The following is a 57,671-nucleotide window of genomic DNA, read 5'->3' as shown; positions in this document are numbered from 1 at the left end:
ATGAAATGGTAGGTTTATTTTTGCCGATCTGTACTAATTCCCTTCCCTACAAGGGAATGGAGGTTTTAAAGGCTCACTTCACAATATAGTTTTAGTTGCTATTTAATCAATGAACTTTTAAAAAAGTTAATTATGTATCGTGCTGCAATACATGGTGCGATTCGTTCTGGATAAACCCATTATTGAGACACTCGTTACCTGCTTTTGCGTCACGGTTAGTTACAAAATGTTATTTTCGGATAGCCTGCACAAATTCGGCAATAGCGTCATACTGGTCAGGATGTGCGATATATTGCAGCAACAAAGCTGGGTCTAAATTTGGGAAGAAACCACTACGGTTTACTTCTTCATACTCGACAGTCGCATTTAAACGGAATATCTTTATCTGGTCAGATTTCCAGAACCAAACTTCAGGCACTTTCTTGGGTTTGTATAACTCTTTTCGGTTAATGGTGCCACTAGTAACAATAACTTCAATAACAATATCTGGCGTTTCTTTATTGCTGCCAATGCAGTAAGATTCATCTGGTGTGCCAGAAGCATACCCAGGTTTTTCTAGAGTAAAACCACCACGGCCGTAGAACCGGATTCCCAACTCTCTCATGTAAGCTTCTAGCAAGTATCCAAGAGTTGTTTTGACGTACTCATGTTTTTCACCAATAGGCGACATAATTTCTAATATTCCTGACAAATAGGAGAGTCGGACATTGCGGTTGTCCTTTAACTGTGCCTCAATACCTTTAAATTCCTCCCAAGAAACATCAGCGACGGTTACTAGTTTCTCTTGTATGGGATAGTCTAGAAGTGAGATACTCATATTGCCTCTTAACAGTTCCTTTATTGGATGATTTAGTAAGTAGCTGAATCAATATAGCTGAGTGCCAGTAAACAGCAGACATACATCTACTTGAGTGCTTCTACCAAACCAATAGAGGGTTGCATTTCTACAATCATAATCCTGAGTTATTTGTTAGGTGTGTCCGCCTATGCAATTCTTCCCCTCTCTTAATTATCCTTGGATTAACCTAAACCTAGTTCCCGTTTTAGCAAGTTAATTGAGTTAGTACCTATATAATTTTCAACTTTAATCAGCTTCGGTGGACGAATAATATCTTCATCAGATGCTTGCACGGCTGCTTGGACTGCCATAAAACTGGCTTGATCGCTTATGATTACCTCAGCCCGTTTAACCATAGCTTGAAGTTTATAAGCATCTTTTGGTTGTGCAGTCATCACTAGTAGTTCATCTCCTCGCAAACCGTGGAGGATGACTTCTGCTGCTCGTGCAATCCCAGAACTGAGGCTAACTATGCCTACACAGTTTTCTTTTGGTAGGGTTTTCAATAAACTGAGTTCTTTGCTGTAGTCGTAGATATCCAGAGGAATTACCCGTGCAGCTTTAGGAGCTGCGATCGCTTCCACATTACTGATAAAATACCGACTTGTGACTACTGTCGCAGAGGTAGTTTTATCTAACACAGCTGTTAATTCTTCCATTGCTACCAACTGGACTGGTATTTTTAGCGATCGCTCTAATTCATACACCATCAACTCACCAGCACCCATGTCATAAGATGGAACTGCAACCAGTACCCGCGCACTACAACGCAAGCGCCAGTCAATTTCTGCTAAAAATAGCTCTCTGGCTTGATTGAGTGAACATCCTTGGGTGAGCAAATCATCGAGTGCTTTCTGGACAACTTGATATGCATCGGGATTTTGTTTGAGTATTGGTGATTGCAGCCTGCTACCGCCCTCATGACCTTGGGGACGAACATAAATTCCTGAACCAGCCATACTTTCAACAAATCCGTCTTCTTCTAGTTGACGGTAAACTTTGCTAATGGTATTACGGTGTAACCCAGTTTGCATTGCTAATGCCCTTGTGCTTGGCAATTTGTAAGCAGGGGGATATTGCCGAGAAGCGATCGCAAACCGGATTTGATTAAACAGCTGGGTTGATGCGGGAATTTCGCTGTCTGGCTGAATACGGAATTGAATCATCAGCAAACCTCTTGAATACTGAGTGGGGAGTGGGGAGTGGGGAGTGGGGAGTAGGGAGTATTTAAGTGTTGCTTTTCTACTCAGCACTTTTAACTCAACACTCTTTTACTGACCAGCTGCATTTGCTACATGTCAAATATTTTATTTAGATATAAAGTTTTTCTGGTACAAATTTCTAATGCGCTCCTATTGGTAATTGATCATTTAAATGGAAATAACCTGGGCATACTGGCATAGTTATATCAAATAAACACACGGCTAATCATACAGCACTGGTAAAAATTATTATGACAGAGCAAGCAATAATTACCACAACGGTTAATCTTTTGCAAGATAATATTCAAGTATCTGCAAATCTTGCAGAGCCAAAAGAATCTGGATCTTATCCAGGAGTTGTAGTATTACAAGAGATTTTTGGCGTCAATGTTCACATTCGGGATGTTACAGAACGGATTGCCAAACTTGGATATGTAGCGATAGCACCTGCACTTTTTCAACGGATTGCTCCTGGTTTTGAAACCGGATACACACCCGAAGATATTGAAACGGGCAGAGGCTACGCCATGCAAACTCAAGCATCAGAGTTATTGAGCGATATTCAACTAGCAATTGACTATCTCAAAAATCTGCCTCAAGTCAAAAAAGATGGCTTTGGTTGTATTGGCTTCTGCTTTGGCGGCCATGTCGCATATCTTGCAGCCACTTTACCAGATATTAAAGCTACGGCTTCCTTCTACGGTGCTGGAATTACCACCCGCACACCAGGAGGTGTAGCTCCCACTGTTACCCGCACCAGAAAAATTCCAGGCACTCTCTATGCCTTCTTTGGCACAGCAGATGCTAGCATCCCACCCGAACAAGTAGATGAAATTGAAGCAGAGTTAGAAAAATATAAAATTCCTCATCGTGTGTTTCGCTACGATGGAGCTGATCACGGATTTTTCTGTGACCGTCGTGCCAGTTATAATCCTAAAGCTGCTGCTGATGCTTGGGAGCAAGTCAAACAACTCTTTAGTCAACTGAATTAGTCATTAGTCATTAGTCATTAGTCATTAGTGAATAATAAACGACAAGTGACTAATGACAATCTAAACTCCGGTTGCACCATATCAAATAACAATTAATCTCCAAAAGTCATGAATTCCGAATCGAAACTTTCTCAAACAGCTAATTCGCCGTTTACAATGGACGATTTTGCTAAAGCACTAGAAAAACACGACTACCAGTTTCAAAAAGGACAGGTTGTACATGGCAAAGTGTTCCAACTTGACCATGATGGAGCTTATGTCGATATTGGTGGTAAGTCGTCAGCTTTTCTGCCGCGCGATGAGGCTTCTTTGAGAGCAGTTACCGATTTATCGGAGGTGCTGCCATTGCAAGAGGAAATGCAGTTTTTGATTATCCGAGATCAGGATGCAGAAGGTCAAGTCACTCTTTCTCGAAAGCAGTTGGAAATTCAGCAAATCTGGGAACGACTGGCCCAAATGCAGGAAAATGCTCAGACTGTGCAAGTACGGGTTATGGGTGTAAATAAAGGTGGTGTCACCGTCGATATTCTCTCTTTGCGGGGATTTATTCCGCGATCGCACCTGGCCGAGCGTGATAATTTAGAAGCACTCAAAGGTCAAAATCTGACTGTGGGCTTTTTGGAAATTAATAAAAACACCAACAAACTCATTCTTTCCCAGCGATTAGCAACTCGTTCTAGCAACTTCAGCTTATTAGAACTAGGTCAACTGGTGGAAGGTAAAGTTACTGGCATCAAACCTTTTGGTGTGTTTGTCGATTTAAATGGTATGGGGGCTTTGCTTCATATCAAGCAGGTAAGCCAAAAATTCATCGACTCATTAGAAAAGGTATTTCAAGTTGGTCAGCCAGTTAAAGCTGTAATTATTGACTTGGATGAGGGTAAAGGGCGGGTTGCTCTTTCTACCAGAGTTTTGGAAAACTTCCCTGGCGAAGTGCTGGAGAATATGGAAGAGGTGATGGCTTCAGCTGAGGCGCGGGCTAATAGAGCTAATAACAAAGCTTCTGAATAGTTTTGAGGTGGGCTGTTTGCACAAAGCGTTTAAATCCCCATCTGAAACAATTTTGAATTTTGTTAGCGCAGCGTAAAGCCTTCTCTTCTTAGGCTGCGCCAACGGCATGGCAACGCTATGAGCGAGTCTGCGAGCGTCATTTTGAATTGTTAATACTCCCCCTGCATCTACAAAGATGTGGGGGGATTTTAAATTGGGAAAACTTTTCCCAGATTCCTTTCTAGCCTCTGATATCAAGTTCGGGTAATTAGTTGTGATTCCCATAGTCATTGCACCCCACCCCTTAATCCCCTCCCCTTACCAAGGGGAGGGGAGACAAAGCGTAGCTTTGGCGGGGTGGGGTGATTCGGGTTTAATAAGCAATCAAGCGGACATGATATGATATCAAGTTCGGCAAATCACTTACGATATGTTATTGCGTTCGCCCCTGGCGTTCCCGTTGGCGCAGCCTCTCCAAGAGTTGGGTATGCAACGAAGTGGAATGTTCGCCTTTGGCGTTCCCGCAGGGTAGCAATCGCAAAGATTTGGGATTGCCACGCTCCGCTCGCAATGACATAAGTATTAAGTCGCACATGATATGGCTGGAAATGCGGGTAAAACAAGAATTTCAGTCAGCTTTAGATGACTTTCGCTATGAGCCGCAGAATTTATTCTGAGGCGGACGTGTATGCAATGCCAACATTCTGCAATCATGCAAATACCTGAGTTCAGAATCTTACATTTGAATCCATTACCCGCCATAGGTTAGAAACCTACGGCTAATAGCGAAAGTCCTCTCAAGAGGACTAAACAAGAATTTATCTCACTTTATGACTCGCTCACCCCGAAATTTTCAACCTGGATTTTGCTATCACATCACCACTCGCAATACGGTTCGGTTAAGGCAAGAGACGGCGATTTATCGCGTCTTTGCGAACTTTGGATGAATGCGCTGCTAGATACCGAGGCTTTTGCAAGAAATATCGATTCTTCTTCAACGATTCTAACCCAGGCCAATACTGCGTAAGTTTTGCCTAAAAAATAACTCTAATGTAGGTTGGGTTGAGGAACGAAACCCAACATTTTCACGGCTTTGTTGGGTTTCACTCCGTTCAACCCAACCTACAAATCTTCTTAACGTAATTACTTAAGTTACGTCGAATTTAATAAGCAAAATGGCATTTGACTTTCTCAAAATGAGCTTTTACTTTCTCAAACCCCAGTTTGCTTTCTCATTTCAGTGTTTTCCGCAAGCAAAATCAGCTTTTACTTTCTCAAACCCCAGTTTGCTTTCTCATTTTGGTGTTTTCCGCAAGCAAAATCAGCTTTTACTTTCTCAAACCCCAGTTTGCTTTCTCATTTTGGTGTTTTCCGCAAGCAAAATCAGCTTTTACTTTCTCAAACCCCAGTTTGCTTAATCATTTCGGTGTTTTCCGCAAGCAATCAAGCATATTCAGAAAGCAATATCCTTAATTGCTGACTCATTGCAGTAATATCACACACTTGTGACAACTATCCCTTTGAGATTACTTTTCTTTATCTTTATCTAATGCTTCCTGGATTGCACGACGGCAAAATTCTGGAGGATCATCCTTGGTAGATAGTTCTTCCTTCATAGTTTTTGTAACACGTAAATTAAGACGCTCACTTAAAGGTTCTTCCCTCTCTGATTTAAATGGTTTTAAATTTTCTGAATGACCTTTAGGGTTAGGCATTTATGTATAAATATAAATATAAATTGAATCACTGGTAGGCATTAGATTAAATTGTTTTTTGGTGGTTGCTACAACTTGCCGGAAGTACAACCACCAATATCCAATTTCAAAAATGGACACTACTATTTTATGTTCACGCGTTCCGAACTTGAAATCAAGACTATTAAAGAATTACGCGATTTGTGTCGTAGATACGGCATCAAACCAACCGGAAATGCAGGATACAAAACCTCATACATCGTAACTCTGATGGCATTTCCACTTTTAGCCGTGCAACAAATGAAGCAAGGTAAAGGGTTAAAATTCCCTAACTTTAACGCTATCCAGATAATCAGTTCTGCTATAGAAGAGATGAATTCACCCACAGATGAGCAAGCAGCACTAATTCGGATAACTTTGGAGGGCAGGAAAATGAGCTATCCTGACCGATACGACCAGGAGAACCTGCTGAATTTGCACAAGGCTAAGATGTCGCTTGAACAAGCTGTTGACTTGTTGAGCCAGTAAAACTAATCCCATTACCCCATCCCCTGCATCTGCAAAGATGTGGGGGATAATTTTTAGAGATTAAGATAAATAAGGTGTGACTTATTGGCTAATAAAGACCTAACCCCCAACCCCTTCCCTACTAGGGAAGGGGAGTAAGATTCAAAGCCTCTCTCCTTTTAGGAGAGAGGAATGGAAGTGAGGTCAAAGTGTATTGCATACAAACGAGCGTAGGCGTAGCCCATCGTAGACATCGCTATATAAACCCTGTAACTATTCAATTTAGGTATTTATATGTTTCTAATAACTGGAGGAACGGGAGGAATCGGTCGCAGAGTTGTGCGACTCCTACGACAACGAGAACAGTCCGTGCGGACATTTGTCCGCCTGACATCGCGCTACAGCGAGTTAGAACACCGGGGTGCAGAAATCTTTATCGGTGACTTGCTAGAAGAAAGAGATATCCAGAAAGCTAGTCGGGGTGTCAAGTATGTTATCAGTGCCCACGGTTCTGATAGCGATGCCCTATCTTTAGATTACCGCGCCAACATTGAACTAATAGACCAAGCAAAAGCCAATGACGTAGAGCATTTTGTCTTTATTTCCGTACTGGGAGCCGATCGCGGATATGAAGAAGCTCCTGTGTTCAAAGCCAAACGAGCCGTAGAGCGATATTTGTCAGCTAGTGGCTTGAATTACACTATTTTACGCCCATCTGGATTAGCATCTAACTTGCTGCCACTAGTAGAACAATTTCGAGAAACGGGATTGTATTTGCTCATTGGCGATCGCAAAAACCGTACCTCAATTGTCAGTACCGATGATTTGGCAAGGATAGTAGTGGATTCTGTGACAGTTGAAGGCGCTCGCAACCAGATTTTACCAGTGGGAGGCCCGGAGATTTTATTACGAGAAGATATTCCCCGGATTTTTGGTCGGATCTTCAACAAACAGCCAGTAATAATTAACTCACCACTATTTGCCATTGATGGGTTACAGAGTGCATTGGGTTTAATTAATCCCCAAATCCAAAAAGCTTTAGGAACTTATCGCACATTGCTAGCAAATGAGTTTTTCTGTACAAAAGATGAAATTGCCAATTTGGAAGCGATTTATAACTTCCAGTTGGAGACATTAGAAAGTTTTTTGCGGCGTTATCTAGCAGTTTGAATAGTCATTAGTCATTAGTCATTGGTCATTAGTGAATAACTAAGGACAAATGACAAATGACTAATGACAAAGGACAAAGGACAAAGGACAAAAATATATGGTAAATGCTGCTCAAGCACGTCAGACAAAAGAGCGATTCGCCCAACCAGAGGAACAACTCACTTATGAATTGGGGAAAGCGGTACAGCAATTGCCGCCCCTATACACAAGATTATTAGCGGGAACGATCAGCGTCATCGTATTTGGGGCGATCGCCTGGGCGTACTTTTCGCAAATAGATGAAGTAGCAACAGCACCAGGGGAATTAATTGCTTCCACGCAGGTAAGACCGGTGACATCCTTGGGTGGGGGGTCAATCGTTGCTGTTAAAGTGAAAGAAGGCGATCGGGTTACTAAAGGTGAAGTTCTGATTCAAAAAGATCCAGACTTGCAAATAACCGATGTTTCCCGCCTAGCCAAATCTTCTAGATTGATTCAGGATGATTTGCAACGTTTGGATGCAGAACGCATCGGAGGCAAAACTACTGGGACGAAAGTGCAAGATGAACTTTTAAGCTCCCGCCTGCAAGACTTTCAAGCGCGTCAAGCAGGGGCGGAAGCAGAAGCAAATCGCCAAATATCACTTATAGATCAAGCCAAAGTCCGCTTGACTCGGTTGCAAGACAACTTAGTTAATGCCAAAAGCAGCGTTGCCAATGCTAAAACTAACCTTGTCAACGCAGATAGCATCCGAATTAAAATTGAAAGTAATTTGGCACTTGCCGAACAAAGGGAAAAAAGCCTACGCACTCTAATGACTCCTGGTGCTGTACCTCGTATCGATTACTTGGATGCCCAAGAAAGATTAACTCGTGCAAAGACAGAAATCACTAGAGCGCAAGATGAAGTGATTAACGCCCAGAATAGAATAACAGAGGCTCAAGATAAAGTCACATCATTAGAAAAAGATATTGCTGCTCAAGTCCAAGAAATTCGCCAAGCAGAACAAGCTTACAATGCTGCACGCAGTCAGGCCCAGCGTGTAGCATCAGAACGCCAAAGTGAAATTTTGACCCAGTTCAACAAGCGTAAAGAAGAACTGACAACTGTTCAAGGCCAATTAGAGCAGGCGAGAAAGCAGCAAGCTTTAGAAACAATTGAGGCTCCCGTTGCCGGTACAATTTACAGAGTTAAAGCCACCAAGGGGCCAGTGCAATCAGGTGAAGAATTGCTGTCAATTTTGCCGGAAGGGGAAGAAATGCTCCTAGAGGTGAAAGTTCTCAACCGCGATATTGGGTTTATTCGTCAAGGAATGAAGGCAAAAGTGAAAATGGCGACTTTCCCCTTCCAGGAATTTGGCACTGTGAATGGGGAAGTTATGCAAGTCAGTCCAAATGCAATTGTTGATAAAGAATTAGGCTTAGTTTTTCCCACCAGAATTAAGTTAAGTAAACACTCAGTTAACGTGCGGGGTCAAGAAGTAGAATTTACACCAGGGATGTCTGCTACAGGTGAAATTGTCACTCGTAAAAAGTCAATTTTGACATTCATCACTGAGCCTGTGACGCGGCGGTTCAATGAGGCATTTTCCGTTAGGTAGGTTTGTAGCCTCTGCTATTTTTATAGCTATTTCAACAGCGACGCCTAGCATTCCACAAACCACACCTAAAACGTAAGGGTTTAGCATTGCTCATGCGTGTCAACTTAAGCCTTGGCTCAGGGAATTCGCGGCTACACAAACTCTCGTCCACCTCCGTGGACTAATACAAAATCAAAGATTCTTAACCCACGGAGGTGGGTAAAGTCTCGTCTAGACGCGGTTTATAACCGCCCTTTTAACGTTAAGTTGACACCAATGAGGTTAAGGATAATCGTAGGTTGGGTGGAACGTAGTGAAACCCAACAAACCCGCGAAAATGTTGGGTTTCGTTCCTCCACCCAACCTACGCAGTTTATGGTTTTTGCCGCTAACTGAACTGTATTGGTTTATAACCGCCCTTTTAACGTTAAGTTGACACCAATGAGCATTGCTAAACCCCTACATCCCATGCTTGCTATTTAGTCGGACAATGGACAGGGATAAGTGGAGCTGAACAAGAACGTGTAGGTAATCTATTTTTTGCTGGTGAATACTGCTCTTTGTCCTACCAGGGATATATGGAAGGGGGTTGTAGAACAGGTGAAGTTGCAGCTTGGAGAATCCTCAAAGATTTAGGTTGGCGAAATATCCCTGTTGAACAGAAAAAACCAATTACTAAGCTGTTCCACATTTAAATTGCATCATTGCGGCGGGCAAGATGCCCACCCCACAAGAGTTATATAAATTTTAGATATGCAAACTAGATGTGGTTTAGCTTACTAATCGATTAAATCACTATCATCCCAGGATTCCAAGGAACGAACGTTTTTCTGACGACTACACCCAAGAGTAAAGGTAATTGCCTAGCAGCTTGTCGTTAGACATCGCCTGACCTATTAAAGAACCGACATCATAACTATTAAAACTAGAAATAGTCTCTGGTGTTAGATATTCTGCTGTTTCTGTAATCGCCTGACCCATTAAAGAACCGCCATCATAACTATTAAAACTAGAAATTGTCTGTGGTGTGAGATAATTTATGGTTTGTGCATTTATAGCTAGCAAGTTGTTGCTAGAAATCACCTGCCTTGCCAGAGAACTAACATTGGAAATCTTAAAACTAGAGAAACTAGAGATTGTAGTTTGTGAACTATTTTCTGCTGTGTCTGCGTAGGCGTAGCCCGCACTTTGACATGGTTCGACTCCGGTTCCATGTCCGCAAGTCGAGATGCCCACCAGCCGCTCAGTGACCATCGTAGACATCGCCTGACTCGCCAAAGAACTAGAAATATTTGAACTAGAGTTTGTACTTTGTGTACTATTTCCTGCGGTTTCTGCCACAATCTGACGGACTTGGGCATTAGTCAAGTTGGGGTTAGCACTAAGCATCAGAGCAACTACACCAGCAACATGGGGAGCAGCCATAGACGTGCCGCTATAAGTGGCATATTGATTATTCGCAACTGAGGAGTACACCTTGACTCCTGGGGCTGTGACGTAAGCAATTTCATCCGTTCCAGAGCGGTTAGAGAAGTCGGGCATATTATTATTCTTATCCACAGCCCCAACGGCAATTCCCGACTTGTATGCATAGCGGGCGGGATAGTCTGGTGATGAGTCACCATCATTACCTGCTGCCATGACGACAATCACTCCTTTGCTGCTGGCGTAGTTAATGGCTGACTCTAAAGTACGATTGGAAGATGCGCCTCCTAAACTGAGGTTAATCACATTAGCTCCATTATCCACAGCGTAACGAATACCTTTAGATATGGAACTATAGGAACCAGAGCCAGATTCATTTAAAACTTTGACGGGCATAATTTTGGCATTGTATGCAATACCAGTGACACCGTAGTTATTATTTTCTCCTGCGATCGTGCCAGAAACATGAGTGCCATGACCATTGTTATCTAGGGTGTTGTTGTTTTTATCAGAGAAGTTCCAGCCGTAATTATCATCAATATAGCCATTGCCATCATCATCAATACCATTACCCACAATTTCCTTGGTATTCGTCCAGATATTATTTTTTAAATCCTCGTGATTATAGTCAACCCCAGTATCTACAACAGCAACAACAACGCCTTTACCTGTGTATCCCTGTGCCCAGACTTCCGGTGCTTTAACAAGGTCTGCTCCCCAATTATTGCCACCAAGATCAGCAACATCAGTAAAGGTATTTTGACCAATACCTCTAGCCACTGCTGCTGCTCCATTAATCAAGCCATAGCCATTGGTGGAGTTATAATTTTGAGCGCTAAAAGCATTAGAGTCACCATTATTTAGCAACTGCACATCAGCATCGGCTGAGTTATAGCTACTACTTCTGCTGAAGTTAACGCTGTAGTCATCTTTCGTATTAAAGCTATCTAATGAGGAGATTGAAGTAACATTTAGCTGTTTATTTGACAACACATTGTTATTAACATCATCAATGAGCATAAGTATTTTTTCTCAAAGATAGCAATCGTTTTTTGACAGTTTGAAGCTTTAAAATCTTTACGAGAAGATTTCAATGTGTGAACAAGCCTCCTTGTCAATAATTACTATGAAATTTCATAAGAAAATGCTAATTTTATTACCAAAAAACCTTCTAATAAGTGTGGTTTTTATTAAGAATAAATTGTTCAAGTGAATGTTAAATATTTGAAGTGTATTAATGGAGACTAACGCAATGAGAAGAAAACGTTATGACTGTTACTACTTTTAGAAATACTGCGATCGCTGGCTATAAAAGTATTTACACTACTCATACCAATTCTATGTGAGGCTGCGCTTTATTCACGTAGGGGCAATTCATGAATTGCCCCTACAGCGCAGTTTTGGGTAAGTCCGATAGGCGCATCTTCAAAAAGAAATGGTATCAGACTGGAGCAAGCGTAATTATTGAAATCATCAAAATTAAAATGACGAATGGAGTTATGCTCCATTCGCCAAAGGCTATCCTTAAGCCGCTTTCCAAAGGTTTATCTTTTATGTAGCCACAAGCTTTGAGTTAGTTAAATGTTTGCTTGCTGCCGTTGATATAGTGACCAATACAAACCCTTTTGTTGCAACAATTGTGAGTGAGTACCACGTTCGGCAATCACGCCTTGCTCCAATACCAAAATCAAATCAGCACGTTTGAGGGGAGCAAAGCGATGAGCAATTAGGAACACAGTACGATTAGCAGAAATTTTTTGCAGGTTTTGCAGTACTTGTTGTTCAGTTTCACTATCCAAAGCGCTGGTAGCTTCATCTAAAACTAAAATCGGCGCTTGGGAAAGAAATAGCCTTGCGAGGGCAATACGTTGTCTCTGTCCACCAGATAAAGCTGTACCGCGTTCACCCACATTGGTTTCGTAACCGTAGGGTAATTGACTGATGAAGTCGTGGGCTACTGCTAATCTTGCCGCTTCTACTACTTGCTCTGCGGTAATGTCGGGACTACCGAGAGTGATATTTTCCAAAATGGTACCGTTGAATAAAAAGTCTTCTTGAAGAACTACACTAACTTGTTGTCGCAGTGAGGCTAAGTCGGCACTTTTAATATCAAAACCATCAATAAGGATGCGTCCTGATTCAATTTGATAGAGGCGTTGCAATAGCTTAGACAAAGTACTTTTACCAGAACCGCTACGTCCGACAATGCCAACAAATTGCCCTGGTTCGGCATTGAAAGATATTCCCCGCAGAATTGCTTCAAAGTTCGGCCGGTAGCGGAAAAATACTTGCTCGAAGGTGATTTGACCTTTCAGAGGTGGTAAAACTAGACCGGTTCCCAATTCAGCTTCTGGGGAAACGTTGAGAATATCACCAATGCGATCTACAGAAAGTAGCACTTGTTGGAGGGTTTGCCACAACTGTACTAAGCGCAAAAGTGGGCCTGTGACTCTACCAGAGAGCATTTGAAAGGCAACAAGCTGCCCGATTGTGAGCTTTTGTTCGATGACTAACTTGGCACCAAACCAGAGAATCAGTATGGTAGACAAATTGGTGAGAAAGTCACCAATATTGCTGCTGATATTAGATGTAGTAGAAGCTTTAAAACCTGTGCGAATGAAGCGAGCAAATAAGCCTTCCCAGCGATCGCGGGCTACTGGTTCGGCTGCATGGGCTTTAACAGAGTGAATTCCGGTGATTGTCTCTACTAGAAACGATTGACTATCGGCACTCCGGTTAAAGGTTTCGTTGAGCCAGTTACGCAGAATTGGTGTTGCAACTATCGTTAAAGTCGCAAATAGCGGCAGTACTGCTAAAGCTACAAAGGTGAGTGGAATATTATAGTAAAACATCAATGCTAGGTACACCACAGCAAAGATGCTATCCAGAATCACAGTTAATGCTGTACCTGTGAGAAACTGACGTATTTGTTCGAGTTCCTGGACTCGTGCTACTGTGTCTCCGACGCGCCGCGACTCAAAATAAGCTAATGGCAGACGCATCAGATGGCGAAATAGCTGTGCTGATAAACTCAAATCCAGACGACGAGCTGTATGGGTAAAGATGAATAGGCGCAGAATGCCAAGTATGGACTCAAATATAGCTACGCAAAAAAGTGCGATCGCCATTACATCGAGAGTCGGCAAACTCTCCTGCACCATCACTTTATCAATGACGACTTGTGTAATTAGTGGTGTTGTTAACCCCAAAAGCTGCAAGGTAAAAGATGCTAACAATACTTCTGTTAGCAATCCCTTATATTTCCAAACTGCTGGGGTGAACCAACTGAGGTTAAATTTTTCTTGTTGGGATATGAGTTCTACTTGCCACAATCGCCCATCCCAAGACGCTTCAACTATCGACTGCGGTAAGCTTTCACAAATGCGATCGGGATTTAGAGGGTTAGCGATAATTAAGCGATCGCCTTTAACTCCATAAGCCACCACCCAGGATGGACTCTGGGGTGAGTCAAAATTCCACAGTAGTAAAGCTGGAAATGACAACTGTCGCAACTCACCCCAACTCACTTGTAACCGCCGCAAAACTAACCCTAACTTTTCTCCTGCTTCTACAACCTGTTTTGGGCGTTGTCCTCTGAGTTGGCGCTGCACCCATTCCAGTTGCACAGAATTTTCTAACTGTTGCGCCACCATTGTTAAACAGGCAGCGGCGGTGTTCCAGCTAGCAACAAAGGGATAATTTGAGATAATCTGATTGGCGGCTGGGAGTCCTCTTTGGGGTTGGATACTGTGGGGGCTAGAAGTTCCCTCTGAGGCTGGCGCTAGTGAAGGAGTGGAAGAGAAGGAAAATGTGTCTTTCTCTCTTTCTATATCCACTGGTAACACTTGCCAGAACTCTTGAATTTGTGGGTTAGAAAATTCTGCCCACAGCGCTGTATGCCAACACACTACTACTACTTCTTTACTAGCAGCTACAGCTTTAAAATCCGCAGACAGCTTTTGTAAGTCACCAAACCAATCCCCCACATCTAGGGCGGCTATTGGTTTGCCAACGCCCTCTTGAGACAGCGCGTTGGGGAGCCACTGCGTTGCCGGGGTTTCCCCGGTTGTTCGCGCAGCGTCTCCGACAGGAGAAGCAAGTGGCGTCGGCTTTGCCGACTTGTAGCGACTGTCGTCTCGTAAGCGGACTTTACCAGCCACAATTAAGAATTGGTAACCGCCGACATCGTTTGACCAGATTTTTTCTCCAAGACGATACTGACGAGTTTGGAACTCCTTTTCCAATCGGGATTGTTGTTCGGGAGTCAGCCAGCATAGCGGTGGCTGATTCCAAGGCAAAGAAGCTAGCACTTTTAATCGTAAAGATTCATTATCCAGAATATTTAACTCACTTGTAATTTGACTGTCAGTTTTTGAATTTTCTCTGCTAGCCATTTCTCAAATAACTCATTTTGTAGTGCAAGCTTTAGTTGAGTATCTTCTAAAGACGCTGGCAGAAATTGTTCTACTCGAAACAAACCATAAGGCCCTTCTCCTTGGGGAGAGTCTTTGCCAACGATTTCTATTGGCCCTATCAATTGTCCAGGACTGGCCACATCAATAGCTGCCCGTAATATATCCGGCATACTTCCTCGGCTGACTATTCCCATCATGCCGTTCACAATTCGGTCATCTGAAAGGGAATACTCTTTAGCTAGTTGCTCAAAACTACCTCCTTCTTCAATTTGGGTTTGTAGTTCGTCTGCCAATTCTCGATTATCAACAACGATCCGAGAAAGTACTACCCGATCCAAAAAAATTTTGCGCTCAATAAAATATTCTTGGACTTTTGCTTCCGTCACTACAGCTTTTAGCTTTTCTAGCTTGTAACCAAAAGCCACCGATGTGTGAAAGGTAGCGTAATCTGTGTTGTTGGCCTTTAACCATTCTTGAAAACTTTGGGGGTCAATCAGTTGGTTTTTCAGCCTAAAGTCAATAATTGCCTGTTCAGTTATTGCTGTACCAATCTCAATATCGTCTCTTGTTCGGATTTCTTCTTCAATTACGTACTGGCGGAGAATATCCCCAATGAACTGTCCCAATTTTCCAGAGGCTTGCAGGTACTTTACCGCTTCCTCAATAGAAATTGTTTTGTCATTGATTGTCAAAAATGATAAAGATTCCATGAACTAACTATGTAGAAATGGTTAAGCGCTTATAAGACTTTTAAACTAAATCATATAAAAATCATTTGGTCATTGATGATTAAATATGATAAAGACTTTATGAACTAATTACATCTAAATTGTCAAAAAATTATATACCTAGTAAATAAAATAATTTTCCATAATTACTTTTACGGTCTAGCGGGGACAGAACAGGATTTAAAATATCAGTTATAAGGCAAAACCAGTTGTGTAACCAAATCTTTATAAATTCAGAGAAATAATCAGGCAGATAAGCTAATGAGCATTTAAGTTGCATAAAAGCAGGGCTGGAGCCGCTTACCCTTTGGGTGACGCTCGTACCTCGCTAACGTTAGTCGCTCATAGGAAAAACCCCCTTCTCTACGAGACGCTCCGCGTTTGCGTAGCGTTCCGAAAGAAAGGCGCTAGCATCTCTGTTTGGGAGAAGACCTGAATGATGATTAGGTTAGATAGGCGAAAATAAAGTAAAACATATTAAGAATTGTTTCTTGCCAGTTACTCATGTAACCAAAGTTGTAGCAACTGAGGGCAGAACCTTAACAAGTAATCCTTTATTCTCACCTGTCTACTTAATTATACTTATCCATGTCCAGGCGAGTAGCACAGCCGCGATCGCACCAATTAATGTATTAAAAATATTTACCACTTCATTGGTCAGCCAGGTATACTTAGATTGCAATGTTGCCCCAATCACACTTTCTAAGTTTGTGGCAATAAATGCTGCCAGTACACACCAAACTACTCCTAATAGATCAATTAAACCAACTCCCCAACCAACAAATGCGATCGTTACAGAAGCCACAATCCCAGCTAAAGTCCCTTCCAAGCTTACCGCCCCTTCTGTACCGCGAGGCACTGGTTGGAGTGTGGTAATTAGAAAGGTGCTTTTACCATAAGCTTTACCGACTTCACTAGCAGTGGTGTCAGCCAGCTTGGTACTGAAACTTGCTACATAGGCTAACAATAATAGAGACTGGGGATTGGGGACTAGAGACTTGTACTGAGCGAAGCCGAAGTATTGGGGATTAGGTACAATAAATCCCGAATTTATTATCCCTACTCCCAAAGCACACAGCGCCCCAGTCAAAGCCGAACCCCAAACATTTTCTGGGCCTCTTGCCCCAGAACGCTTTTCGGCAATTCCTTCAGCCTCCTTCTGCGCCATCCCGATGCGGGTAACGCCAGAACCAACGAGAAAATAGAACATTACTACTGCATATCCTTGCCAGCCTAGAGTTACCCAAATTAGGATGGACAGAAACCAAGCGTGGAATAATCCAGCAGGGGTAAGCAGCTTTTTCGGAGCAATCCAAGCTAAACCCAATAGAACTGTGTTTAATCCTACCGCTACCAACCAGGGATTAAAAAAGTTAATTAAGGATGACATCAGCAATTAATCATGAGTAATTTTGTCTGAATATCAACAGAATAACGAATTTACTACCCCTAGTACCGCAAGGCGGAAGTAAAAAGTCAAAATGAATACATCGTAAGAGTTTCGTTGATTTGGAATGGGTGTTTATTTATGCCGTCTTAAGTCTGTACCCCGTGCAAATCCAAATTAGTATAGCTGCACAAGACTAAATAATTAAATGTAAATTATGTAGATGCAGGGCTAAGTCCACAGCCGCAGGGTGCAGCAGATGAAGTGGTATTCAGTCCCCAAGGGACTTCCAAATAAAAAGATACTCAAAAAACTGGCGAAAAAACTCTCTCCTCCTTATTCCTCTGTGTCGCGCCAGTTGCTTCAAGTCGGGGAACCCGCAAGGGCGCACTGGCTTCTCTGTGTCTGGAGTGGTAGCCGGAGGGCAAGCCCTCCGGGTTCGGGGGTGACGCTACGCACAGTCGCTAACGCAAGACGCTCGTTCGCCTTTGGCGTCTCCCCTTGGCAGAAGACTCGCTAACGCTGCGCTAACGACGGGAACCGCCAGACGCTCGCGGACTCGCTAACGCTACGCTATCGCTTTTAGCGTCTCCCCTTGGGAGAAGACTGCGACCCTCTCACCGCTTTGCGTCTACGTTTATTTGGATAATTTATTTCTTGGAAATCCCCAATATTAGTTATAAGCATAAAGGATATAAGTTAATGTCAATTAAAAATGTGTTCAAGTTGACCACAATCAAAACTTAATCATAAATTGTAGATAGCATCAACTACTAGTCTTTTCCACACAAGCTATGAGCCAAACTTTATTCCATCTTGCTTTCCCTGTGACTGACATTGCCCAAACAAAAGCATATTACGTGGATGGCTTGGGCTGCATTCCTGGTCGTGAAAACCATCACGCCCTGATTCTTAGTCTCTACGGTCATCAATTAGTGGCTCACGTCACCAAAGAACCCTTGACACCGCAACGCACTATATATCCTAGACACTTTGGGCTAATTTTTACCCAAGAACGTGACTGGCAAGACTTACTAGAAAGGGCACAACAACAACAGCTACTTTTTCGTGAGGAAACCAAAAACCGCTTTGTTGGTTCTCCTCTTGAGCATCGCACTTTCTTTTTAGAAGATCCCTTTTATAACCTCATGGAGTTCAAGTATTATCGTCACCCAGAGGCGATTTTTGGGAGTTACGAACATACGCAAATTGGGGATAGGACTTAAGTAATTCGTAATTCGTAATGACGCTCGTTCCTCGCTACCGCAACGCTTACGTAATTCGTAATTAAAGATGAATCAATCCAGTGTGGCAAGCATTCTAGTACAGCACGGCGTAAATAAATATACCATTTCAAATGGCGCAAGAAGCTCGGAATACAATTATGCGTGAATGCGTGAATGCGTGACTTCCGCCTTGCGGTACTAGCTACTGACTGGATTTTTTATTCAGTAAGGGTAGCTTAATAGGCTCTGTTAAAGCTGCTTTTACTACTGCTAGACTCCTGGGGTCTGTTAGCATCCAAGGGTGTAGAGCAACTGGTACTATGACTTCGCTTCCTACGGACATTTGTGAACTATTCGCTGGGACAATCATCAAATCGTAAGGTGTCCAGATAGACGTAAAATTTAGCTGCCCCAATATTACAGCATCAGAATTTAAATCTTTGAGAAAAATGCTGTCGGGGCGCATTTGTACGCAACCAGGACGCCGGGAACCATAAGCAACCACAGTTCCATTATGGGGCGAAGAGATCGTTATAAACCTCTGTACGCGGTTAATTCCTCCCAGTCGCTGAACATAGTAACGGCTGACAATTCCTCCCATGCTGAAGCCTACTAAATCCAGACGTTGTTCTGGTGCAAAGGTGGCTGTAACATAATCTGCTACTTGTTTTGCCAACTTATCAAGACCTACATTACCATTATTAGGTACGAGATCGAGAGAATATACAGACCAACCCTGTAGTCTTAACTGAGCCGCCATTTTATGGAAAACTGCCTCTGTGTCGTCAATTCCGTGTATTAACAAAACGGGATTGCGTTGTTGATTTTCAATGTTCATTTACAAAATCTGGCTGAATTAACGGGTATATTTCACTTTTGTAGGTAGATACTGCTCTACAAATTGAAGCTGTTGCTTTTTGGAGTCTTTAAAAGACATTTTTGCAAAACTGAAATGCTCCCAAAAAGAGTTCGTATAAAATTTAACTTATAGCCAGCGCTATTTGCCAACAGGCTATGACACTCCTCCCACTGGTTGAAAGTAAAGCGCTTACTTTTTTCCAATAAGTAATTTTCAAACAAAGAAATGTTAAATTTTGTAAAGCCAGCTTTCAGAATCTTGCTCTTAGTTACAGTAAAATTTAATAATTAGTTCTTGGTGTATACAGGTCGCAAGTGCTTGCAAAAGAAGATTTGCCTAATAGTTTTACTACATACAATGTTGATTAAGGACAAACCTATAAGGGTTGTCACCACAATGGGGTGACGCAAAGTAGAAAATGTAACATTTTGTCGTAATTTTTAACAATTACGGTCGAGTTTCAAATATAAAAGGTAAAAGGCAGGAGTAATTGTAATGGATTTTATCAAAAAGTTAATTTCAGGTATTTTGGATTTCGTTACCGGACTGTTACGAGGAAAGAAGAAAAGCAACGGCTACTTCTTGGAATTGGACGAAGCCAAAGATGCTGCTAAAGATGCTGCTCAAGAAGTGGCATCGAACGCGAAGAAAGTAGCAGAGACAGTTGTATCGAATGTTAAAAAAGTAACGGCAACAATTGGATCAGAAGCACCAGAAGCACCAGAAGCACCAGAAGCATCCAAGCTAGCTTCATTGAACGGAACAAAAACCGCCGCAGCTAAAACTAAGGAAAAACCAGCTAAAAATCCCAAACCAGCCGATGTTACGCTAGTGCAGACTGCTGAGGGTCTTAAAATTGAACCTGGCAAAAATGCAAAAGCCGCAGCAGCCAAAGTCCTCAAAGAGGAGCCAAAGGAAACTACCTTTGCGCCTAAATATCTCGCTCCTTCGGCTACTAGCTCTAATGGTCGTCGGCGTCCCGGGGCAAATATGAGCGCTTACCTAGACATGGCACGTCAGGTTAAAACCCCTGGTTAAATCACAGAGACGCGAGATTTCGCGTCTCTTTCGTGTCTTTCTACTACCAATAATTTAAGTGTAAATACGCAATATCAAGACAAGTTTAGCAGTTGTAGATGGAAGAACTCTCCAAAGTAGGAGCGATCGCTTAATTTATCCACTACAACTGTATCTTTTAGGTTTGGGTTAGGATAGTTTATTTGTATAACTAATTAGCATCTTTAACAAACACCAGTCCACTATATAAATGAAAAGCTGAGTCCCAATTAGTTTGTTCCCTACGCAACAAATAGATGTGAGACTTAATATGGCCCAGCATTTCTGTTTGATCTAATGTTGTATCTGCAAAGGACGTGAAATCTGACCAAATTTGGACTTGAGGCAGTTGCTGGTTAATCCAACTCGATAAAGTATTCCAATTAATTCTGATTGTATTTTGGCTAGCTTGGGGAATAATTTCTAAACCTTGCTGGAATTCATAGCCGTTATCATAAAGTCGGAGAATGCAACGTCTACCAGGTATGTGTAAATCACAAAACTGGGCATAATCTTGTGTTTGAGTTTTCCGTTCCAGTTTACCGCGCACGTTGCGATCTACCACTTCCTCAAAAATGGGCAACAGTCCCACTACTCTTGCTGTTACTTCTGACCAGTCAAAGGTAAGATAACCGAGTTGATTTGTCTCATTACGGCAAACAACTGTAGCTTTTGGGGTAGATTCTTGAAAATATTTGACTTGATAAACTTGAATTTGCTGAATTTGAGCTATTGTTGCCCAAAAGCAAGGAATGCCAGCCTGCTGTAACTGTTTCCCGTAAAACTTTAGTTCTCCCACTTGGCCAGGGCGGTATAACCTCCAGCCACGACTTGGCAGTACCAGCCTTGCAGTGTAAGGGTCTAGCTGCATAATCTGGGCAAATTTTCGAGACGCTTGTGTTTTAAGTTCGTTACTGAGTGGCTCTAAAACTAGTACGCCAAGTTCGGTGTTATTCCCTTCGGTTGTTGCTTGAGAAATGGCTCTTTGTCTTTCTTCTATTTCCATTTCTTGTAGCCGTCGCAAACCTTGACGTGCGAGGGTCACTATTCTACTATTCCTCGTATCTCGCAGCAGTTGCCGATACACTTTTTCTGCATCCTGGCGCTTTCCAGATACTTCATGTAGCCGACCGAGATAAAATTGTACCCAAGGATGTTCTGGCGATTCTACTAGCAGCTGTTTCAGTAATTTAGCAGCTGTTTGATAATCTTTCTGCTCAAAGGCGATCGCAACTTGCTCAATCATCACTTACTTTAAATACACGCTGGAGTGATGTCTCGCGCAAAATATCTTTTGCGTGAGCTATAAATCATTTATACTTCACAAGCTGCGGTAATCAAGGATAATGCTACTACTGGGGCTGTAACTGCTCTGAGGATGCGGCGACCAAGGGAAACAGGTTGAAATCCAAATGCGATCGCATTCTCGATTTCTTGTGTTGTCCATCCTCCCTCTGGGCCAGTAGCAATGACAATTGTTTCTTGTCCTCCGTCATTTGTCATTTGTCCTTTGTGTTGTAAGCAATCTTTTAAATGGGGAAACTCACCACGCGCTACACAGATATATTGCTGGCTGTTTGCAAATGACAAATGACCAATGACTAATGACAAACCCGTATTAAAAGCAACAGGCTCTAAAATTGTCGGCACAAAAGAGCGCTCTGATTGCTCGGCGGCTTCCGCAGCGATGCGCCGCCAGCGTTCAAGCTTTTGAGGACTAGGATGAAGCAAAGTGCGATCGCTCAATACTGGTGCAATACAAGCTACTCCCAACTCCGTACAACACCGCACAACTTCATCAAATCCATTGCCTTTGGGCAAGGCTACCATCAGGGTAATCGATACAGGTAATTCAGTTTCCACCAAAAGCGCTTCTAAAACCTGTGCTTGTTTCCCTACTAGCTGTGCTAACCACCATTTTCCCTTACCATCCATTGCAATAAAGCGATCGCCTTCACGTAAGCGCAACACACGCCCTAAATAATGCTGTTGTTCTTTGGTGAGTAAAATTTGCTCTTGTTGGAGTTGAGAGGGTGCGATCGCAATTCTTTGCAGTTGAGACATGATATTTTCTGCATGGTGAGGATAGGAATTATTTTCCGTCTAGACTGGATTTTGATCGAAATGAAATATTATTGTATTTCTTGATAAAACATTAAAATCAAGTAGAATCACTTCAGTAGTTTCTCGTAAGTATGCTAAACCGGAACTGTGAGTGAAAAACAATGCAGGCAATTAATTAAACTTTAGGAACGGTTTTGGATGACTTACGCCAGCGATCGCCAGATGAGAATTTTGTTTTTAACGGCTGAACCTACTGATACGTCTAGACTGCGTTTACAGCAAGAGTTGCGAGAAATCCAGCAAAGACTACAACTAGCCAACCAACGAGAAAGATTTCAGCTAGAGTACGGATTATCCGCACGTCCTGGAGATGTCAGCCAAAAAATATTGGATTTTCAGCCTGATATTGTGCATTTTTCGGGACATGGTGCAAGTACGGGTGAGCTTTGCTTTGAGAATACATTTGGTCAAGTGCAACCGGTCAAGCCCCAAGCTTTAGCTGCATTGTTTGAATTAGTAGCTAATCAAGTCCAGTGTGTGCTTCTCAATGCTTGTCATTCAGTGATTCAGGCGGAGGCTATTGTCCAGCATATCCCTTTTGTCATCGGGATGAATACTGCTATTGGGGATAGAGCGGCGATCGCATTTTCTGTGGGTTTTTACAAAGCACTAGGAGCAAATCATTCCCATGAAAAGGCTTTTAAGTTTGGGTGTGTAGAGATTCAACTAGAAGGTATTTCTGAAGAACTAACTCCAGTTATTCGTCGAAAGATAGCCAAGCAATCCTCTAGTAATTTTTATATAGAACGCCCTGCAATTGAACAGCAATGTTATCAGGAAATTAGAGAACCAGGCGCTCTCATCCGAATTAAAGCACCAGATAAAATGGGAAAAACATATTTGGTGAATAGGATTCTCACCTATGCGACAGCAAATAATTATCAAACCGTAACGTTGAATTGTAGCAGGTTAATAAATCCCCAAACTAAAACCGACATAGAGAGATTTTTACGCTCATTCTGTGATGCTGTTAGCCAAGAGCTAGGTTTAACTAATCAGGTAAATGAGCGTTGGAACAATCAATGGACTCCTATGCATAACACCATCGGTTACTTTCAGGAATACTTATTACCAAAAACTGCTAATTATTTGGTATTAGCCTTAAATAATGTTGATTTAATTTTTGAACAAAATGAACTTTCTCAAGAATTTTGTAGACTACTCCGAAGCTTTTATGATATGGCAAGGTGCGGCGATGTAAAGAGTGCAATATGGGAAAGACTCCGTTTGATAATTGCCCATTCTACAGAAGTTTATGCCTCGCTAGATATCAATAGCTCACCTCTTGCTAATCTACGTTTAGTAATTGATTTACCAGACTTTAAGCAGGAGCAGGTACAGCGTTTAGTCGAGCTATATGGATTAAACTGGAACATTGAACAAGTTGAGCTACTAATGGATATGGTAGGAGGACATCCAAATCTGTTAACAGCTGGTATTGACCATATTAAATCGCATCAAAACTCCCTTGAGCAATTTTTAAAAGAAGCTCCAACCCTAGCAGGAGCATACAGAGATTATCTACAAGAACTCTTGGAAAAAGTTGAAAATAATCCAGAGTTGAAAACAGCATTCATTCAAGTCATATCTGCGGATGAAAACAATCCAGTTCAGCTACGTCCGAGAATTGCCATCTCTTTGTACCGTTTGGGATTAGTCAAGTTCCAGGGTAATTGTGCTCAGCCACGTTGTAAACTGTATCGGTTGTATTTCCAAGCTTTTCTTGAATAGTTACTAGCAAAATAGGTGAAATAAACAATGAATCAAGGACAAAAATATTATCATGTAGGTGGAGATTTAAATCTTGACGATCCTAGTTATATAGAGCGACAAGCTGACAGAAACCTTTATGAGAAACTGGAAGCAGGTAATTTTTGCTATGTATTTAACTCTCGACAGATGGGTAAATCTAGCTTGCGGGTAAGAGTCAAGAAAAACTTAGAAACAGCAGGCTTTAGATGTGTAGTAATCAGTCTAGATAAGCTTGGAACTAAAGGGTTTACTGAGGAACAATGGTATAATAGTTTAATCAAAAATATCGCAGATAAATTTTATTTACAAACAGAGTCGTTATCAAATTTAACTCCATTAGATCGATTAAGTTCTTTTTTCGAGAATAAGTTATTAGCAGAAATTGAGCAAAAAATTGTTATTTTTATAGATGAGATTGACACTGTTCTCAGTTTGGATTTCCCCACTGATGATTTTTTTGGTTTTATTAGATTTTGTTATAATGAACGCGCTAATAACCCAATTTATGAACGAGTTACCTTTGTATTACTAGGAGTAGCTACACCTTCTCAATTAATCCAAGATACGCGACGCACACCCTTTAATATTGGCGAAGCAATCCAATTAAATGGGTTTTCATTACAGGAAGCTCGACCTTTAACTAGAGGATTAGAAGGTAAAATTAATGATCCTATAATTGCTGAATATATTCTTAGAGAAATACTTAAATGGACTGGCGGGCAACCATTTCTCACACAAAAAATATTCAAAATAATTGCAGATGATGAAAATATAATTCCTAGTGATGAAAATTTAATCTCTAAATGGATAGAGGGATTAGTAAAATTACGCATAATTGAAAATTGGGAATATCAGGATGAACCCCAACATTTAAGAACTATTCATAATAGGATTATTAATAGTAAAGAACCTCTTGTTAAATTGCTTAAATTCTATCTTAAAGTTTTGCAAGATAAAGAATTATCAGTAAATGACAGTTTAGAACAAAGTGAACTGATTCTGTCTGGTTTGCTAGAAGAAAGGAATGGTAAATTAAAGGTTTACAACCTCATTTATGAATCAGTATTTAATTCTAATTGGGTTGCTGAAATGTTAGCAGAGATGCGACCCTATGAAGAACAATTACTGAGATGGTTATCATCTAACCGTCAAGATAAATCATCGCTATTGCAAGGTCAACAATTACAAAAAGCAATTGCATGGCGTGATGGTAAAATTCTGAATATTGAAGATTACCAATTTATTGATGCTAGCCAAGTACTAGAAATAGCTAATTTAGGAATTAAAATCCAAAAAAAAGAACGTTTTCAGCGCTTACTTGCAGGAATAACTGTCAGTATGATGATTATTGCTGGAGTAAGTGTATTTCAATTACAAAAAACAATTCAATCAGAGTGGTTGCGTGTACCTTACGTTTTAAATCCAGAACTCTTTAGCCAAGGAGAAAAGTCTTTCTTTTTAGGTGATGAAATTTCTTATCAAAACAAGGGGGTTGAAGCTTTCAATAAAGGTGATTATTCAAAAGCAATAGAGTTTTTTAAAACATCTAAAGATATAGACAAAAGTGATCCTGAAGTAGCGATTTATTACAATAATTCCTTAGCCCACGAACAGGCAAAAAAGATGAACAACAAGCCTATAACCGTGGCTGTAGTTTTACCTATGTATGCGAGAAGATCATCTGCTATTGCAATATTGAGAGGAGTCGCTCTAGCCCAAAATGATTTTAATAAGCCGAACGAAAAAGTTGGTTTTAAAAGTAGACTTTTGAATGTCAGGATAGCCGATGATCGTAATAATCCAGATCAAGCTCCAAAAGTTGCTAAAGAGTTAATTAAAGACTCAGATGTATTAGCAGTGATTGGTCACAATGCTAGCCAAGCTAGTAAATCTGCACTTGAGGAATATCAAAATAATGATTTGGCAATGATAGCCGCTACTAGCGCCAGTACAGAATTAAAAGGTAAAGGTTTTTTCAGGACAATCCTTTCTACTAAAGTTGCTGCTAAATACTTAGCCGATTATGCTATCAATCATAATATAAAAAAAGTTGTTATTTACTATAATAGAGATGCTTACAGTAAAGACATCAAAGAAAAGTTTGAAGTCTCCTTTAAGGAACAACGTGGAAAAGTTCAATCATCTATAGATTTGGAAGATTCACAACAAAACTTAAAGGGAGAATTTATGGAAAATCTCGCTTCTATAAATCATCCAGATGCGGTTGTTTTTTTCCCAAATACAGAGTCAGTTTCTACTGTAATTAAAATTGTTAGTTATAAAAAAATCGTCTCTCCAGAATTAAGAAATTTACCATTGTTGGGAGGAGGAACTCTGTATACTTCAGAAATTTTAAAACAAGCTAAAGAAGGTGTTGAAGGTTTAATATTGACAGTTCCCTGGTTTCCTGAAGAGAAAAACTCAGAAGAATTTGCAAAGCGAGCTTGCAATAGATGGGAAGATAAAATTGACTGGGGAACAGCTTCTAGTTATGATGCTACTCAGGCTTTTATCGCAGCAATACCACAGTCCAAAAATCCCTCTAGAAAGGATGTAATTGAAAACTTAAAATCTATAAAGCTACCACCTGACAAAACTTCAGGTGATGCACTCCAATTCATCAACGGTGAACGGAAAGATGCTAAACCAGTTTTAGTCCGAGTAGTTGGAGGTAGTAGCAAAAAGTGTGGAAGTATAGAAGCGGGTGGATTTCGTTTTGAGAAAGTGCCGGAAAACTGAATACAAGAAACATTTTTTTGCTTATTTGTGGCAGATCAAATGTCTGCCACACAAAAATACTAGGCTTACGAAAGACTCTGGAAGTAAGCCTCTAGCGCTTCACTCACTAACTGAGTCATCGGCTTACCTTGACTTTGGGCCACTTCCTTCAACTTGCTATAAACCTCTTCTTTCAAATTTACCCGATGGCGCGATTTGCTTGCACCATTGGCTGTCTGGGGTTCGTAGGTGCTAGCAAATTCGCGGATGGCATCAAAACCAACGCGATTGCAAAAATCACCAAAGCTTTCCTTCGATTTCCGAGATTTCTTAAAGTAAACAAAAATCGGCTCTAGGAAGCTGTCTAAATCATTATGGTGCAACTTATCTGTATAAGGTTGCGCCAGTCGAGTCTGATTTGGCGAACCACCTAACCATAATTGGTAAGATTCTGGGGCGCTACCGACAAAGCCCAATTCTGCTAAGTAGGGACGAGCGCAACCGTTGGGGCATCCTGTCATCCTTACCACAAAATGTTCTTTTTGTAAACCAACTTTATCCAAAAGGGCGCGAACTCTTTCCAAAATACCCGGTATTGCCCGTTCTGATTCCGTGATTGCCAAGCCACAAGTGGGTAAAGCCGGACAAGCCATTGCATACCGCACTAAAGGTTCAATTTTACTGGGGTCGTCTCCGACACCGTGACGGCTGAGAATGTCTTGAATCGCTTCCTTGCTATCTGGTTCGATATCGTAAAAAATCAGGTTATGGTTGGGTGTCAGACGGATGGACAAGTTTAACTGCTCGACAATTTCCCGCAAGGCGGTTTTCAGTTGAAACGAACCTTCATCCTTGATTCGACCATTGTCAATGGAAATTCCTAAGAATAGCTTGCCATCACCTTGTTCATTCCAGCCGAGGAAGTCGTGATATTTAAACTCTGGCAGTGGTTTGAAGGCTTCGACTGATTTACCAAAATATTCTTCAACTTGAGTGCGGAATTTATCTACGCCCCAATCGTTGATTAAATATTTTAATCTAGCATGACGACGATCAGTGCGATCGCCATAATCTCTCTGGGTAGCAACAATCGCTTTCACGATGTCGTAAACATCATCCTTCGCCACATAACCGATGGGGTCTGCTAACCTAGCGAAAGTTTCTTCTTTACCGTGTGTTCTACCTAAACCACCACCAGCAAAAATATTAAATCCTTCTAATTGCTTCTTCTTATTAGTAATTACTACCAACGTCAGGTCTTGAGAATACAAATCAATCGAATTATCCCCTGGCACCGTCACGCAAATTTTAAACTTGCGGGGCATATAGTGTGTGCCATAAATCGGTTCTTCGTTGTCATGGATAATTGTGCCATTTCCATTGCGTTGTCGCGCCGCCTTCACCTCTGGGTTCTCTTGAGCACTAATTGCTTTTTCCCCATCTAACCAAATTTCGTAATAAGCGCCTGTCTGCGCTGAGAGCAAGTCAGCAATATTCTGGGCATACTCCCAAGCATACTGATATTCTGGGCGATTCTTAAAGGGGGCTGGTGGTGCCATCACGTTGCGGTTGATGTCACCGCAAGCTCCCAAAGTCGAACCCAGGTTCTTGACAATCGTGGCAATTGCTGATTTAAGATTCTTCTTTAAAATTCCGTGCAGTTGGAAACCTTGACGGGTAGTTGCTCGTAACGTGTGGTTGCCATACTCATCAGCTATTTTATCTAAAGCCAGATACAGCTGCGGTGGTACTAAACCACCCGGATTTTTTGTCCGCAGCATAAACTGGTAATCTTTTTCCTCTCCCTTGGTGCGGTTGTCGCGGTTATCCTGCTGATAAGAACCGTGAAACTTCAAAAGCTGCACCGCATTTTCAGTAAAATGGGTAGTGTCTTGAAGGATCTCAGTTGCTACAGGTTCACGCAAAAAATTACTATTTTCCTTGATTCCTTCTACTTTGGAAGGCTTACGGCTAGCGATGGGGGAAGGAGCATTAACCATTAGACTTGTATAGTATTCTCAATAAAGCATTAGTAGACGCCGAATCAGCACCCTTCGGCTATTTTATCCCCGGTAATCCGGCCGGAATAATGAGGAATAGTTATAATTTTACCACGGCAAAAGCAGGCTTTGTCAGTGATGTAACACTTAACAAAACCAGCTTTTTGGAGTAGTAAGTTTTGTTAGCGATAGCGGGGCGTTGAGCCAGTGCTGAGTCCTGAGTACTTAAGTAAAGTATAGAGCGACAGAGGACTCAATAATCTTTTATTTGAAGCGATAGCCTAAACCACCATTGATGCTAACAGCAGGAGTATCGCTATTTTGGTATGCACCAAGTCCTACTTTGGCGTTAGTGTAGACAAGGAAATTGTTAGCAAGTTCCGATTCAACACCAGCACCTACCACTACTGAATCTTTGTTACCTATGGGAGTTGGTGAGCCATCTTTCTCTACAAAAGAATAACCACCAGTTAAATAGGCATTAGTTTTATTAGCGATAGGCACATCCACAGAAACTTCTGGGATAATGGCACTTGTTTTATCACTCCAAAGGACATTACCGCGTGCAGAAAATGGCGTAGTTCCTAATTTCACGCGACCTGTAACATTACCACCAAATGTGGCATTATCGTTGATACCTTGTCCGCCACTGGTAACACCAGCTGCAACACCAGCACCAACATAGCTAGCATCAGTACCTTTTTTTGTTTCAGCAGAAGCTTGACCAGATGATAGAACAAGAGGAGCAATTATTAAGGAAGACAATGCAGAAATTGCCATGAAAGACTTGAGTAAGCGTTTCATAATTTTTACCAAATTTTGGATTTTTTACTTGTATATTCCAAGTCGATAATTATGTGAGAATGTTCCAAAATTTTTCTAGATTTTATTAACTTAATGTTGCTATTGATGCATGACGTTTACAGATTAAGTATCCCGAAAAATCAAAAATAAGCTGTTATAATTACATTCAATGTCTTTTCATCTGCGTTCTTTGTTCCAAAAATAGACGCTTTTAAAACTGGCACAATATGTGGAACTAAAACTAAGTCGGTAGATGGTAAATAAAATACCCGCTTAACAATTTTTTGCCGAGCTTTTCACAGATGATGAAAAGTAGGCTGTAGCATCCGTTGCAACAAGCTATAGAGGGAATCTATAAAGTTAATTTTGAGCAATTATTGTGGAGATTGAATAATGCTAACCGCTGCAAAAACGTTGTCTGGTTTGATGGGTTTATGTGTCGGTGATGCGTTGGGTGTGCCGGTGGAGTTTACTAGCCGCGCTGAACGAGTGAAATCTCCAGTGACAACGATGTTGGGTTATGGCACATGGAATCAACCACCGGGAACTTGGTCAGATGATAGTTCCTTAAGCTTTTGCTTGGCAGAATGCCTTTGTAGGGGGTATTCGTTGGATGCTATAGCCAATTCCTTCTGGCGCTGGTACAAGGAGGCTTACTGGACTCCCCGTGGCGATGTCTTTGATATTGGTCAAACTACCCACACAGCAATTATGCGCCTGAAACAGGGAGTTGTTCCCCATCAGGCGGGTGGTAAGGTTGAAAATAGTAATGGCAATGGTTCGTTGATGAGAATCTTGCCGATGGCTTATTGTCACAGAAACTTGACTTTAGGCGAATTGCTGGCGCGGGTGCATGATGTTTCGGCGATTACCCATGCTCATGCGCGATCGCAAATGGCCTGCGGCATTTATATTACTATTGCAGTGGCGCTCTTGGAAGGGGCTGACCTCCAAACAGCTTATTTACAAGGATTGCAAGATATCCAAACAATTTATTCTGTTCGAGAATTTTTGTTAGAGAAGCCGCATTTTGGCAGAATTTTGAGTGGTGAGATTGCCAAGATACCAGTAGAAGAGATTAATTCTGGTGGCTATGTGATTGATACCTTAGAATCATCCCTGTGGTGTTTGTTAAATAGCTCGTCTTATTCTGAAGCGGTATTGAAAGCTGTCAACTTAGGCGGAGATACCGATACTACCGCTGCTGTCACTGGTGGGTTAGCAGGAATTTACTACGGCGTGGAAAATATTCCTCGACAATGGATAAATCAAATTGCTCGTAGACAGGACATTATTTACTTGGCAGAGCGTTTTACAAGGGCTGTTTACAGCTAGTAGTCTGTCCCTAAAGTTTTGATAAGTGAATCAGCTTTTAAATTTCTTTTCTTTACCTCTTAACTTCGCGCTCTTTGCGTCCTTTGCGGTTCGTTCTCTTATCTCTCAAATTTAATGAGACAGACCACTAGTTCGTAATTTTAAATTATACAAAGAGTGAGGAGTTAGGATTTTCATAACTCCTCAATCTTTACTTCAGGACTTACGCACAGGTAACGGAAAATCGAACCACAGAGGCACAGAGAACACGGAGGAATAAGAGTTTGAGAGGTATTTTGCGTAAGTCCTGTACTTTTAACTTGCTGAGAAATCCACTGCAAGTAGGCTTGAGAACTGGCAACAATTGGTAAAGCTATAATTTCTGGCACTTCATAGGAGTGCAGTTACTTAATTTTGGCCTCCATTGCAGGAAATTGCGCCAAATCAGTTTTAATCAGTAATTGCCATTCTTGCTCTTTATGCAGTTCCCCTTGCCAGGTGTAAATTGAGTGGATTGGTAACAAACTCACACAAGCAGCGAGTTTAGCTTCCACAAGGACATTTGCAATTGCTTCTGCCTCCTCCATGTTGCCAGCTGTCACCAATACCACTCCATAGCCAGCAGGTGTCTCCATGACCTCTAAACCGTCGCAGACAAAGAATAGACCTGACCATCAATCAGCAGTCGTGTGATGCCCTTAGCTTGCAAATGAGTCCGAGCCTTATGGAGCATTTTACTATCTGGAACTTTAATCACGCGATCGCGCTTCGTAGAAAAACGCTTGGCGACGCGATGGTTATCAAACACCGGCAGAGTTCTTTGCTGAGTTTCCAGGCTGGGAATTTGCCCCAAGTCACCAAAGTCCTTCAGAGGACGGGTAATTAATTCCGAAGAACGGTCAATCACCAAATAGCAAGTTTTCGGCAAATTGGCTATTGACAGAGGTAAAACTTGAACTGATGCTTCACCTGGTCTTCGTTTTGTGACTAACGGCCTTTGGTCATCCAGGTCATCATCATCAAAGTCTTCTTCCTCAAAGTCATCATCTTCTAAATCATCATCTTCTAAATCATCCAAATCCTCCGATTCGTCTAGCAAATCTTCGCCCAGCATCTGCGCGATGACAGCCGCTCCTGGATGTTCATTCTTTAGCGGTGAGATGGGGATGCTGACTATTTCCGGCGGCTTTGGCTCTAGAGTTTCTAATTTCTCTGTGACTCGGAGCTTCGGTTTTTCCGACGCCGAGGGGCGTCGCCGCACTCGTCTACTAGCGGCGATTGACTCCGCCGTTTCCTCTGAGTAAAGTTCCTGCTCTACATGAATTACCCGACGTGGTAGTGGCTCAACCTTTGGCACTTCCAAAGGGTGGCTCTCGATGATGGGTGGAACTTCTATCTCCGGCTCTGGTTGAGTCAGCAGTGGTAACTGCTCGTAGCTTACCTGTGCCCTTCCCTCAGGAGTTCTCGCAGCCCGCTTTAAAGAGACTAAGTATTCATACTCATCTTCTTGCAATGTGCTTTTGAGCAAGCGACTAATTGTCGAGTTACTCACACCATAGCGGTCTGCCAAAGTTGAGGTTGTTTCGGCAGTCTCTCGATATAACTTAAGAATTTCTTGCTTGTCAGAATCTGTTAATTTTCTCACGGTAGATACCAAAAATCTTTACTAAGCTCGTTTCCGTCCGCTGGTACGCCGCGTTCGTCTTAGTGATGCGTCATATTCTAAGACAGCGCCCATGCCAAATAACACTCCACTAAACACCCAAAACACTTCTAATATCTCCCCACTTTGATAATTGGGGCCTTGGGCGTATTTAAACCACATATCTGCAATGTAGAGCGAAAAGGCCGCCGCTGCAATCATTCGCCAAGACTGGGAAACTCTTCCCCCCCAAAAGGCTAGTAGCAGGGTGGTAGCAATAATTAGCAAAACCACATCGCTAACTACGTAAAACCAATTCAAAATAGCGACTAGCAGTTCTGAGGGTGTTTCCTGTTGCATAGAAATCCACCATGCCAACAAACTACCGAATACTGCAATTGCTAACACAATTAGCCACTGCCATTTTTCCAGATTGATTCGCCTGGAAGCCACAGCTAAAATCATGCCTGCGCCAAGTAATAGATAACTAAGTACAAAAAATATATCGCCTACTGACACATCCGGTTCATCTTTTAAAATTATTTCGGTATAGCCGAAAATTATCCCCCCAACGAAATAGGAAAGCATACCTAACCCAATTAAGAGCCAAACATTTCGACCACTGACGATTTGCTGACTCAGCCAGTTCCTCAAGCATAAGATACTGGCAGCCAAATAAGCTAAAGCTTCAAAAATATTTGTGCCAATCACATACCACTCGGCCCGGCTTTCCATGCCATCTGCTCCGGGAACTTTGGCACTAAACAACAAAAAGTATAGCAGTGCGAGTACGGCCCAGCCAATATTAGCTAAGACAATGTTCTGAGTGTTGAAAATGGATTTAGAAAGGAACGAATTCTCGTAAGAGTTATTCATAAGACTTGACTATGTAGATGCACTCTGGCAGTATTTTGAGTTAAAGGACTGTATATCTAGCAGTGCGTCTGCTAGGTAATGGACAATCGGACACCAAAAACAAGTGCCAGTGGCAGGAATTTTGTTACTGCCATAGTTTACCCAGTGGCGATTGATTTAGCCAAGTGATAAACAGCGATCGCTCGGCTTCCGGCATATCTTCTAGCTTATAAATCACTTGTTTGGTAAAATTAGCGTTGCCAAAATAAGCTTTTCCTAATCGATGCAGTTCTTGTAACAGGATAACTACATGATTTTCTTGCCAATCAGGTATTTTGGCTGTCGGTAACGGATTAGTAGATACCAAATATTTTACTGCTTCTAGGGAAGACGCTTGGGGAAATTGCTTCTGCTTTAACACCTCCGCAATATCTTTTTCAAATAAAGCAGCTTGCCTAGCACCTAAAAACTCTTCAATATCGATAGAAACACCCTGCAACAGCAAAATACTGGCTTGGATTAAAATCGCCGTTTTGCCATGACCACCTGTGTCACTATCCAGCTGCTCTAAACGGATTTTACCCCAGACGCTAAAGCGTTCCGGTTCCTCCAGCAAAACACAGGCTTTACCTCGGTTATCCGTTAATTCTCTCCATAAGGCTCTAGCTTCTTCCTCTTGACTAGCTTTGAAGACACTAATCAAGCGAAAAGTCTGCCCTTGATAACTGAGGATCGGCACCTGCTGATCCTTTTTTGGGTGCTGAATGCTTGATATTTCAACATCCTGCCGTTTGAGAATAAACATGGCACTAGCAAATAACTCCTCACAGGGGCACTCTTAATATGGAATATATAATGGCATTTGGCAGCATCGCCAAGGCTGAAATTACCTAGCATACTGTGGAAATGAGCCTAGCGATCGCCAGATCCTTCCCGAAGCTAGCCGCCCAGAGGACGGTGGCGTTAACAGGCAAATAACCCCTTGATAACTCAATATATCTAAACCAATACCCCATCTGTTTCGTTTTCGGTGTAGATTAACTAACTAGCGACTAGCATCTTAGCCTTGCTAGTGGTAAATCTGCAATTTTCGATTGCTTCTTGGTATGCGAAAACGATATAATAGTGTAGATGACTCCTTGAGGAGCCATTAGTTTATGTTGGGCGCGTAGCTCAGTGGATAGAGCAATTGCCTTCTAAGCAATCGGTCGCAGGTTCGAACCCTGCCGCGCTCGTTTTAACTCGATATGAACCCTCAAGCACTGTAAGGTGATATGATGATTTCCTCGATTGAGGGTTCGTTATTGCTGCATCATACTAAGAACAAAGGCGATATTGCTGCTACAAAAGCGATCGCTGATCTTACCCTTAAAGGGTATTTAGTCCTCACGCCACTTGTTTGTGAACATTTACCTTTTGATTTTGTTGTCTACAAAGACGATAAATTCTACAAAATACAAGCTAAATACGCGGGAGATAACAGGGTAGTAAATAAAACTATTTGGGTAGATAAAAATGGGACTCATCAGAAGAAGTACAAAGTAAATGACTTTGACTTTTATGCTGTTTATCTTCCTAATATAGATAAAGTTGTTTATCCATCAATTAACTTTAATGGTTGCTACATAACTACCCAGATACCTAATTCAGCTACACCGTTTTACTGGTGGGAAGATTTTACAGACTTCACTGAAGCAGCGTCTAAGCGAACCTACAAGGAGTTTGGCGTTGATTTAACAACGAGAAAGGTTAACTCAGACTCTAGAATTCATACTAGAAAAGTTGAAAGGCCATCTAAAGAAGAACTAGGAAAACTAGTTTGGGAAAAGCCAACCGCACAAATTGGGAGAGATTTTGGCGTGTCTGATAAAGCTGTAGAAAAGTGGTGTAAGGCTTATGGGGTAGAAAAGCCACCCAGAGGATATTGGGTGAAGAAGGCTTATGAAAATATAGAAGGACAGTTAACAACCCATAACGAAACGTTCTCTAGGATAGAGTTTTAGCTTTTTTATAAAAATTCTAGCTTTGGCGAGATCACCTGTGGAGAAAACTTTTAAATATGAATGATGACTGATGACTGATGACTGATGACTGTTAACCGTCAACCGTCAACCGTCAACAGTCAACGACCATCAAGAGTGTTTATATACTTTAGAAGCGCATCAGCTTACCCATTTGATACCAAAATTTTGGATTCATAGTCAAATCATAGTCAAAAAATAAGCTGATACCCAAAATTCTGTTCTGATAGCCAAATCATAGCCAAAATCATAGTCAGAATAGTCAAAAATGCAAGTAAGAAAGTTAGCTTTTCAACATCCACATTCCTTCAAAAGCCTGAAAACCTTAACTTTACGTCGATTATTTCATTAATAGTAAAAAGCCCGTGACGAGGATTGAACTCGTGACCTCACCCTTACCAAGGGTGTGCTCTACCACTGAGCCACACGGGCAAAATATAACTTTGCTTCTTTAGTTGTAAGTTACAATGCTGGGAGCTTTGCTCTTTACCCAGTCATTATAACCTATAACTTCGTAAGTGGTGGGCCGGGCTGGATTTGAACCAGCGTAGGCGCTAGCCAACGGATTTACAGTCCGTCTCCATTAACCACTCGGACACCGACCCGATTTGTCTCACGATTTAAAATCTTAGCACCATGTTTTATAAATAGCAAGTGATTAGAAAAAATAACTTGCGGGTAGAGATCGCAACAAAACTGCGTCTCTACCACATATATAAAAAATACTAGTTACACACTCATCTCCAGCATTCGTTGCATTGGTCGCAGTGCAGCAAGGCGGATATTTTCTGACATGGTAATTTCGGGAGTGCGATTTTTCATTGCCCAGTAGAGTTTTTCTAGGGTGTTTAGCCGCATAAACGGACATTCGTTACAAGCGCAATTATTCATCGGTGGGGCAGGGATGAAGTGCTTGTCAGGAGTTAGTTTTTGCATTTGATGAATGATTCCAGGCTCCGTAGCAACGATAAATTCTTTGGTAGGGCTGTTTTGACAATACTTGAGTAAAGCGGCTGTGGAGCCAATAAAGCTGGCGTGGCGCAATACACTACTTTCACATTCTGGGTGTGCGATCGCCTCTGCTTCGGGATGGGCAATTTTTAACTGGACAATTTTCTTTTCCGAGAAGGTTTCATGGACAACACAGCTACCTTGCCATAGCACCAAATCTCGTCTTGTCTGTTCCATCACATACCGACCTAAATTCCGATCTGGGGCAAAAATAATCGGCTGTTCTTTCGGTATCTGCTGCACAATTTTCACAGCGTTGGAGCTAGTACAAATAATATCGCTCATCGCCTTGATATCAGCAGAGCAGTTGATGTAAGACACCACCAAATGATTCGGATGCGCTGCTTTAAAAGCTGCAAACTCCTCTGGTGGACAACTGTCGGCTAAAGAACAACCAGCATTCAAATCTGGTAAAAGTACTAATTTATCGGGATTAAGTATCTTTGCTGTTTCTGCCATGAAGTGAACACCAGCAAAGACGATCGCATCCGCATTGGTTTTTTCTGCGGCTTTCGCTAGTTGTAATGAATCCCCAATAAAATCTGCAATATCCTGAATATCTGGCTCTTGATAATAATGCGCCAGGATAACGGCGTTGAGTTCTTTTTTGAGACTCGCAATGGCGGCAAACAAATCTAGTGGTAGTTCACCCAGTTGGGTGTTTTCTCGTTGAGCTAGTGCAGTGGTAAACACAGTTAAGGGGTGCTTTATGTTGCAAATTTATGTCCTGTGGAATCAATTATAGTAGTTTTTACCAAAAATAGTGGACGGTTGATATGTTGGGGTTGTGTCCAAATCGGGCTGAGTTTCATATCCTGGAGATAGACGGCAAGGAAAGTGGCATGACCAGTCAGAAAACTCAATCGATAAACCTCAAAATTGCTGTAGTTGGAGATATTCACGACCAATGGGAAGTGGAAGATGGCGTTGCACTCAAGCATTTGGGTGTTGACTTAGTGCTGTTTGTCGGGGATTTTGGCAACGAGTCGGTGGAAGTGGTCAGAGCGATCGCCTCTCTCGATATTCCCAAAGCAGCCGTGATGGGCAACCACGATGCCTGGTACACCGCCACTGAATGGGGACGCAAAAAGGCTCCTTATGACCGCTCTAAGGAAGACTGGGTACAAGAACAACTCGATTTATTAGGCCCGTCCCATGTCGGTTACGGTAAGTTGGATTTTCCCGCTTGGAATTTAACTGTAGTGGGGGGTCGTCCCTTTACCTGGGGTGGCCCAGAGTGGAAATTCGCGGAGATATGTAAAGAACGTTACGGTGTGACGAGTTTGGAAGAATCCGCCGATCGCATCTTCAAAGCTGTTAAAAGCGCCGCTTATGAGACGATTATATTTTTGGGTCACAACGGGCCTAGTGGGTTAGGCGATCGCCCCGAAGACCCCTGCGGCAAAGACTGGCACCCAATTGGCGGCGATTTTGGCGATCCAGATTTTGGCGAGGCGATTTCTCAAGCCTTGACTGCTGGTAAAACTATTCCTCTGGTGACATTTGGTCACATGCACCGAGATTTACGCCATACCAAGAAGGTGCAGCGCAAGCCCATCTTTAGAAGTCCAGAGGGGACAATTTACTTAAATGCGGCTAGTGTCCCCAGGATTGTGGAACATGACAGTGAGAAGTTGCGTAATTTTTCCATTGTCACCCTAGAGGCGGGTGTGGTTTCGCAAGTTTCTTTAGTTTGGGTTGGGAATGACTTCCAGGTGGCTTCAGAGGAAATTTTGTATGAGGGATCGCCTATTGTGTCGTAGACATTCGCATTCAGTAGTGCAATCTGCGTAGATGATACGATATAGTATTATCTGTCAGCTTTAGTGCTAACCAACAAAAGCGCCTGAATAGGGTCTGAAAGTAGGGTAAGCATAAGTTTGACAGATTTATTGGAGAGGTGGCAGAGTGGTCGATTGCGTCCGACTTGAAATCGGATGAGGCTAAAACCTCCGGGAGTTCGAATCTCCCCCTCTCCGTTGAATGAATTATGTTATCAAGTACTACACCTTTTTTGCATCTACAATATATCCAAATTGATGCACAAACAGAATTTGGTTAACTACTGATGAAAAATCTCAACATTAAAGAAGAAGCCCCCAAACTGATTGACAAGTTGCCAGAAAATTCCACATGGGATGATTTGATGTACCAAATTTATGTTCGACAAACTGTTGAAGCTGGACTAGCGGATAGCAAAGCTAGTAATGTTATTTCTGTACAAGAAGTGCGGAAAAATTTTGGACTACCAGAGTGAACGTTTACTGAACAACAACAGCAGTATAAAATCTCTCAGCAATTTATGCTTATATTGCCCAGCCTTCTCCACAGTATGCGGCTAGTATAGTTGACCGGATCACTAGGCTTTCTGAACAAATTGCCAATTTTCCTTTGTCAGGTCGAATTGTATCAGAGTTTCAATATCATTTTTGCCCTCTCAAAGTCTGCATCAGAGCTAACAGCAGAATCATATCAGGGTGATATAGTGTTATTAGATTCAAAACTTATCCAGAAGCTCTACCAGCACTTCATTTTAGCTAGGGAATACAATCTGCTGAAATCCTCCTAGAATCTGTTTTTCTAGTAACTCTGTTGTAGGCGTATTCTTCTTAGATTATATGTAAATCCTATATTCAGCCTTAGAGGATGTTTGAAAAGTCCTCTTGTCGGTAGCAAAACGTTCTAGATCCTCCTAAATCCCCCTTAAAAAAGGGGACTTTGATTCCGGTTCCCCCCTTTTTAAGGGGAGCCAGCGCGGTCTTGGGGTCTCCTCAAGTGGAGCGACTGGCGTGGGTTAGGGGGGATCGATAAGTGCCTAAAATCACAACCAACTACTTTTCAAACAACCTCTTAGCAACATCAGCTGAAACCCTCTTTGCTCAACTTACAAAAGTTTTCAATTTACATGTAAGACTAAAGCCAAGTGTCATATCTTTTCATAGAGGTTGTCCAAAGTCAACCCTTCTCCTGTCGGAGACGCTGCGCGAACGGCTGCGCTCAGGGTTGACGGTGAGCGTAGTCGAACCGTCAAAAGTCAAGAGTCCAAAAAACCTGGACTTTTGACCCTTGACTTTTGACTTCCATAACAGAAAATATATGTGTCAGTTGTGTAAGCCCTGTTACATAAATAAATGTCAATCACCTCAATGTTGGCATTTTTGTTCTAAGTGATCGTCTATAGGGGAAAAAGATAATGCCTTTCAATGAGGATTTATTAAATTTAATTGAGCTAATTCAAGGATTTGTACCCAAAGTTCAACTTACGGGTATTGAAAGTAAAAATTTGGACTTGCAACTAGCAAAAATAGAAAATAATTTTAATACTTATAATAAGATAAATATTAACTTCGGTACAATAGGTAGTCAGGAGAAACCTTTAGCTATAATTACTTCTATAAAGTATAAAAATCAGGAATTAAAAGAATCGGGAGAAAATGTAGATAAATCCCTTGCTTTTCTTCCAGAGAAGACACCAAAAAGCCAGAAAGGAGACTCAGGAAAAAGCTTGAGATTAGAGCTTCAAGATATTCCTTTTAGTAGTGGGTTTCACCTGATTATTAATCAAAAAGATTGGTGGATAAAAAAAGGAACTCCTGAAGAAAAATCAGTTTTAATTGGCGATATTAAGTTCATTCCTATAAATTTAAATGAATGGGCATATATAAAGACCATTGAAACTGAGCAGCAGTTTGGATTATTACTCAATAAGAGCGGAGTCATGGAGGCAGAAATTTGGAGAGGCGACTTACCACCGAAAGATATAAATAATTTGTCGCCAGAGGTGTCAGGAATTTTTAAATGTACAGAGTATAAATCTGGTGAAACTTTGAAATTTGAAAGCGTTTCAGAATTAGCAGTTTCATTAGATAAAAATGTAGTCGAAAAAGCAATATTGATTGAGTACAAACCCAAAAACTCTCCCAAGGAGTATTTTGTTTTTATCTTAGTTCAGCAGTAAGTTTGATGACAAAATAAAAAAATGAGCCAACAAAATTCTGACCCTAGTTATTCTTTTAAAACAGAAGACGATAATAGTCTAACTTTTTATTTTACCCTTGATGAGCAAAATCAGCCTATTAAACTTGGTGATGGCACTTTTGGTGTAGTATTTGCAGTTTATAGTAACAGACAAAACAAATTTGCAGTTAAACTACTTTATGAACATTCTGATACAGACATCGTAAAGTCTCGTTTCCAAAATGAACTTGAATCGACACAAAGAATTACAGAAGTTAAGAAAGATACAAAACTTTTTGGTGTTATTGAGACGATAGGTTGGACTAAATCGTTTCGATCATCAGAGATATATAAGACCTTAAAGGACTTCTTTGAACCATTTAGAATCTCAGATTATGCTCTGGTAACGGAAAAGTACGATTCGACACTGAAAGACCTTTTGGAAGAAAGAGTACCAGTTGATGCAGATAAACAAGTTGTTAAGGAAGGAATGTATGAGCTTACAGGATATGATATTCTGAGAAAAATGAATTTTGAAGATCGTATAGCTGATATACTTCCATATTTGGTCGATATTGCTAGGGGTCTTGTAACTCTTCATCAAGCCCATCTATTACATCTTGATTTAAAACCTGCAAATATCTTCATTAAAAAAGAAGATTCTGAAGTTAAGGCTGTGATTGGCGATCTTGGTTTTCTTCTACCAGGACAAAAGCCAGTACCGGGAGCTTTACCAATAGCTAATCCACAGCTACCTCTTGGTACTCGTCACTATCGATCGCCTGAGCAAAAAGACTATTTTGATATTTGTGATGTAGAAATCAAAGTAGATAATAATAATGTTGAGCTAATTACTTACGATCCTAAGCTTCGCGATACGATCATTGAGGATACTGATTTTGTACTTTTTAGTAAGAATAGTCAAAATACGTATCCTATTAAGTCAATTAATAGTAATGACACTAGCGAAAATTTCCGAACATCCATTACTCTTCATCCAGAAGCCAGAGAAAATCTTAAATCTGATAAAAAAACACAAATTATTCTGTACAAACGTCAAGACGAACGAACTGATTTATTTGGTTTTGGAGCTATTGTATTTGATTTGTTGACTTGTGGAGAATCACCAGAGCGTTTTTATGAAAATATTCGAGTTATTTATGACAAGAAGGAGAAAACAGTTGATGAAATAATGGAAGACTATCGCATGGTTTATGAGTTTAAATCTAGCGAACCAAGTTTAATTCAAGTATTTGAGCCTTTTAAGCTCTCTAAAAATTCAACAATTTATGCTCCTGAAGAAATAGTTGAAATTATTTTAAAATGCATACTTTATAAGACAAAAAATACTTTTTATTCTCTAAGTCGTTGTGGTGACACCAATGGTAATAAACCTGTAAAACTTGTACTTAATAGTTTAATAGAACTATATGAGAGGAAACATTTTGGTTTTAAAAGATTAAATAATCATCTTTGTAATCGCATTTGGAAAAATGGTAATAATTCCCCTACTCCAAGCTTTTTAGAGACGCTCAAAGAACTGCAAAGCTTAGACAAGGATAACTTACCTGCTCGCTTTGTCAAAGGACTTTGGTATCTAGATCAAATATCTGATCTAGTCAGTCGTTCTTTAAATGCATCGCCTTTCTCATTTAGTGAGTTACATCCCACAAATTTGGCTGTTGTTGAGAGAAATGGTGAACCAAATGCCCTAAATATCAGATTTCACGTATACGAGACACAAGAGTCTTATGAAAAAGATTTAAGAGGTGACTTTGTATATACAAGAATTACTCGAGATATAGGAAATCCGTTTGTACCAAACTATCTAGCGTTTCTGCGCCGAAAAATTATTTTAAAAAAGTTAAATGCTCATGAAAACTATACTTATAAATGTATATATCAGTTTTTTGATTCGTCACTGCATAGAGATAATATTAAAAAGGGAGATTTTATTATATTAAAATCTAAAAATAATATTAAAAATTTATTGTTGCAAGTAGAAGATGTTGAAGGTGATAATTTAACTCTTAAATATGGAAATTTTGATGAAGACAATGATAATAAAGTGTTAAAATATCCCCATTATGAAGATAATACTGAAATATCCAATACGGAAGATATTTCCCAAGAATGTATTTACTATAAAAATATCGATCCTTATGTTTATTATTTAAACATGATAGGAATTTATATATATCATATCTTCTTTGTAGGTATTGGAAACAATACATACAATAAACCGATTATTACTGATATTGTTAACAACATTATTAATATAAATAATTCAATAAAAATAAATATTTTGGAGCAATATAATAATCATAGCTCACATTTTATGTTTTCTATTAAGAAGCAATCTAAAGATGAAAAAAAATTTCAGCAACTAGGAGAAATCCTAAATTTACTTGCTTCAATGTATCTAAAACTGACTATTTACGAAAGCGAAGATTCCTACTATCGTAGTCTGGAAAATGAGCGGAGATATGGAATTAATTTACTTCTTCACGATCTTGATAATCTCAAAGGTAAAATTACCAATTTTATCAATGACGATAATACAAAACCTGTCACACTTAGATCATATCCTGATGAGACGTTTATAAATGAAATATCTAAACTGTCTACATTAATAGGCGATAGTGAACAAAAGAAAGTAGATTTACAGTTTGATAGGCTAACTTCCTTGCTGGTTCAAGTACATTCAGGTGGGGTAAAACTACGCTTAGATCAGATGCTATTGATGCATGGAATAAATATATAGCAAAAGACTATTTATCAACAAAATATTAAGTAGAAGAGTGAGTTTTAGGATAACACTCACCTAAACTACAAAATGCGATCGCTCCCTCTTGTGTCCTCTCTCCTCATGCTTGCATCATGCTAGCATAATGATAAATTCTACTTTGAGGTAAGGCGATGGCTACCCTTTATGTAAGAAATTTACCCGATGATTTGTATGCAAAGCTGCAAGAGTTAGCGGTATCTCAGCACCGTTCAATTAACGCCCAAGTTATAACTCTGTTAGAAGAAGCTTTAAAAACTGAAGCACAGCAAACAGAAGATCAGAAACGACAGAATGTAATTAAAATCCTAGAAGAAAGTCGCCAGCGTCGCCGTGTGAATCCAGCAGATTTCGGATTACTTGATAGTACTGAACTGATTCGAGAAGACCGCGACAGATGACCACCCCTCTAAGATGCGTGTTAGATACCAGTGTGTGTATCAAGTATTTTATTGCTGATCCACTAACTGCCAAAGTTAATCAACTTTTTGATCACCTTGCCAATCCACAGACGGAAATATTTGTTCCAGACCTCTTTTACATTGAGTGCGCTAACGCCTTATGGAAGTATGTCCGTGCAAGGATGTACACTGCTGCTGAGGTTCAGACAGATTTAGCCACCCTCAAAGCTTTTCCCTTGCGTGTTGTCTGCACTGCTGATTTGATGGCGGATGCAGTTGCGATCGCATTAAATTATGGAATCTCCGCTTACGATGCGTCTTATGTTGCACTTTCACAGCAGATATAGCAGTCGCCAAAGCCGTTAGGACAGTTTGCGGGAAACGCATCTTCAACAGCGTACTTTGTGATTTTATTGCTGTCCTAAGCTCCCTGTCCGTTGCTATACGTGCTACTTTGCTGACTCTCGACGGTAAACTGGTGAAAGCTCTAGCTGCTTCGTATTACAATGTTTCCTCGTTTAATGACTTCGAGGTTCCACCGTTGGAGTCAATGTAGAAGCGATCGCTTTTCCTCACTATATATTCAACCCCAAAGTATTGGATGAGACTAAACATCTCGATACATCAGGGTTGGGGATGAGGTTTAGACTCTATTACACCGAAGTGAGAATCGCTTGGAATGATTAAGTTGCCCGATCGATTTTTTGCACTTCTTCATCAGATAGTTTCACATTGATAGCTTGTGCTGAGTCTTCAATGCTAGAAACCTTGCTAGCACCAGGAATTGGCAAAATAGCGGGCGACTTGGAACGCAACCACGCCAAGACGATATTATATACTGACACGCCTTTTTGTTTAGCTAAGTTAGCGATCGCAGGGATATCTTGTAAGTCCTGATGGCGACGCCTACCACCAAAGGGACTCCAAGGCAAAAACGTCAATCCTTGCTGTTGGCAATACTTCAACACGCCGTCATTTTCTGGCTGTCGTTGCCAAGGGCTGTATTGATTCTGCACCGAAATAATATCCACTACATCCCGCGCCCGCTTAATTTGTTCAACGGAAAAGTTAGAAACTCCCACAAATCGAATTAAACCTGCCTCCACTGCCTCTTTCACAGGTGCAAGGGATTCTTCGATGGTGTAATTAGGATCGGGGGAATGGTATTGCCAAACATCGATGGGTTTAGCACCACCTAACGCCTCAAAACTGACTCGAATTGTTTGGCGCAAATGTTCTGGGTTCCCGTTGCTTGTCCAGTTTCCATTGGGACGCATCAACCCGCCCTTCGTTGCCACAATTACTTGGCTAACATCGCCTTTGTAACTAGTAAGTGCCTTGTGAATTAGCCGCTCGTTGTGGTGCTTATCTGACTCATCTTTGCAGTATGAGTCGGCAGTGTCAATAAATGTAATACCTAGATCGAAGGCCCGATGAATAACTTCGATTGATTGCGATTCGGGAGGGCGATTGGAGATTGACATAGGCATACCACCTAAAGCGATCGCACTCACAAAGATACCAGTTTTTCCTAGCTGTTTGGTTTCCATGCTTCTAGCTATAGCTTTCTGCCCCAATTATCTATCAGTTAGCCAAAGCTTTTTTAGCGATTGATCATAAATCCTCCCTGGTACTTAGACTTGGTGATCAGTGAATAATCCATAAGGAGAATACTCTACTCAGGGGTTAGATATTTGGCAACTGGAAACTCCATTTATCCCGCTAATTTTTAGGGCTAGGGCAACGAAACCAAGTTTTAGATAAGATTTCAAGACTTGTGTGTACACCGTAGCCGCAAGCAGGAGGTTAGCTCAAGCGCAGCTTTGGCTCTTTGGGGTTCCGGGTATTAACCCAAGTTGCTAGTTACAGATTCAGGCGATCGCTAGCGACCACTTAAATAATAAAATCCCCTGAGCGTGAGAAAATTCGCAGGGGCAGATGTTAAATCAGTTATCAGTTATCAATTATCAGTAAACACAAAGCGTATGGTGAGGGGCTGTTACCCACCACCAACGCATACCACCAACATTTGTGTGGTGTTTCGTCAAGGATTTAACTGATAACTGAAAACTATTCACTGTTAAATGAAACAATTGCGATCTATGCTATCATCGACGACCTACTCAAGGCCATTGGACACGGTGAAGATATTCGTTGTCTCATGGTGTGATGCAGAAATAATTAAGTAAGTCGGCGCAAATAAAGCTAACTGGTGAAGGCTGTCATTTGTCATTTGTCCTTTGTCATTGGTAAGGGTTTCAGGTGTATTTACTTTTCGTAATATAGTTCTGTTTTTTTCCACCGACTTACTTACTAGGGCACTGGTTGCGGCAATGTTTTTCAATAGTAATCATAAGTATTGCTTGTGACTATATGAAAGTTTTAGGATTATTCGTTATATGGCGTTATTCAGCAGTATGGCAGAAGTCGTCAGCAATCCCATAACACCTCATTGCAGGGCGATGTCTATCACGGGCTACGCCTATACAACTTGGCATGTTTATGATACAATTGTACTATAAAAAAATATCTGGTGAGTATGCAACGCAAAGTTTTCCAGGCGATGCCCAAAGCTTGTATTAAATAAACGCGATATTAGCTAGTTCGTGAATGCAATCATGAACACACAATAGTTGTGTGGTATATGCCAACTTGAGCATTTTGGCATCAATTTATTGTATGTTTGACCTTCAATTTTGCACGGTTTAACAGTTTATTTTTAAAGAGTAATAAACCTCAATCACCGTGGCTTTAAAAGATTCTTGACCTTGATGTGGAAGGTAGCAATATGGCGAAGAATAAAATTTCTCTCGTAGAACTAATCCAAATTCTTGCACAATATCGCAACAATATTATCGTTAATATCAAGCACCTGCAAAAAGATTATCAAAGAACAGGTATCAAGCGCGTTAAAGGTGTGAGAAACGAAAATGGAGAACTGCTTCAGCCTTGGTTGCGAACAGAAAATATAGATAATGCTGAGTATGTTGGTATGGGCGAATTTCAGTTTAATCGCAATACTGCTACTATCAATATGCTTATCAAACGTAAAGTCAAACTTGCCAAATTTGAAGACCAAACCCCCACTATTGAGGTAGCGGGTTTGCTAGTAAATGACCTCAATAGCTTTAATAATTACACAATTGTTAGCAACGGCAAAATCAACGTCAAGTCCTTACAAATCAAAATCAGCAATAAAAAAGCCTTTGACTTGCTCAAAGAAAAGGGTGTGTTGGATGCAGAAGATTTTGACTTCCGTGCTGAACATACCATTCAATTAGATAACTTGCCGCTTGTCGCTGCAAATAGTAGTTATAGCAGCATTGATGGACTATTCAATGAACTCGCAGAAATTAAAGTACTTACTAGTATTATTTCTGCTCACTTAAGAAAGGAGTCAGATGTATTTGTAGCAGGGCAGTTAGATGAGTTTAAAAAGCACTATCTGTCTAAAAATGTTTACATCAACTTCCCTACAACTAATGAATACACAGACATCCATGAAGCGCTAGTTAATGGTACTCTTGACTCAAGATTGAGTTATAAAATTGACATCGGTAGTCAAGATATTCTTAACCTCAGTAAGTTTCATTCTGCTAACAAATTTCTGAATCGAATGTATCGTCTTTATGATAAAATCACTGGAGAAATTATCATCAAGCCTACTTTTGCGATCGCATTGAATGAAAATATTGCTTTTAGGCACAGGCTACTATCATCACGCACCAACATTACAAAAGTTGACGAGTTGATGAAACCAATTTTTGATGATTTTCTTGGGCTTGAGCAAAATGGCATAGTCGTAGATATTCTTAAGAAAGTTGGTGTTGATAGTTTGGCGCAGTTGTTGCAGCATAAACAAGCTGGTAAACAGATCAGCAAAGAGGAAATGATTGCAGCTTTGACGGCAGCGAATACCAAGTTAGAACAATATGTAGAGAATATCTACCAAGACAGGATATCTCCCTTAGTATTTTACATTGGTTGTACTGGAGCATTGCCAGAAGAAATAAAAGTAAAACCCATGAATGCTGAAGAAGCTGCTGCTAAATACCCAAATTTGCAATTCTCTAAAGATGAGCAACAAGGTACTTTTTTTGCAGTTGGTGATAGTATTATCAGCATCTATGCCAAGACTGAATATTACAGTAAAAAGTTGGCTATCCTAAACCCTTCGTGAACAACAAGAACCCCCAATACGGTTCGGTTAAGGTTTTTTGATGAAAATTTTAGATCGCAAAGATGCGATAAATCATCACAAAGACGCGATAAATTGCCGTCTCTACCAAAGACTGATTATTGTAGAGACGGCGATTCATCGCGTCTCTTGTCTTAACCGAACAGTATTGCAAGAACCCCGACTTATGAAAAAAGCCGGGGTTCTGTGGTTTTCAATTATCACAAATCAAATAGGATTACTATATAAATAATCTATTTTTGCTTAAGAAACTGGTGATTCTTCCCCGAGCGCCGACTGCATAACTAAATGAGCAATGTCACTAAGCCCCGTCCCAAATTCTGGAATTATAAATAGAAGCATCATTGCAAAAACTCCGAATTGGCTATATTGTAGTGGCTTTAGCTGAGGAAAAATTTCACTGAAAACATGAAAACCATCCAGTGGTGGAATTGGCAGCAGATTAAACAAAAATAAGGTCAAATTGATTTGAGCTGCTAAGTAAAGAAATTCCCCACTAAAAAGTTCTGAAAGACTCGGATTAGAGAGAAATTTAAGCATTCCAATAAATAGAATACCTAAAGCAAGATTCGACAATGGGCCTGCGGCTGATACCAAAATATTACCTAGCTTGCCAGAGCGAAACTTAGATGGGTTGACGGGCATTTGTCCCCAAGCTATACCCATGAGGCAGAGAAAAATGATCGATTCCTTACCCATGTGAACTACAGGATTGAGCGTGAGATGACCAGTTTGTTGGGGAGTGTTATCTCCCTGACTCATCGCAGCCCAGCCGTGAGCAAGTTCATGCAAAGTGATGGAGAATATGACAATTACAACGATTCTGAAAAAATGAATCGGGTCTGTGATTAGTGTTTGGATAAACATATATTCTGGCTTGTGGTAGGGTTAAAGCTGAAATCTGCACTTTCTGAAGACACGCACGAAAAAGTTATCCAATTTAAAAACTGCAAACCTTGAGAATAAAGGTTGCTCACAAATAAATTAGATAAGTTATTTTTGCGCGGCTTCTAAAACTAGTTAAAAAATCTATGGAGATGCTGGTTGTTGAGAATGAAGCGAATCAGTTGGTTGAAATCAGCTTTTTCTCACCATGATGATAAAATTTATCATCTATACCCATTGCAATACATCGGAAAGCTGGGTAAGACAGTAGTTGTATAATAATTTACTATATGTTGGTAATGCCCCATGTCTGTAATAACAAGCTCGCTATACAAATGTTATTAAATTTACTCAGTAAAAGTCTATAGTAATTATTCGTATATTTTAAAAATTAATTTTATTTACTTTTAGGAGCTTCAATTGCTTGTATAGCTGCAAAATTTCAATTTATAGCATTTTATGGTGTAAATTTTCTACAAAATAATACGTAATCTATATTAAAGGCTTTGTATATAAATTTATTGTATTACTAATGATTTATGAGATATTTCAGCTTCATAAACCAACATTTGTTTACAACCAACTTTTTCAAATAAATATTACTCAGTTATATTTAGTACTCAATAAGTAAATATTATTTACTAAATAATTTAAAAATTAATACAGTCATTAGGCAGGATATCAACGGCTTATTGGTATTATTTTGATGCACTAACGCAATGATGAACAACGATGGATGAGGATCAGCGCCGTTCTTATTGGCGTGCTAATACTGCTTTAATTCGTAATCTTTTAATTGTCTGGGCATTGGTTTCCCTAGTTTTTAGTATTTTGTTGGTTCAACCTTTGAATGCGATACGGTTTTTTGGCGTACCCTTTGGCTTTTGGATGGCGCAACAAGGATCAATCCTGGTATTTGTGGCCTTAATTTTCATTTATGCCTTTCAAATGGACAAACTAGACCAAAAATACAATATTAAGAAGTGAGGAAAAACCGTGTCAGTTGAAATTTGGACTATTGTATTAGTTGGACTTTCCTTCCTCGCCTACATTTATATTGGTTGGCAATCACGAGTCGAAAATAGTAAAGACTTCTTTATAGCAGGTCAAGGGATACCTTCAATTGCTAATGGTGCGGCTACCGCCGCCGATTGGATGTCCGCAGCTTCGTTTATTTCAATGGCGGGGCTAATTTCTTTTTTAGGCTACGACGGTTCTATTTATTTAATGGGCTGGACGGGTGGCTATGTACTGCTGGCATTATTGCTGGCTCCTTACCTACGGAAATTTGGTAAGTATACGGTGCCAGATTTCGTAGGCGATCGCTACTACTCTAATATCGCTCGTCTGGTGGCAGTAGTTGCAGCCATTTTTATCTCCCTCACCTACGTTGCTGGACAAATGCGGGGCGTGGGCATTGTTTTTAGCCGCTTCTTACAAGTAGATATCAATACAGGCGTAATCATCGGTATGGTGATCGTCGGCTTTTTCTCTGTGTTGGGGGGAATGAAAGGCATTACCTGGACACAAGTAGCACAGTACTGTGTGTTGATTTTTGCTTACCTGATTCCAGCGATCGCGATCGCCTGGTTTCTCACTGGTAATCCTGTTCCTCAGCTAGCATTTCCCTTCAGTGATATTGCTGACAAACTCAATAAAATCCAAGTTGACCTGGGGTTTAAGCAGTACACTGAGCCATTTGTAAACAAGTCGATGCTAGATGTGCTGTTCACCACCATTGCTTTGATGGTAGGCACGGCTGGCTTACCCCATATTATTGTCCGCTTTTACACAGTACCGAGTGTGCGTGCAGCTCGCTTTTCTGCTGGTTGGGCACTACTATTTATTGCCATTCTTTATACAACTGCTCCAGCCCTCTCCATGTTTGCCCGCTACAACCTGATTGATTCCCTGCACAATCGTACAGTTGCAGAAGTGCAGCAGCTAGACTGGGCGACCAAGTGGGAAAAAACTAAACTTTTGGGTTTTGATGACATAAATAAGGATGGGCGTCTCCAGTTAACTCCAAATAAAGACACTAATGAAATAAAGATCGACCCAGATATCATCGTGCTTTCCACCCCAGAGGTAGCTAACCTCCCTCCGTGGGTGATTGGCTTGGTAGCGGCTGGCGGTTTGGCAGCTGCTTTGTCTACAGCATCAGGTTTATTGCTGGTAATTTCCAGTTCCATCGCCCACGATATCTACTACCGGATCATAGATTCATCAGCCTCAGAACAAAAACGGGTGTTTGTCGGGCGGATCATGGTAGGCTTTTCCCTCGTCCTCGCCGGATATTTTGGGGTGAATCCGCCGGGATTTGTTAGTCAGGTGGTGGCTTTTGCCTTTGGTTTAGCTGCTGCTAGTTTCTTTCCGGTAATTTTCTTGGGGATTTTCGACAAGCGCACCAATTCTGAAGGTGCGATCGCCGGCATGTTGACGGGTTTAATTTTTACGATAATCTACATTATCGGTGTCAAGTTTGGGGGTATGCAACCCTGGTTTTTTGGTGTTTCTCCCGAAGGAATTGGTACTTTGGGTATGCTAATCAACTTCGCTGTTACCCTAGTGGTTTCGCGCCTAACGCCACCTCCTCCAGCAGAAATTCAAGCGCTGGTAGAAGACCTCCGCAGCCCGATTATTGAAGAATAGGGAATAGGGAATAGGGCATTCATTGCTTATTTCTTCCCGTGCCTCCCCTGCTCCCCCTGCTCCCCCTGCTCCCTCATCCCAGTACAGACGCGATTAATCGCGTCTCTCCCACTCCCTACTGCCCAAGTTCTTTAATATTTTTCATCACTTGTTCATATAAGTCGTTGTTACCCTGACTTTGAAAAATGCTTGCTGCTTGTTGTAAGTCCTTCAATGCTCCCTGCTTGTCTCCATTGGTGGCGCGGGCATTTCCTCGGTTATTGTAGGCAGAGGCAAAGTTAGGGTCGAGGCGAATGGCTTGATTGTAATCTTCGATCGCACCTTGTGGCTCTCCATTGGCAGCACGGGCATTTCCTCGGTTATTATAAGCGATCGCATATTTGGGGTTGAGGAGAATCGCTCGGTCAAAATCATCTAACGCGCCTCTTCTTTCTCCCAAGGTGGCGCGGGCATTTCCTCGGTTATTGTAGGCTTCGGCATAGTTGGGATTAAGGCGAATCGCTTCACTGTAATCTTTAACTGCTTCTCTGTTATTTCCTAGTGAGGCGCGGGCATTCCCCAGGTTATTGTAGGCTTCAGCGTCGTTAGGGTTGATCCCAAGTGCTTGATTGTAGTCTGTGATCGCTTTTTCCTTGTCTCCCAAATCAAAGTAGGCTAATCCCCGGCCGTTGTAGGCAGCGCCATATTGAGAATTTTGCTCAATTGCCTTACTATATGAAGCGATCGCAGCTTGTAAATCGCCGTTTAAATGCTGATTCTTTCCCTGAAGATAGAATTCCCCACCAATGGAAGCTGTAGCTGAACCACGGCTAGGTTGACTGACTCCTATTTCTGTTACCAAAACATTGTCATTCTTACTACAAGAAACACTGCTAATTGCTGTCAATGTAGTAAAAATAGCTATGGTAAATACTTGATTTACCCTTGTTCGCTTTTGTTGAAATAAACGCCGTCTCATAATTTAATATAAACTGCCATAATACCTGAGCGCAATTAGTACCAAAATCTAGATTTTAATTCTTTAACTCAATAGTTATTCTAACTTTTGATAGACATTTCAAGTCAATTAATTAATTCCCCTGATATTCAATAGATTTATTTAATAGTTATATTAAGGAAAAATCAGAAAATATAAAGTATAAAACTTGTCAATTTAGCTCTTTGCTATTGTCATATTTGTAATTTTTGACAATGGATCTATGAGCAGTAACCTACTGTTGCTAGTGTTTTTTAGAATACTTTTTTTTAAAAATTAAATATTAAGATTTATTCTAAATAATAACTCTAGAAATTCTGGCATTTGTAGCCAACTAAACAATTTAATCATCCTCAATATCACTTTCTTGAGTTTTGGAATTTAGCCGCCAAGAGGTTGTTTTTTCAATATCGACAGAGAGTTGTTCTAGATTTTGCCCTAAATCTTTTTGGAGTTTCTGAGTTAGTGTGATTGGAAAATCTAAATTAATACCTTCACTTTGTGCTAGCCTTGCCAATTCTGTAAAAGTAGCTTTGACTGTAGTACGCTCATAACTAGTCAGCTTATAATAGGCAGTTTCAGATATATCCTGAGCTTGCATGGCTTTTTTCATGCGTTCTTGCAAATGCTCAAATTCTGAATTCAACAACTTGTATTGTTGCTCAAGTTGCGAATATCTGCTACTTAGTGATATTAAGTCTTCCGTTGCGGGATCGGGGCTGGCTTGGGCTTGTAAATCTAATAAATTTGAGTGGATTTGAGCCAGATAAATACAATCTAAGTAAGCATACTCTATCTGTTCTTCAGTCAGAGGGCGTTTTCCCCAATCGCTTGTTTGTTCTTGTTTATCGATATTGTTAAAGCTACAAAGTGATGTAGCTATGGTTTTGAGTTGGTAATTAGGTAATGGTAAAAGATAGTAGGGAATTTTTTTTGCCATTTCCAAAGTACAAGTAATATTTTTGGCTTTCTTGTTACCGAGAAATTTTAGATCATAACTAGCGTTGTGAAAAATTTTTTCAATAGTAGAATTTATCATAATTTCTTCAATAAATTCAGCTATAATATTAGGCTGATCTAGAACATCTAAAAGATAGACGCGATCGCCACTCATATCTTTGGGATTATCTAATACCTGAATCAGCGATAGTCGGGGATTACGACTTTTATAGTCAGCTACTTCTGTATCTATCCACAGCGTTTTAGCGTTAGTATATTCAGCGACAATGGTACTAATTTCGCGGGCGGAAGTAAGGTACGGCATTGGCTAATATTTCCTGATATTTGGGGCATTGTAAGTAAGCCATAGTTTTCTAAAGTAACATTTTGTTGGTAATTTTGCTGCCACAGGATTGCAAAAATGCTGAAGTTTTGAGTTGCATAGGCTTAGACATCGCCAAACTGACTTAAATCTGATAACATCGAGTCACTACTGTAAGGCTGCACAGTCTACCATTGAAAGAGCTACTGGGCATCTACATTAAATTCATAGAGAGCTACAGACTGTATGCAGAGGCATCCTGGTTAGCAACCGTCAGGAAAATTGAATTGGCGCTTCTCAGAAATGGCTGCAAAATCTTAGCCTCAAGAAATCGTCTAAGTTTCAATTTCTAGTAACCTGAGTACTTGCTTGGGCACTTTTGCTACTTCACATTTAATTGCTTTTTAACATCTGCTCCTCACCACGAACAAATAATTACTAATTCGTAATTCGTAATTCGTAATTAAAAGGGTACACAGCCAACACTAAGTTAAAAGTTTAGTGGTCAACAAGATAGTGGAGGGTACAAGCCCTCTAGAAGTGCAACTACGAATTACGAATTATCAATTACGAATTATTTTGACACACACCTCAATTAATCGCTTCCAGTATTCAATTCGGAGAAGATAATGAAAAAGCTAATTCTATTGCTAGTTAGTGGCATTTTGGTAGTTGGTACTTTTGGCTGTCAAGAGGCTGCTAAAACTGGTTCGGAAACTCCTAGCATTATTAATGAAGCCGCTCAAGCACCAGCAACACCAGCTTCTCAGATAAATCAAACTGCGGATAAAACTACTGTCAAAATTCCAGGAACACAAACGACTCCTTTAGCAGCTAGTACAGATACTAAAGTTAAAACCGATTCGGAAAAAACGGCAGCAACAAAAGCTAAGAGCAACTTGAAAACTGAAGTTAGCGAAAAGTTGAATAAAGGCTTACCAGGCAATAAATTACAAGTTGAAAACAAAGAGGGTGAAATTATCCTCAAAGGCACAGCAACTTCTGCTGAAGAACTCAAGAAAGCTGAAACCTTGGCTAGAGAAGTTCAAGGTGTGAAGACGGTGAAAGTGGAAGCAAAAGTTGAAGCTGTGAAAATGCCATAAAAGAATAACTGAAGCTCTCAGTTAACCGTGGACTAGCTAAATCATACATCGTCATCAAAGATAAACAGGGCTTACGCAGACGTAAATCCTGTTTATTTTGCTTAAATAAGGGTGAGGAATTGGCCATTAGTGTCAACAAAAGCTTAGAAATAGCTTAACTGTTGGCTTCTTCACCCGCCTGGAACTTTAGTTCCAGGCTACAAGCTTTAGTCTACTGAAGTAGACTAAAGATTCTTGGGGATATTTAGTCATCAAGAGATGACTTTTGCTATTAGCAAAAAACTTTAGTTCTTTGCGGGACATAGCTTTTACGTTAAGTTGACACGTATGGGAATTGGCAAAAGAAAACTCCTCACTGTAGATTTTAAGAAAAGAGAAAAAAATTGAACTACAACTGGCAGATTGATTTGAGGACTTGCAGCAACTCGATTGAAGATGTAGAGCGAGTTATATCTAGTTTTGGCAATAATTGGTAAATGGGAGTATTCCCTTGCTGCATATAGACAAACTGGTAATCCATACCATTAGTAGTTACGCCCCAAACTGATGTTTGATTTTCTAGACTTGTATACGCATAGGTGAGCAATTGCGGCAATCCTTCCAAAGCATTAAAACTACTATTTTTAGATTCAATCACTAGTATCCAAAAAGGTGTAGTTACTATTCTTTCTTGAGTCTTACTAACAGCTAAAATATCCATCCGTCCTTTGATCTTCGTATCTTCATCTTCAACGGAGATGTCAGTAATATTTTCTTCTAATATAATTTTAATACTGGGCTGATAGAAACCAGCTAACTTCATTAATGGTGCGAGAAAGAGAAATTTTATTTGTCCTTCGGAGATTTTACCTTCTGAGTAGTATTCATGGTATGTGTTACGGATTACCTGTAATTCCTGGTGCTCAAATTCTGTGAGATTTGCTAGCGATAGTAATGATGTAAATGAGTCATTTAACTGTTCTGTCAATTTAAGAAGGCTTTTAACATCTTTGAGCCTAAGATTTCTTGCATCTAAAGTAATTGTCATTTATTTACTCTTTCCTCGTTTGAGTTGAACCTGATAAAGAGGGGTAACATTTTCATCCAGCAGATATTTGAGAATCATTTTTTTGTGCTTTTTTCATCGTTTCTTTTTCAACTATCAGTTTTTTTAATTTGATTACAATTGGTGGGGGATTGCGTCGCTGTTCTTCCTGCATTCTATGACTCCATTCCAACCAATCAGCTATATAGTTGCTTACAGCTTCTTTGTTGTGCAAGTAATAAAGAATAGTCGCGTAAACTTGTTCTAGTGTTAGTGATGTATAAATGTTGGAAATTTCTTCTGGAGTTCGAGCGCGGTGGATGTACTCGTAAAGGATAGTTTCAATTCCTACTCTTGTACCTTTGAGTCGAATATCATCAGGTCGCTGAAAGTCGAAGTAATCTTCTAATTGCATAATTTACTTTATTAGATTTACCTATAAAATCATCTTACATACTTGTAAAATATTCTTGCAATAAATAGTAATAAATTAATAGCGATCGCTTTGCCAACAACAACTTGTTACATTAGTTGCTTATCTTGGCAGTTAGTTATCTCAACTAAAACTGGAATGATTTGATATAGTTGCTTTTGAGCGCCCGCAATAAAATCTCGTGCTTGTGCTAACTCTATCAGTATTGTGTTTTCTCTGAACCACAATTCTCCTTCCCCTCTCTGCGTTCTTTGCGCCTCTGTGGTTCGATAATCCCTAATTTTCCCCCTACCCTCTTGCCAATTTTTAATTAGTTGATACACTTGTTCTTCATTAGCCCAGTGAACCAGCGCCTATGGTGCACATCAAGCGCGTGGAACTTACGAACTTCAAATCCTTCGGTGGCACTACCTCAGTCCCTTTGCTACCGGGGTGTACTGTCATATCTGGGCCAAATGGTTCGGGTAAATCTAATATTCTAGATGCACTGCTATTTTGCCTCGGACTCTCCAGTTCTAAGGGAATGCGAGCCGATCGCCTCCCGGATTTGGTAAATAACACCCAAACCTCTAAAGGACGCGCTTCAATTGAAGCTAGCGTCACCGTAACGTTTGATTTGTCGGGGGAGGATGTCTTACCCAAAGCCGCAAAGGTGCAAAGTGAGGAAGCAGAGGAAGAAGATCAGGAGAATTCCCACTCCCCACTCCCCACTCCCCACTCCCCAACTGAATGGAGTGTCACTAGAAGGCTGCGAGTCACTCACCAAGGAAGTTACACGTCGAATTACTATATCAATGGTGTACCTTGCACGCTGACGGAGTTGCATGAACAACTAAGTAACCTGCGGGTTTATCCCGAAGGCTACAACGTAGTGCTGCAAGGGGATGTCACTAGCATTATCTCGATGAATGCGCGGGAACGGCGGGAAATTATTGATGAATTGGCTGGGGTGGCGGCGTTCGATCGCAAAATTATCCAAGCCAAATCAACTTTAGATGAGGTGAAGGAAAAGGAAGATAGCTGTCGGATTATTGAGACGGAATTAACTGCACAGCGCGATCGCCTTGACCAAGATCGTGCTAAAGCTGAGAAATATCAAAAACTCCGCACGGAATTTCTAGCTAAACAATCTTGGGAAGCTGTTTTATCATGGCGATCGCTACAAGCACAACAAGAAAAGTTAGTTCACGAAATTCAAACAGGCGATCGCAATTTTAATGAACTCACTACCCAACTCACAAACCTAAATTCCCAAATCGTCCAAAAAACGGCTGAACTTGAACAACTCAATGCCCATGTGAAAGCATTGGGAGAAGATGAACTTTTGGCGGTACAATCTACCCTCGCCACCCAAGAAGCTGAACGAAAACAACTCCAGCGTCAGCTAACGGAATTAGAAACAGCTTCTCAAGAAACTGCCAAACGTCTGACTCAAACTCAGCAAGAAATTCAAAAACACCGTCATTCCTTAGAAGAAATTGCCGAAACACAGATTGTAGAGACGCGATTCATCGCGTCTCTACAGCAACAAAGAAATGAGGCCCAGCAAGCGCTACAAACTTCCCGCGAAGCAGCCGCAGAAATCGCCTCGGCTTCGGAAGCGTGGGTGCAGCAACAAACGGCATTCAACCGTCAAATTGAAACTCTGCTGCATACTCTGGAACCGCAACGCACAGAACAAGCACAACTCAGGGAACGCAATAATCAG

At 40.8% G+C, this 57,671-nt stretch carries 46 protein-coding genes, 4 tRNA genes and 2 pseudogenes (1 of these 52 only partly in view); 26 read left to right on the top strand and 26 right to left on the bottom strand.

Annotation, left to right across the window (positions count from 1 at the left end; all coding sequences use genetic code 11):
• Positions 1 to 229 precede the first annotated feature (229 nt).
• Positions 230 to 817, bottom strand: coding sequence for a Uma2 family endonuclease (locus LC653_RS03825; RefSeq protein ID WP_229492670.1), 588 nt, complete (start codon positions 815 to 817; stop codon positions 230 to 232).
• 203 nt (positions 818 to 1,020) lie between these two features.
• Positions 1,021 to 2,004 (bottom strand): GntR family transcriptional regulator, encoded by a 984-nt coding sequence (locus LC653_RS03820; RefSeq protein WP_229492669.1) that lies wholly within the window; start codon positions 2,002 to 2,004, stop codon positions 1,021 to 1,023.
• A 287-nt stretch (positions 2,005 to 2,291) separates the two neighbouring features.
• Between LC653_RS03820 and LC653_RS03815 the strand changes: the two genes are divergently transcribed.
• Entirely contained in the window at positions 2,292 to 3,032 is a 741-nt protein-coding gene (locus tag LC653_RS03815; protein ID WP_229492668.1) for a dienelactone hydrolase family protein, read from the top strand.
• 108 nt (positions 3,033 to 3,140) lie between these two features.
• Positions 3,141 to 4,043, top strand: coding sequence for a S1 RNA-binding domain-containing protein (locus LC653_RS03810; protein WP_229492667.1), 903 nt, complete (start codon positions 3,141 to 3,143; stop codon positions 4,041 to 4,043).
• A 1,505-nt stretch (positions 4,044 to 5,548) separates the two neighbouring features.
• Here LC653_RS03810 and LC653_RS03805 read toward each other — a convergent pair.
• Positions 5,549 to 5,737, bottom strand: coding sequence for a hypothetical protein (locus tag LC653_RS03805; RefSeq protein ID WP_094328822.1), 189 nt, complete (start codon positions 5,735 to 5,737; stop codon positions 5,549 to 5,551).
• Positions 5,738 to 5,866: 129 nt separating this feature from the next.
• Between LC653_RS03805 and LC653_RS03800 the strand changes: the two genes are divergently transcribed.
• The 4 genes from LC653_RS03800 (at position 5,867) to LC653_RS47190 (ending at position 9,646) form a co-directional block, all read left to right on the top strand.
• The gene (locus LC653_RS03800; protein WP_229453849.1) at positions 5,867 to 6,244 is read left to right on the top strand and encodes a hypothetical protein; all 378 of its coding nucleotides are present in this window, start codon (positions 5,867 to 5,869) and stop codon (positions 6,242 to 6,244) included.
• A gap of 273 nt (positions 6,245 to 6,517) precedes the next feature.
• Positions 6,518 to 7,393, top strand: a complete 876-nt coding sequence (locus LC653_RS03795; protein ID WP_229492666.1) for an SDR family oxidoreductase — start codon at positions 6,518 to 6,520, stop codon at positions 7,391 to 7,393.
• A gap of 97 nt (positions 7,394 to 7,490) precedes the next feature.
• Entirely contained in the window at positions 7,491 to 8,972 is a 1,482-nt protein-coding gene (locus LC653_RS03790; RefSeq protein WP_229492665.1) for a beta-barrel domain-containing protein, read from the top strand.
• 479 nt (positions 8,973 to 9,451) lie between these two features.
• Entirely contained in the window at positions 9,452 to 9,646 is a 195-nt protein-coding gene (locus tag LC653_RS47190) for an FAD-dependent oxidoreductase (protein WP_372478104.1), read from the top strand.
• A 142-nt stretch (positions 9,647 to 9,788) separates the two neighbouring features.
• Here LC653_RS47190 and LC653_RS03785 read toward each other — a convergent pair whose 3' ends face one another.
• The 4 genes from LC653_RS03785 to LC653_RS03770 all read right to left on the bottom strand — a co-directional run bounded on the left by LC653_RS03785 (position 9,789) and on the right by LC653_RS03770 (position 16,909).
• Positions 9,789 to 11,396, bottom strand: coding sequence for a S8 family peptidase (locus LC653_RS03785; RefSeq protein ID WP_229492664.1), 1,608 nt, complete (start codon positions 11,394 to 11,396; stop codon positions 9,789 to 9,791).
• A 557-nt stretch (positions 11,397 to 11,953) separates the two neighbouring features.
• Entirely contained in the window at positions 11,954 to 14,770 is a 2,817-nt protein-coding gene (locus LC653_RS03780) for a peptidase domain-containing ABC transporter (protein WP_229492663.1), read from the bottom strand.
• Entirely contained in the window at positions 14,719 to 15,501 is a 783-nt protein-coding gene (locus tag LC653_RS03775; protein ID WP_229492662.1) for a peptidylprolyl isomerase, read from the bottom strand. Before LC653_RS03775 ends, LC653_RS03780 begins: the two co-directional genes overlap by 52 nt.
• A gap of 586 nt (positions 15,502 to 16,087) precedes the next feature.
• On the bottom strand, positions 16,088 to 16,909 hold the full coding sequence (locus tag LC653_RS03770; protein ID WP_229492661.1) for a DUF92 domain-containing protein: 822 nt from the start codon (positions 16,907 to 16,909) through the stop codon (positions 16,088 to 16,090).
• Positions 16,910 to 17,700: 791 nt separating this feature from the next.
• Here LC653_RS03770 and LC653_RS03765 point away from each other — a divergent pair.
• Positions 17,701 to 18,132, top strand: coding sequence for a VOC family protein (locus LC653_RS03765; RefSeq protein WP_229492660.1), 432 nt, complete (start codon positions 17,701 to 17,703; stop codon positions 18,130 to 18,132).
• Between the two features lie 202 nt (positions 18,133 to 18,334).
• Here the strand turns inward: LC653_RS03765 and LC653_RS03760 are convergent, their stop codons facing one another.
• Positions 18,335 to 18,970 (bottom strand): esterase/lipase family protein, encoded by a 636-nt coding sequence (locus tag LC653_RS03760; protein WP_229492659.1) that lies wholly within the window; start codon positions 18,968 to 18,970, stop codon positions 18,335 to 18,337.
• Positions 18,971 to 19,486: 516 nt separating this feature from the next.
• On the opposite strand from LC653_RS03760, the gene LC653_RS03755 reads away from it, so the two are divergent.
• Positions 19,487 to 20,029 (top strand): hypothetical protein, encoded by a 543-nt coding sequence (locus tag LC653_RS03755; RefSeq protein WP_229492658.1) that lies wholly within the window; start codon positions 19,487 to 19,489, stop codon positions 20,027 to 20,029.
• A 190-nt stretch (positions 20,030 to 20,219) separates the two neighbouring features.
• On the opposite strand, the gene LC653_RS03750 is transcribed toward LC653_RS03755, so the two are convergent.
• Complete coding sequence (locus LC653_RS03750) at positions 20,220 to 21,293, bottom strand: tetratricopeptide repeat protein (RefSeq protein WP_229492657.1); 1,074 nt, start codon at positions 21,291 to 21,293, stop codon at positions 20,220 to 20,222.
• 68 nt (positions 21,294 to 21,361) lie between these two features.
• Positions 21,362 to 22,111, bottom strand: coding sequence for a 16S rRNA (uracil(1498)-N(3))-methyltransferase (locus tag LC653_RS03745; RefSeq protein WP_229492656.1), 750 nt, complete (start codon positions 22,109 to 22,111; stop codon positions 21,362 to 21,364).
• A gap of 198 nt (positions 22,112 to 22,309) precedes the next feature.
• On the opposite strand from LC653_RS03745, the gene LC653_RS03740 reads away from it, so the two are divergent.
• Together LC653_RS03740 and LC653_RS03735 are read left to right on the top strand one after the other, a co-directional pair.
• On the top strand, positions 22,310 to 23,902 hold the full coding sequence (locus LC653_RS03740) for an AAA-like domain-containing protein (RefSeq protein ID WP_229492655.1): 1,593 nt from the start codon (positions 22,310 to 22,312) through the stop codon (positions 23,900 to 23,902).
• A 27-nt stretch (positions 23,903 to 23,929) separates the two neighbouring features.
• Positions 23,930 to 26,662: an AAA-like domain-containing protein gene (locus LC653_RS03735; protein ID WP_229492654.1), complete on the top strand. Its 2,733-nt coding sequence runs from the start codon at positions 23,930 to 23,932 to the stop codon at positions 26,660 to 26,662.
• 65 nt (positions 26,663 to 26,727) lie between these two features.
• Here the strand turns inward: LC653_RS03735 and sir are convergent, their stop codons facing one another.
• Together sir and LC653_RS03725 are read right to left on the bottom strand one after the other, a co-directional pair.
• On the bottom strand, positions 26,728 to 28,641 hold the full coding sequence (gene sir, locus LC653_RS03730; protein WP_229492653.1) for a sulfite reductase, ferredoxin dependent: 1,914 nt from the start codon (positions 28,639 to 28,641) through the stop codon (positions 26,728 to 26,730).
• A 264-nt stretch (positions 28,642 to 28,905) separates the two neighbouring features.
• Positions 28,906 to 29,445: a putative outer membrane beta-barrel protein gene (locus LC653_RS03725; RefSeq protein WP_229492652.1), complete on the bottom strand. Its 540-nt coding sequence runs from the start codon at positions 29,443 to 29,445 to the stop codon at positions 28,906 to 28,908.
• 393 nt (positions 29,446 to 29,838) lie between these two features.
• On the opposite strand from LC653_RS03725, the gene LC653_RS03720 reads away from it, so the two are divergent.
• Positions 29,839 to 30,780, top strand: a complete 942-nt coding sequence (locus tag LC653_RS03720) for an ADP-ribosylglycohydrolase family protein (RefSeq protein ID WP_229492651.1) — start codon at positions 29,839 to 29,841, stop codon at positions 30,778 to 30,780.
• Between the two features lie 293 nt (positions 30,781 to 31,073).
• Here LC653_RS03720 and cutA read toward each other — a convergent pair.
• From cutA to LC653_RS03700, 4 genes and pseudogenes are all read right to left on the bottom strand, one after another.
• A pseudogene (cutA, locus tag LC653_RS03715) lies at positions 31,074 to 31,394 on the bottom strand (divalent-cation tolerance protein CutA); the annotation flags it as partial.
• A 5-nt stretch (positions 31,395 to 31,399) separates the two neighbouring features.
• Complete coding sequence (locus LC653_RS03710; protein ID WP_229492650.1) at positions 31,400 to 32,404, bottom strand: helix-turn-helix domain-containing protein; 1,005 nt, start codon at positions 32,402 to 32,404, stop codon at positions 31,400 to 31,402.
• A gap of 21 nt (positions 32,405 to 32,425) precedes the next feature.
• Positions 32,426 to 33,277: a hypothetical protein gene (locus LC653_RS03705; protein WP_229492649.1), complete on the bottom strand. Its 852-nt coding sequence runs from the start codon at positions 33,275 to 33,277 to the stop codon at positions 32,426 to 32,428.
• Between the two features lie 124 nt (positions 33,278 to 33,401).
• Entirely contained in the window at positions 33,402 to 34,061 is a 660-nt protein-coding gene (locus tag LC653_RS03700) for an Npun_F0813 family protein (RefSeq protein WP_229492648.1), read from the bottom strand.
• 357 nt (positions 34,062 to 34,418) lie between these two features.
• Between LC653_RS03700 and LC653_RS03695 the strand changes: the two genes are divergently transcribed.
• Together LC653_RS03695 and LC653_RS03690 are read left to right on the top strand one after the other, a co-directional pair.
• Positions 34,419 to 34,491: transfer RNA gene (locus LC653_RS03695), tRNA-Arg, on the top strand.
• Positions 34,492 to 34,533: 42 nt separating this feature from the next.
• Positions 34,534 to 35,259 (top strand): group I intron-associated PD-(D/E)XK endonuclease, encoded by a 726-nt coding sequence (locus LC653_RS03690; RefSeq protein ID WP_229492821.1) that lies wholly within the window; start codon positions 34,534 to 34,536, stop codon positions 35,257 to 35,259.
• 378 nt (positions 35,260 to 35,637) lie between these two features.
• On the opposite strand, the gene LC653_RS03685 is transcribed toward LC653_RS03690, so the two are convergent.
• The 3 genes from LC653_RS03685 to nadA all read right to left on the bottom strand — a co-directional run bounded on the left by LC653_RS03685 (position 35,638) and on the right by nadA (position 36,981).
• Positions 35,638 to 35,709, bottom strand: a tRNA-Thr gene (locus LC653_RS03685).
• Between the two features lie 87 nt (positions 35,710 to 35,796).
• Positions 35,797 to 35,882, bottom strand: a tRNA-Tyr gene (locus LC653_RS03680).
• A 124-nt stretch (positions 35,883 to 36,006) separates the two neighbouring features.
• Complete coding sequence (gene nadA, locus LC653_RS03675) at positions 36,007 to 36,981, bottom strand: quinolinate synthase NadA (RefSeq protein ID WP_229492647.1); 975 nt, start codon at positions 36,979 to 36,981, stop codon at positions 36,007 to 36,009.
• 149 nt (positions 36,982 to 37,130) lie between these two features.
• Here nadA and LC653_RS03670 point away from each other — a divergent pair, with 149 nt between their 5' ends.
• The 7 genes from LC653_RS03670 (at position 37,131) to LC653_RS03640 (ending at position 43,778) form a co-directional block, all read left to right on the top strand.
• On the top strand, positions 37,131 to 38,051 hold the full coding sequence (locus tag LC653_RS03670; protein ID WP_229492819.1) for a TIGR04168 family protein: 921 nt from the start codon (positions 37,131 to 37,133) through the stop codon (positions 38,049 to 38,051).
• Positions 38,052 to 38,182: 131 nt separating this feature from the next.
• Positions 38,183 to 38,267 (top strand) — tRNA-Ser (locus tag LC653_RS03665).
• An 89-nt stretch (positions 38,268 to 38,356) separates the two neighbouring features.
• Positions 38,357 to 38,545 (top strand): hypothetical protein, encoded by a 189-nt coding sequence (locus LC653_RS03660; protein ID WP_229492646.1) that lies wholly within the window; start codon positions 38,357 to 38,359, stop codon positions 38,543 to 38,545.
• Between the two features lie 936 nt (positions 38,546 to 39,481).
• A complete protein-coding gene (locus LC653_RS03655; RefSeq protein WP_229492645.1) occupies positions 39,482 to 40,246 on the top strand; it encodes a hypothetical protein in 765 nt (254 codons plus the stop codon).
• 21 nt (positions 40,247 to 40,267) lie between these two features.
• Entirely contained in the window at positions 40,268 to 43,009 is a 2,742-nt protein-coding gene (locus LC653_RS03650; protein WP_229492644.1) for a protein kinase domain-containing protein, read from the top strand.
• A 155-nt stretch (positions 43,010 to 43,164) separates the two neighbouring features.
• The gene (locus LC653_RS03645; RefSeq protein ID WP_229492643.1) at positions 43,165 to 43,431 is read left to right on the top strand and encodes a FitA-like ribbon-helix-helix domain-containing protein; all 267 of its coding nucleotides are present in this window, start codon (positions 43,165 to 43,167) and stop codon (positions 43,429 to 43,431) included.
• Positions 43,428 to 43,778 (top strand): type II toxin-antitoxin system VapC family toxin, encoded by a 351-nt coding sequence (locus tag LC653_RS03640; protein ID WP_229492642.1) that lies wholly within the window; start codon positions 43,428 to 43,430, stop codon positions 43,776 to 43,778. The genes LC653_RS03645 and LC653_RS03640 overlap by 4 nt, the downstream gene beginning before the upstream one ends.
• A gap of 336 nt (positions 43,779 to 44,114) precedes the next feature.
• Here LC653_RS03640 and LC653_RS03635 read toward each other — a convergent pair whose 3' ends face one another.
• Positions 44,115 to 44,981, bottom strand: a complete 867-nt coding sequence (locus LC653_RS03635; RefSeq protein ID WP_229492641.1) for an aldo/keto reductase — start codon at positions 44,979 to 44,981, stop codon at positions 44,115 to 44,117.
• 527 nt (positions 44,982 to 45,508) lie between these two features.
• Here LC653_RS03635 and LC653_RS47840 point away from each other — a divergent pair.
• Positions 45,509 to 45,595: pseudogene (locus LC653_RS47840) on the top strand (IS982 family transposase); the annotation flags it as partial.
• Between the two features lie 624 nt (positions 45,596 to 46,219).
• Positions 46,220 to 47,611: a hypothetical protein gene (locus LC653_RS03630; protein ID WP_229492640.1), complete on the top strand. Its 1,392-nt coding sequence runs from the start codon at positions 46,220 to 46,222 to the stop codon at positions 47,609 to 47,611.
• 261 nt (positions 47,612 to 47,872) lie between these two features.
• On the opposite strand, the gene LC653_RS03625 is transcribed toward LC653_RS03630, so the two are convergent.
• Positions 47,873 to 48,496, bottom strand: coding sequence for a site-2 protease family protein (locus LC653_RS03625; RefSeq protein ID WP_229492639.1), 624 nt, complete (start codon positions 48,494 to 48,496; stop codon positions 47,873 to 47,875).
• A gap of 750 nt (positions 48,497 to 49,246) precedes the next feature.
• Here LC653_RS03625 and LC653_RS03620 point away from each other — a divergent pair.
• Positions 49,247 to 49,501, top strand: a complete 255-nt coding sequence (locus LC653_RS03620; protein ID WP_100899281.1) for a DUF4212 domain-containing protein — start codon at positions 49,247 to 49,249, stop codon at positions 49,499 to 49,501.
• Positions 49,502 to 49,510: 9 nt separating this feature from the next.
• A complete protein-coding gene (locus LC653_RS03615) occupies positions 49,511 to 51,166 on the top strand; it encodes a sodium:solute symporter family protein (protein WP_229488308.1) in 1,656 nt (551 codons plus the stop codon).
• A gap of 115 nt (positions 51,167 to 51,281) precedes the next feature.
• Here LC653_RS03615 and LC653_RS03610 read toward each other — a convergent pair whose 3' ends face one another.
• Together LC653_RS03610 and LC653_RS03605 are read right to left on the bottom strand one after the other, a co-directional pair.
• Entirely contained in the window at positions 51,282 to 52,124 is an 843-nt protein-coding gene (locus LC653_RS03610) for a tetratricopeptide repeat protein (RefSeq protein WP_229492638.1), read from the bottom strand.
• Between the two features lie 361 nt (positions 52,125 to 52,485).
• Positions 52,486 to 53,406 (bottom strand): ribonuclease D, encoded by a 921-nt coding sequence (locus LC653_RS03605; protein ID WP_229492637.1) that lies wholly within the window; start codon positions 53,404 to 53,406, stop codon positions 52,486 to 52,488.
• Positions 53,407 to 54,032: 626 nt separating this feature from the next.
• Here LC653_RS03605 and LC653_RS03600 point away from each other — a divergent pair.
• Positions 54,033 to 54,506, top strand: a complete 474-nt coding sequence (locus LC653_RS03600; RefSeq protein WP_229492636.1) for a BON domain-containing protein — start codon at positions 54,033 to 54,035, stop codon at positions 54,504 to 54,506.
• A gap of 388 nt (positions 54,507 to 54,894) precedes the next feature.
• Here the strand turns inward: LC653_RS03600 and LC653_RS03595 are convergent, their stop codons facing one another.
• The 3 genes from LC653_RS03595 to LC653_RS03585 form a co-directional block, all read right to left on the bottom strand.
• Positions 54,895 to 55,533 carry a restriction endonuclease subunit R gene (locus LC653_RS03595; protein ID WP_229492635.1) on the bottom strand — a complete coding sequence of 213 codons (639 nt, stop codon included), beginning with the start codon at positions 55,531 to 55,533 and terminating at the stop codon, positions 54,895 to 54,897.
• 52 nt (positions 55,534 to 55,585) lie between these two features.
• A complete protein-coding gene (locus tag LC653_RS03590) occupies positions 55,586 to 55,945 on the bottom strand; it encodes a DUF433 domain-containing protein (protein ID WP_229492634.1) in 360 nt (119 codons plus the stop codon).
• A 107-nt stretch (positions 55,946 to 56,052) separates the two neighbouring features.
• On the bottom strand, positions 56,053 to 56,286 hold the full coding sequence (locus LC653_RS03585) for a hypothetical protein (protein ID WP_229492633.1): 234 nt from the start codon (positions 56,284 to 56,286) through the stop codon (positions 56,053 to 56,055).
• Between the two features lie 32 nt (positions 56,287 to 56,318).
• Here LC653_RS03585 and smc point away from each other — a divergent pair, with 32 nt between their 5' ends.
• Positions 56,319 to 57,671, top strand: the 5' end (the start) of a protein-coding gene (gene smc, locus LC653_RS03580) for a chromosome segregation protein SMC (RefSeq protein ID WP_229492632.1). 2,277 nt of this gene lie beyond the right edge of the window; the window shows 1,353 of its 3,630 coding nt (coding positions 1–1,353); the start codon lies at positions 56,319 to 56,321; the stop codon falls past the right edge of the window.

Origin of the sequence: Nostoc mirabile CHAB5784 (assembly GCF_020829645.1) — a bacterium.
In the GTDB taxonomy this organism is placed as follows: Bacteria; Cyanobacteriota; Cyanobacteriia; order Cyanobacteriales; family Nostocaceae; genus Nostoc; species Nostoc mirabile.
This window is presented reverse-complemented; position numbering and strand designations above follow the sequence as displayed.

What these genes read in the sequence shown, in the direction of transcription:
- LC653_RS03655 (WP_229492645.1), top strand. Translation starts at nt 39,482, where the DNA reads ATGCCTTTCAATGAGGATTTATTAAATTTAATTGAGCTAATTCAAGGA.
- LC653_RS03605 (WP_229492637.1), bottom strand. Translation starts at nt 53,406, where the DNA reads ATGCCGTACCTTACTTCCGCCCGCGAAATTAGTACCATTGTCGCTGAA.
- LC653_RS03645 (WP_229492643.1), top strand. Translation starts at nt 43,165, where the DNA reads ATGGCTACCCTTTATGTAAGAAATTTACCCGATGATTTGTATGCAAAG.
- LC653_RS03650 (WP_229492644.1), top strand. Translation starts at nt 40,268, where the DNA reads ATGAGCCAACAAAATTCTGACCCTAGTTATTCTTTTAAAACAGAAGAC.
- LC653_RS03735 (WP_229492654.1), top strand. Translation starts at nt 23,930, where the DNA reads ATGAATCAAGGACAAAAATATTATCATGTAGGTGGAGATTTAAATCTT.
- LC653_RS03725 (WP_229492652.1), bottom strand. Translation starts at nt 29,445, where the DNA reads ATGAAACGCTTACTCAAGTCTTTCATGGCAATTTCTGCATTGTCTTCC.
- LC653_RS03640 (WP_229492642.1), top strand. Translation starts at nt 43,428, where the DNA reads ATGACCACCCCTCTAAGATGCGTGTTAGATACCAGTGTGTGTATCAAG.
- LC653_RS03740 (WP_229492655.1), top strand. Translation starts at nt 22,310, where the DNA reads ATGACTTACGCCAGCGATCGCCAGATGAGAATTTTGTTTTTAACGGCT.
- LC653_RS03705 (WP_229492649.1), bottom strand. Translation starts at nt 33,277, where the DNA reads ATGAATAACTCTTACGAGAATTCGTTCCTTTCTAAATCCATTTTCAAC.
- sir (WP_229492653.1), bottom strand. Translation starts at nt 28,641, where the DNA reads ATGGTTAATGCTCCTTCCCCCATCGCTAGCCGTAAGCCTTCCAAAGTA.
- LC653_RS03610 (WP_229492638.1), bottom strand. Translation starts at nt 52,124, where the DNA reads ATGAGACGGCGTTTATTTCAACAAAAGCGAACAAGGGTAAATCAAGTA.
- LC653_RS03770 (WP_229492661.1), bottom strand. Translation starts at nt 16,909, where the DNA reads ATGTCATCCTTAATTAACTTTTTTAATCCCTGGTTGGTAGCGGTAGGA.
- LC653_RS03720 (WP_229492651.1), top strand. Translation starts at nt 29,839, where the DNA reads ATGCTAACCGCTGCAAAAACGTTGTCTGGTTTGATGGGTTTATGTGTC.
- LC653_RS03600 (WP_229492636.1), top strand. Translation starts at nt 54,033, where the DNA reads ATGAAAAAGCTAATTCTATTGCTAGTTAGTGGCATTTTGGTAGTTGGT.
- LC653_RS03795 (WP_229492666.1), top strand. Translation starts at nt 6,518, where the DNA reads ATGTTTCTAATAACTGGAGGAACGGGAGGAATCGGTCGCAGAGTTGTG.
- LC653_RS03775 (WP_229492662.1), bottom strand. Translation starts at nt 15,501, where the DNA reads ATGGAATCTTTATCATTTTTGACAATCAATGACAAAACAATTTCTATT.
- LC653_RS03660 (WP_229492646.1), top strand. Translation starts at nt 38,357, where the DNA reads ATGAAAAATCTCAACATTAAAGAAGAAGCCCCCAAACTGATTGACAAG.
- LC653_RS03745 (WP_229492656.1), bottom strand. Translation starts at nt 22,111, where the DNA reads ATGTCTCAACTGCAAAGAATTGCGATCGCACCCTCTCAACTCCAACAA.
- LC653_RS03670 (WP_229492819.1), top strand. Translation starts at nt 37,131, where the DNA reads ATGACCAGTCAGAAAACTCAATCGATAAACCTCAAAATTGCTGTAGTT.
- LC653_RS03690 (WP_229492821.1), top strand. Translation starts at nt 34,534, where the DNA reads ATGATTTCCTCGATTGAGGGTTCGTTATTGCTGCATCATACTAAGAAC.
- LC653_RS03790 (WP_229492665.1), top strand. Translation starts at nt 7,491, where the DNA reads ATGGTAAATGCTGCTCAAGCACGTCAGACAAAAGAGCGATTCGCCCAA.
- LC653_RS03820 (WP_229492669.1), bottom strand. Translation starts at nt 2,004, where the DNA reads ATGATTCAATTCCGTATTCAGCCAGACAGCGAAATTCCCGCATCAACC.
- LC653_RS03815 (WP_229492668.1), top strand. Translation starts at nt 2,292, where the DNA reads ATGACAGAGCAAGCAATAATTACCACAACGGTTAATCTTTTGCAAGAT.
- LC653_RS03785 (WP_229492664.1), bottom strand. Translation starts at nt 11,396, where the DNA reads ATGCTCATTGATGATGTTAATAACAATGTGTTGTCAAATAAACAGCTA.
- LC653_RS03700 (WP_229492648.1), bottom strand. Translation starts at nt 34,061, where the DNA reads ATGTTTATTCTCAAACGGCAGGATGTTGAAATATCAAGCATTCAGCAC.
- LC653_RS03765 (WP_229492660.1), top strand. Translation starts at nt 17,701, where the DNA reads ATGAGCCAAACTTTATTCCATCTTGCTTTCCCTGTGACTGACATTGCC.
- LC653_RS03750 (WP_229492657.1), bottom strand. Translation starts at nt 21,293, where the DNA reads ATGATTGAGCAAGTTGCGATCGCCTTTGAGCAGAAAGATTATCAAACA.
- LC653_RS03780 (WP_229492663.1), bottom strand. Translation starts at nt 14,770, where the DNA reads ATGGCTAGCAGAGAAAATTCAAAAACTGACAGTCAAATTACAAGTGAG.
- LC653_RS03760 (WP_229492659.1), bottom strand. Translation starts at nt 18,970, where the DNA reads ATGAACATTGAAAATCAACAACGCAATCCCGTTTTGTTAATACACGGA.
- LC653_RS03810 (WP_229492667.1), top strand. Translation starts at nt 3,141, where the DNA reads ATGAATTCCGAATCGAAACTTTCTCAAACAGCTAATTCGCCGTTTACA.
- LC653_RS03800 (WP_229453849.1), top strand. Translation starts at nt 5,867, where the DNA reads ATGTTCACGCGTTCCGAACTTGAAATCAAGACTATTAAAGAATTACGC.
- LC653_RS03635 (WP_229492641.1), bottom strand. Translation starts at nt 44,981, where the DNA reads ATGGAAACCAAACAGCTAGGAAAAACTGGTATCTTTGTGAGTGCGATC.
- LC653_RS03630 (WP_229492640.1), top strand. Translation starts at nt 46,220, where the DNA reads ATGGCGAAGAATAAAATTTCTCTCGTAGAACTAATCCAAATTCTTGCA.
- LC653_RS03595 (WP_229492635.1), bottom strand. Translation starts at nt 55,533, where the DNA reads ATGACAATTACTTTAGATGCAAGAAATCTTAGGCTCAAAGATGTTAAA.
- LC653_RS03620 (WP_100899281.1), top strand. Translation starts at nt 49,247, where the DNA reads ATGGATGAGGATCAGCGCCGTTCTTATTGGCGTGCTAATACTGCTTTA.
- LC653_RS03805 (WP_094328822.1), bottom strand. Translation starts at nt 5,737, where the DNA reads ATGCCTAACCCTAAAGGTCATTCAGAAAATTTAAAACCATTTAAATCA.
- LC653_RS03755 (WP_229492658.1), top strand. Translation starts at nt 19,487, where the DNA reads ATGGATTTTATCAAAAAGTTAATTTCAGGTATTTTGGATTTCGTTACC.
- LC653_RS03590 (WP_229492634.1), bottom strand. Translation starts at nt 55,945, where the DNA reads ATGCAATTAGAAGATTACTTCGACTTTCAGCGACCTGATGATATTCGA.
- LC653_RS03625 (WP_229492639.1), bottom strand. Translation starts at nt 48,496, where the DNA reads ATGTTTATCCAAACACTAATCACAGACCCGATTCATTTTTTCAGAATC.
- LC653_RS03825 (WP_229492670.1), bottom strand. Translation starts at nt 817, where the DNA reads ATGAGTATCTCACTTCTAGACTATCCCATACAAGAGAAACTAGTAACC.